Annotated in this window: 47 protein-coding genes and 1 riboswitch (1 of these 48 running past the window's edge); of the genes, 36 read left to right on the top strand and 11 right to left on the bottom strand. The window is 71.0% G+C overall.

Going from position 1 to position 57,671, the window contains the following annotated elements; genetic code table 11:
• Positions 1-613, top strand: the 3' portion of a protein-coding gene (locus tag ACFVTC_RS38900; protein ID WP_390133934.1) for a polyprenyl synthetase family protein. 377 nt of this gene lie to the left of the window's left edge; 613 of the gene's 990 nt are visible here — the last part of the coding sequence; its start codon lies off the left edge, out of view; the stop codon is at positions 611-613.
• A 122-nt stretch (positions 614-735) separates the two neighbouring features.
• Here ACFVTC_RS38900 and ACFVTC_RS38895 read toward each other — a convergent pair whose 3' ends face one another.
• The 4 genes from ACFVTC_RS38895 to gcvT form a co-directional block, all read right to left on the bottom strand.
• The gene (locus ACFVTC_RS38895) at positions 736-2,103 is read right to left on the bottom strand and encodes an L-serine ammonia-lyase (RefSeq protein WP_390133932.1); all 1,368 of its coding nucleotides are present in this window, start codon (positions 2,101-2,103) and stop codon (positions 736-738) included.
• Between the two features lie 100 nt (positions 2,104-2,203).
• The gene (glyA, locus tag ACFVTC_RS38890) at positions 2,204-3,466 is read right to left on the bottom strand and encodes a serine hydroxymethyltransferase (RefSeq protein ID WP_390133930.1); all 1,263 of its coding nucleotides are present in this window, start codon (positions 3,464-3,466) and stop codon (positions 2,204-2,206) included.
• Between the two features lie 11 nt (positions 3,467-3,477).
• Complete coding sequence (gene gcvH, locus ACFVTC_RS38885; RefSeq protein WP_266701478.1) at positions 3,478-3,855, bottom strand: glycine cleavage system protein GcvH; 378 nt, start codon at positions 3,853-3,855, stop codon at positions 3,478-3,480.
• A gap of 135 nt (positions 3,856-3,990) precedes the next feature.
• Complete coding sequence (gene gcvT, locus ACFVTC_RS38880) at positions 3,991-5,109, bottom strand: glycine cleavage system aminomethyltransferase GcvT (RefSeq protein WP_390133927.1); 1,119 nt, start codon at positions 5,107-5,109, stop codon at positions 3,991-3,993.
• Positions 5,110-5,255: 146 nt separating this feature from the next.
• Positions 5,256-5,377, bottom strand: a riboswitch (glycine riboswitch).
• Positions 5,378-5,545: 168 nt separating this feature from the next.
• Between gcvT and ACFVTC_RS38875 the strand changes: the two genes are divergently transcribed.
• From ACFVTC_RS38875 to ACFVTC_RS38830, 10 genes are all read left to right on the top strand, one after another.
• The gene (locus tag ACFVTC_RS38875) at positions 5,546-6,220 is read left to right on the top strand and encodes an AAA family ATPase (RefSeq protein ID WP_390133991.1); all 675 of its coding nucleotides are present in this window, start codon (positions 5,546-5,548) and stop codon (positions 6,218-6,220) included.
• Between the two features lie 284 nt (positions 6,221-6,504).
• The gene (locus tag ACFVTC_RS38870) at positions 6,505-7,287 is read left to right on the top strand and encodes an enhanced serine sensitivity protein SseB (RefSeq protein WP_168530338.1); all 783 of its coding nucleotides are present in this window, start codon (positions 6,505-6,507) and stop codon (positions 7,285-7,287) included.
• 170 nt (positions 7,288-7,457) lie between these two features.
• Positions 7,458-8,258: an enhanced serine sensitivity protein SseB C-terminal domain-containing protein gene (locus tag ACFVTC_RS38865; protein WP_390133925.1), complete on the top strand. Its 801-nt coding sequence runs from the start codon at positions 7,458-7,460 to the stop codon at positions 8,256-8,258.
• An 887-nt stretch (positions 8,259-9,145) separates the two neighbouring features.
• The gene (locus ACFVTC_RS38860) at positions 9,146-10,144 is read left to right on the top strand and encodes an ABC transporter permease (RefSeq protein WP_168530340.1); all 999 of its coding nucleotides are present in this window, start codon (positions 9,146-9,148) and stop codon (positions 10,142-10,144) included.
• Positions 10,145-10,216: 72 nt separating this feature from the next.
• Entirely contained in the window at positions 10,217-11,965 is a 1,749-nt protein-coding gene (locus ACFVTC_RS38855) for an ABC transporter substrate-binding protein (RefSeq protein WP_390133923.1), read from the top strand.
• 99 nt (positions 11,966-12,064) lie between these two features.
• Positions 12,065-13,078 (top strand): ABC transporter permease, encoded by a 1,014-nt coding sequence (locus ACFVTC_RS38850; protein WP_168530342.1) that lies wholly within the window; start codon positions 12,065-12,067, stop codon positions 13,076-13,078.
• Positions 13,075-14,163 (top strand): ABC transporter ATP-binding protein, encoded by a 1,089-nt coding sequence (locus ACFVTC_RS38845; RefSeq protein ID WP_390133921.1) that lies wholly within the window; start codon positions 13,075-13,077, stop codon positions 14,161-14,163. The genes ACFVTC_RS38850 and ACFVTC_RS38845 overlap by 4 nt, the downstream gene beginning before the upstream one ends.
• A 23-nt stretch (positions 14,164-14,186) precedes the next feature.
• Positions 14,187-15,575: an ABC transporter ATP-binding protein gene (locus tag ACFVTC_RS38840; RefSeq protein ID WP_390133919.1), complete on the top strand. Its 1,389-nt coding sequence runs from the start codon at positions 14,187-14,189 to the stop codon at positions 15,573-15,575.
• A 106-nt stretch (positions 15,576-15,681) separates the two neighbouring features.
• Positions 15,682-17,073 carry a M1 family metallopeptidase gene (locus ACFVTC_RS38835; protein ID WP_390133917.1) on the top strand — a complete coding sequence of 464 codons (1,392 nt, stop codon included), beginning with the start codon at positions 15,682-15,684 and terminating at the stop codon, positions 17,071-17,073.
• 66 nt (positions 17,074-17,139) lie between these two features.
• On the top strand, positions 17,140-17,805 hold the full coding sequence (locus ACFVTC_RS38830; protein ID WP_390133915.1) for a trimeric intracellular cation channel family protein: 666 nt from the start codon (positions 17,140-17,142) through the stop codon (positions 17,803-17,805).
• Here the strand turns inward: ACFVTC_RS38830 and ACFVTC_RS38825 are convergent.
• On the bottom strand, positions 17,705-18,934 hold the full coding sequence (locus ACFVTC_RS38825; protein WP_390133913.1) for an alpha/beta hydrolase: 1,230 nt from the start codon (positions 18,932-18,934) through the stop codon (positions 17,705-17,707). The genes ACFVTC_RS38830 and ACFVTC_RS38825 overlap by 101 nt on opposite strands.
• Positions 18,935-19,148: 214 nt before the next feature.
• Here ACFVTC_RS38825 and ACFVTC_RS38820 point away from each other — a divergent pair, with 214 nt between their 5' ends.
• On the top strand, positions 19,149-20,009 hold the full coding sequence (locus tag ACFVTC_RS38820; protein ID WP_390133911.1) for a thioesterase family protein: 861 nt from the start codon (positions 19,149-19,151) through the stop codon (positions 20,007-20,009).
• A gap of 124 nt (positions 20,010-20,133) precedes the next feature.
• Here the strand turns inward: ACFVTC_RS38820 and ACFVTC_RS38815 are convergent, their stop codons facing one another.
• The gene (locus tag ACFVTC_RS38815; protein WP_390133909.1) at positions 20,134-20,760 is read right to left on the bottom strand and encodes a TetR family transcriptional regulator; all 627 of its coding nucleotides are present in this window, start codon (positions 20,758-20,760) and stop codon (positions 20,134-20,136) included.
• 183 nt (positions 20,761-20,943) lie between these two features.
• Between ACFVTC_RS38815 and ACFVTC_RS38810 the strand changes: the two genes are divergently transcribed.
• From ACFVTC_RS38810 to ACFVTC_RS38800, 3 genes are all read left to right on the top strand, one after another.
• Positions 20,944-21,111: a hypothetical protein gene (locus tag ACFVTC_RS38810; RefSeq protein ID WP_390133907.1), complete on the top strand. Its 168-nt coding sequence runs from the start codon at positions 20,944-20,946 to the stop codon at positions 21,109-21,111.
• A gap of 22 nt (positions 21,112-21,133) precedes the next feature.
• Complete coding sequence (locus tag ACFVTC_RS38805) at positions 21,134-21,400, top strand: DUF4190 domain-containing protein (RefSeq protein WP_168530349.1); 267 nt, start codon at positions 21,134-21,136, stop codon at positions 21,398-21,400.
• A 121-nt stretch (positions 21,401-21,521) separates the two neighbouring features.
• Complete coding sequence (locus ACFVTC_RS38800) at positions 21,522-22,691, top strand: cysteine desulfurase family protein (protein WP_390133905.1); 1,170 nt, start codon at positions 21,522-21,524, stop codon at positions 22,689-22,691.
• A gap of 121 nt (positions 22,692-22,812) precedes the next feature.
• On the opposite strand, the gene ACFVTC_RS38795 is transcribed toward ACFVTC_RS38800, so the two are convergent.
• Positions 22,813-23,640 (bottom strand): N-acetylmuramoyl-L-alanine amidase, encoded by an 828-nt coding sequence (locus tag ACFVTC_RS38795; protein WP_390133903.1) that lies wholly within the window; start codon positions 23,638-23,640, stop codon positions 22,813-22,815.
• Between the two features lie 87 nt (positions 23,641-23,727).
• Between ACFVTC_RS38795 and mnmA the strand changes: the two genes are divergently transcribed.
• The gene (gene mnmA, locus ACFVTC_RS38790) at positions 23,728-24,855 is read left to right on the top strand and encodes a tRNA 2-thiouridine(34) synthase MnmA (protein ID WP_390133901.1); all 1,128 of its coding nucleotides are present in this window, start codon (positions 23,728-23,730) and stop codon (positions 24,853-24,855) included.
• 37 nt (positions 24,856-24,892) lie between these two features.
• Here mnmA and ACFVTC_RS38785 read toward each other — a convergent pair whose 3' ends face one another.
• The gene (locus ACFVTC_RS38785; RefSeq protein ID WP_153288472.1) at positions 24,893-25,216 is read right to left on the bottom strand and encodes a DUF427 domain-containing protein; all 324 of its coding nucleotides are present in this window, start codon (positions 25,214-25,216) and stop codon (positions 24,893-24,895) included.
• Positions 25,217-25,266: 50 nt separating this feature from the next.
• Here ACFVTC_RS38785 and ACFVTC_RS38780 point away from each other — a divergent pair, with 50 nt between their 5' ends.
• From ACFVTC_RS38780 to ACFVTC_RS38715, 14 genes are all read left to right on the top strand, one after another.
• Positions 25,267-25,806 (top strand): TIGR00730 family Rossman fold protein, encoded by a 540-nt coding sequence (locus ACFVTC_RS38780; RefSeq protein ID WP_390133899.1) that lies wholly within the window; start codon positions 25,267-25,269, stop codon positions 25,804-25,806.
• Between the two features lie 7 nt (positions 25,807-25,813).
• Complete coding sequence (locus ACFVTC_RS38775) at positions 25,814-26,512, top strand: SDR family oxidoreductase (protein WP_390133897.1); 699 nt, start codon at positions 25,814-25,816, stop codon at positions 26,510-26,512.
• Positions 26,513-26,736: 224 nt separating this feature from the next.
• Positions 26,737-27,744: a methionine synthase gene (locus ACFVTC_RS38770; RefSeq protein WP_390133895.1), complete on the top strand. Its 1,008-nt coding sequence runs from the start codon at positions 26,737-26,739 to the stop codon at positions 27,742-27,744.
• A 15-nt stretch (positions 27,745-27,759) separates the two neighbouring features.
• A complete protein-coding gene (ligA, locus tag ACFVTC_RS38765; RefSeq protein ID WP_390133893.1) occupies positions 27,760-29,955 on the top strand; it encodes an NAD-dependent DNA ligase LigA in 2,196 nt (731 codons plus the stop codon).
• Between the two features lie 261 nt (positions 29,956-30,216).
• Positions 30,217-32,451, top strand: a complete 2,235-nt coding sequence (locus ACFVTC_RS38760; protein WP_390133891.1) for a putative bifunctional diguanylate cyclase/phosphodiesterase — start codon at positions 30,217-30,219, stop codon at positions 32,449-32,451.
• 349 nt (positions 32,452-32,800) lie between these two features.
• The gene (gene gatC / locus ACFVTC_RS38755; protein WP_010984178.1) at positions 32,801-33,097 is read left to right on the top strand and encodes an Asp-tRNA(Asn)/Glu-tRNA(Gln) amidotransferase subunit GatC; all 297 of its coding nucleotides are present in this window, start codon (positions 32,801-32,803) and stop codon (positions 33,095-33,097) included.
• 5 nt (positions 33,098-33,102) lie between these two features.
• Entirely contained in the window at positions 33,103-34,608 is a 1,506-nt protein-coding gene (gene gatA / locus ACFVTC_RS38750; RefSeq protein ID WP_390133889.1) for an Asp-tRNA(Asn)/Glu-tRNA(Gln) amidotransferase subunit GatA, read from the top strand.
• On the top strand, positions 34,605-34,847 hold the full coding sequence (locus ACFVTC_RS38745) for a hypothetical protein (protein ID WP_148010591.1): 243 nt from the start codon (positions 34,605-34,607) through the stop codon (positions 34,845-34,847). The genes gatA and ACFVTC_RS38745 overlap by 4 nt, the downstream gene beginning before the upstream one ends.
• A gap of 16 nt (positions 34,848-34,863) precedes the next feature.
• The gene (gene gatB / locus ACFVTC_RS38740; RefSeq protein ID WP_390133887.1) at positions 34,864-36,381 is read left to right on the top strand and encodes an Asp-tRNA(Asn)/Glu-tRNA(Gln) amidotransferase subunit GatB; all 1,518 of its coding nucleotides are present in this window, start codon (positions 34,864-34,866) and stop codon (positions 36,379-36,381) included.
• A gap of 251 nt (positions 36,382-36,632) precedes the next feature.
• Positions 36,633-37,199 (top strand): GNAT family N-acetyltransferase, encoded by a 567-nt coding sequence (locus ACFVTC_RS38735; RefSeq protein WP_390133885.1) that lies wholly within the window; start codon positions 36,633-36,635, stop codon positions 37,197-37,199.
• Between the two features lie 97 nt (positions 37,200-37,296).
• Positions 37,297-37,902, top strand: a complete 606-nt coding sequence (locus tag ACFVTC_RS38730) for a hypothetical protein (RefSeq protein ID WP_390133883.1) — start codon at positions 37,297-37,299, stop codon at positions 37,900-37,902.
• Between the two features lie 174 nt (positions 37,903-38,076).
• On the top strand, positions 38,077-38,277 hold the full coding sequence (locus tag ACFVTC_RS38725) for a hypothetical protein (RefSeq protein WP_390133881.1): 201 nt from the start codon (positions 38,077-38,079) through the stop codon (positions 38,275-38,277).
• 179 nt (positions 38,278-38,456) lie between these two features.
• Positions 38,457-41,567 (top strand): AAA family ATPase, encoded by a 3,111-nt coding sequence (locus ACFVTC_RS38720; RefSeq protein WP_390133879.1) that lies wholly within the window; start codon positions 38,457-38,459, stop codon positions 41,565-41,567.
• Positions 41,568-41,614: 47 nt separating this feature from the next.
• Positions 41,615-41,887, top strand: a complete 273-nt coding sequence (locus ACFVTC_RS38715) for a DUF6191 domain-containing protein (protein ID WP_390133989.1) — start codon at positions 41,615-41,617, stop codon at positions 41,885-41,887.
• A gap of 10 nt (positions 41,888-41,897) precedes the next feature.
• On the opposite strand, the gene ACFVTC_RS38710 is transcribed toward ACFVTC_RS38715, so the two are convergent.
• Complete coding sequence (locus ACFVTC_RS38710) at positions 41,898-43,106, bottom strand: PQQ-dependent sugar dehydrogenase (RefSeq protein WP_390133877.1); 1,209 nt, start codon at positions 43,104-43,106, stop codon at positions 41,898-41,900.
• 68 nt (positions 43,107-43,174) lie between these two features.
• Positions 43,175-44,200: an aldo/keto reductase gene (locus ACFVTC_RS38705; protein WP_390133875.1), complete on the bottom strand. Its 1,026-nt coding sequence runs from the start codon at positions 44,198-44,200 to the stop codon at positions 43,175-43,177.
• A 76-nt stretch (positions 44,201-44,276) separates the two neighbouring features.
• Here ACFVTC_RS38705 and ACFVTC_RS38700 point away from each other — a divergent pair, with 76 nt between their 5' ends.
• From ACFVTC_RS38700 to serA, 6 genes are all read left to right on the top strand, one after another.
• The gene (locus ACFVTC_RS38700) at positions 44,277-45,218 is read left to right on the top strand and encodes a 2-hydroxyacid dehydrogenase (RefSeq protein WP_390133873.1); all 942 of its coding nucleotides are present in this window, start codon (positions 44,277-44,279) and stop codon (positions 45,216-45,218) included.
• Between the two features lie 397 nt (positions 45,219-45,615).
• The gene (locus ACFVTC_RS38695) at positions 45,616-48,642 is read left to right on the top strand and encodes a putative bifunctional diguanylate cyclase/phosphodiesterase (RefSeq protein ID WP_390133871.1); all 3,027 of its coding nucleotides are present in this window, start codon (positions 45,616-45,618) and stop codon (positions 48,640-48,642) included.
• A gap of 237 nt (positions 48,643-48,879) precedes the next feature.
• Positions 48,880-50,736, top strand: coding sequence for an acetolactate synthase large subunit (locus ACFVTC_RS38690; RefSeq protein ID WP_390133869.1), 1,857 nt, complete (start codon positions 48,880-48,882; stop codon positions 50,734-50,736).
• A gap of 21 nt (positions 50,737-50,757) precedes the next feature.
• Entirely contained in the window at positions 50,758-51,288 is a 531-nt protein-coding gene (ilvN, locus tag ACFVTC_RS38685; protein WP_148010603.1) for an acetolactate synthase small subunit, read from the top strand.
• Positions 51,289-51,403: 115 nt separating this feature from the next.
• Positions 51,404-52,402 carry a ketol-acid reductoisomerase gene (gene ilvC / locus ACFVTC_RS38680; protein WP_390133868.1) on the top strand — a complete coding sequence of 333 codons (999 nt, stop codon included), beginning with the start codon at positions 51,404-51,406 and terminating at the stop codon, positions 52,400-52,402.
• A 432-nt stretch (positions 52,403-52,834) separates the two neighbouring features.
• Positions 52,835-54,424, top strand: coding sequence for a phosphoglycerate dehydrogenase (gene serA, locus ACFVTC_RS38675; protein WP_168530367.1), 1,590 nt, complete (start codon positions 52,835-52,837; stop codon positions 54,422-54,424).
• 168 nt (positions 54,425-54,592) lie between these two features.
• Here the strand turns inward: serA and ACFVTC_RS38670 are convergent, their stop codons facing one another.
• On the bottom strand, positions 54,593-57,592 hold the full coding sequence (locus tag ACFVTC_RS38670; RefSeq protein WP_390133988.1) for an ATP-binding protein: 3,000 nt from the start codon (positions 57,590-57,592) through the stop codon (positions 54,593-54,595).
• Positions 57,593-57,671 lie beyond the last annotated feature (79 nt).

Raw genomic sequence — 57,671 nt, 5'->3', positions numbered from 1 at the left:
ACGGATCCCGGAGCCGGTCCGAGGCGCTCTGACGGCCGAGGTCCTCGACTGCGGGATCACCGCCGCCCAGGGGCAGCTCGGCGACATGCGCGCGGACGTGGGCCACGCGTCCCGGAACTCGGTCGTCACGGCCTACCGGGAGAAATCCGGCGCCCCCTTCGGCATGATCACCGCGATGGCCGCGATACTGGCGGGCGCGGAGGCCGAGCGGATCGATCTGTGGCGGGAGTTCGGCTCCGTGTTCGGAATTCTGTGGCAGATGTTCAACGACCAGGAGGACATCGCCTCCGGACGGAACGAGGATCTGCTGAACGGTACCGTGACCTATCTTTTCGCCTGCGCTCTGGAAGACGCGGCGCCCGATCTCAGGCCCCGCATCCTGGACCTGCACTCCGGTGCGAGAACATCCGCCGCGTCACGGGCGGCCCTGACCGGCCTGCTCCTCACCCCGGCCGTACTCGACCGCTACGAGGACGACATCCGCAAATTCCGGGACGAGGCGCACCGCATCCTCGGCGACCTCGGCGGCGACGAGAGCTACCTGCCCGTTCTCCGGCAACTCGTGGACCGGACCTCCCGGCTGCTGCTGCGCCCGGGGGACACCGCAGGATGAGCCCGACCGGCCGAGTCGACCAGCGGGGAGCCGGACGTCGCGACCGGCCCGGCATCGCACCGCGTCACCTCAGGCTCCGGGGAGCCGGGCTGACAGGAACCCTGTGTTTCGGGCGCGGTGGTTCAGCACTCGATGATGTTGACCGCCAGCCCGCCCCGCGCCGTCTCCTTGTACTTGACGCTCATGTCCGCGCCGGTCTCCTTCATGGTCTTGATGACCTTGTCGAGGGAGACCTTGTGGGAGCCGTCGCCGCGCATCGCCATCTTCGCGGCGGTGACCGCCTTGACCGCGGCCATGCCGTTGCGCTCGATGCAGGGGATCTGGACCAGGCCGCCGACCGGGTCGCAGGTGAGGCCGAGGTTGTGTTCCATGCCGATCTCCGCGGCGTTCTCGACCTGCTCGGGGGAGCCGCCCAGTACCTCGGCGAGGGCGCCCGCCGCCATCGAACAGGCGGAGCCGACCTCGCCCTGGCAGCCGACCTCGGCGCCCGAGATGGAGGCGTTCTCCTTGAAGAGCATGCCGATCGCGCCCGCGGCCAGCAGGAAGCGGACCACGCCGTCCTCGTCCGCGCCCGGGACGAAGTTGATGTAGTAGTGCAGCACCGCGGGGATGATGCCCGCGGCCCCGTTGGTGGGGGCGGTGACGACCCGGCCGCCCGCCGCGTTCTCCTCGTTGACCGCCATCGCGTAGAGGGTGATCCACTCCATCGCGTGGGCCAGCGGGTCGCCCTCGGCGCGCAGCTGGCGGGCCGAGACGGCGGCGCGGCGGCGCACCCGCAGGCCGCCGGGCAGGATGCCCTCACGGGACATGCCGCGCGACACGCACGCCTGCATCACACCCCAGATGGCGAGAAGGCCCTCACGGATCTCCTCCTCGGTGCGCCAGGCCCGCTCGTTCTCCAGCATCAGCGCGGAGATCGACAGTCCGGTCTCCTTGGTCAGCCGCAGCAGCTCGTCGCCCGTACGGAAGGGGTACTTCAGGACGGTGTCGTCCAGCTTGATGCGATCCTCGCCCACCGCGTCCTCGTCGACCACGAAACCGCCGCCGACGGAGTAGTACGTCTTCTCCAGCACGAGTTCGCCGGAGGCGCCGTACGCGAAGATCGTCATGCCGTTCGCGTGGTAGGGCAGTGCCTTGCGCCGGTGCAGGACCAGGTCGTCGTCGAAGGAGAAGGGGATCTCCCGCTCGCCGAGCAGGCTGATGCGGCCCGAGGCCTTGATCTCCTCGACGCGGCCGTCGGCCCCCTCCACGTCCACCGTCCGCGGCGAGGCGCCCTCCAGGCCGAGCAGCACCGCCTTCGGGGTGCCGTGCCCGTGGCCGGTCGCGCCCAGTGAGCCGTACAGCTCGGCCCGGACGGAGGCCACGGCGGGCAGCAGGTCCTCGTTGCGCAGCCGGTGGGCGAACATCCGGGCCGCGCGCATCGGGCCCACCGTGTGGGAGCTGGACGGGCCTATGCCGATCGAGAACAGGTCGAAGACCGAGATGGCCACGGGAACTCCTAGCAAGCGGGGTGGTGCATGAGGTGGGCGCCGCACACAGTCGTGCTTCCAGTGTGCGCGGCGCCCCGAAGAATCGTACGTTCCGCGCGAACTACTTCAGGCCGGGGTACAGCGGGTGCTTGTCGGCCAGAGCGGACACCCGGGCCTTGAGGGCGTCCGCGTCGTAGGACGGCTTCAGCGTCTCGGCGATGATGTCCGCGACCTCGGTGAAGTCCTCGGCCTGGAAGCCGCGGGTGGCGAGGGCGGGCGTGCCGATGCGCAGTCCCGAGGTCACCATCGGGGGTCGCGGGTCATTCGGGATCGCGTTCCGGTTGACCGTGATGCCGACCTCGTGGAGCCGGTCCTCGGCCTGCTGTCCGTCCAGCTCGGAGTTGCGCAGGTCGACCAGGACCAGGTGCACCTCCGTGCCGCCCGACAGGACCGAGACGCCGTGCTCGGTGACGTCGGGCATCACCAGGCGCTCGGCCAGGATCCGCGCGCCGTCGAGCGTGCGCTGCTGGCGCTCCTTGAAGTCGTCGGAGGCGGCGACCTTGAAGGAGACGGCCTTCGCGGCGATCACGTGCTCGAGCGGACCGCCCTGCTGGCCCGGGAACACCGCGGAGTTGATCTTCTTGGCCAGTTCGGCGGTGGACAGGATCACGCCACCGCGCGGGCCGCCCAGCGTCTTGTGGGTGGTGGTGGTGACGACGTGGGCGTGCGGCACCGGGTTCGGGTGCAGCCCCGCCGCCACCAGGCCGGCGAAGTGCGCCATGTCGACCATCAGGTACGCGCCGACCTCGTCCGCGATCCGGCGGAAGGCCGCGAAATCGAGCTGCCGGGGGTAGGCGGACCAGCCGGCCACGATCAGCTTCGGCCTGGACTCCTTGGCGAGGCGCTCGACCTCGGCCATGTCGACCCGGCCCGACTCCTCGTCCACGTGGTACGCGACCACGTCGTAGAGCTTGCCGGAGAAGTTGATCTTCATGCCGTGGGTCAGGTGCCCGCCGTGCGCGAGGTTCAGGCCCATGATCGTGTCGCCGGGCTTGAGCAGCGCGAACATCGCGGCCGCGTTGGCCTGGGCACCCGAGTGCGGCTGTACGTTCGCGTGCTCGGCGCCGAACAGCGCCTTGACGCGGTCGATGGCGATCTGCTCGACGACGTCGACGTGTTCGCAGCCACCGTAGTAACGGCGGCCCGGGTAGCCCTCGGCGTACTTGTTGGTCAGGACCGAGCCCTGGGCCTCCATGACCGCGACCGGAGCGAAGTTCTCCGAGGCGATCATCTCCAGGGTGGACTGCTGGCGGTGCAGCTCGGCGTCGACCGCGGCCGCGACGTCCGGGTCCAGCTCGTGCAGGGGCGTGTTCAGAAGCGACATGCGGTGACTCCTCAGCCGGCGGTGAAGGCGGTGTACTCGTCGGCGGACATCAGGTCGTCCGGCTCGTCCGTGACCCGTACCTTGAACAGCCAGCCGCCCTCGAAGGGCGCGGAGTTCACGAGGGACGGGTCGTCCACCACGTCCTGGTTGGCCTCCACGATCTCGCCGGTGACCGGCGCGTACAGGTCGCTGACCGACTTGGTCGACTCCAGCTCCCCGCAGGACTCGCCCGCGGTCACCGTGTCACCGACCTCCGGAAGCTGGGCATAGACGACATCGCCGAGCGCGTTGGCCGCGAACTCGGTGATGCCGACCGTCGAGACGCCGTCCTCGGCGACCGACAGCCACTCGTGCTCCTTGCTGTAGCGCAGCTGCTGGGGGTTGCTCATGGCCTGAATTCTCCTGTACGCGGGGGAGTGCTGATGAACGGGTACGGACGGGGTGTCCGGATGCCGGGGTGTCGTGGGACGGGGGACAGGGCGCGACGAGGTACGTCACGTCGACGCGCCCGGCCCCGGGTGGACCTACTTCTGGCGCTTGTAGAACGGCAGCGCCACGACCTCGTACGGTTCGTGACTGCCCCGGATGTCCACGCCGACGCCGGCGGTGCCCGGTGCGGCGTGCGCGGCGTCGACGTAGGCCATGGCGATCGGCCGGCCCAGCGTCGGGGAGGGAGCGCCGGAGGTGACCTCACCGACGACCGCGCCGCCCGCGACGACGGCGAACCCGGCGCGCGGGACGCGGCGGCCCTCGGCGACGAGCCCGACGAGCACCCGCGGGGGGTTCGCGGCGGCGCGTTCGGCGGCTGCCTCCAGGGCCTCGCGGCCCACGAAGTCACCCTCCTTCTCGAACTTCACGACCCGCCCGAGCCCCGCGTCGAACGGGGTGAGCGAGGTGGTCAGCTCGTGCCCGTACAGCGGCATGCCCGCCTCCAGGCGCAGCGTGTCGCGGCAGGACAGACCGCACGGGACCAGCCCGGCCGGCGCACCCGCCTCGGTCAGCGCCTGCCACAGCTTCTCGGCGTCGGACGGGGCCACGAAGAGCTCGAAGCCGTCCTCGCCCGTGTAGCCGGTGCGCGCGATCAGCGCCGGGACGCCCGCGACCGTGCCCGGGAGACCCGCGTAGTACTTCAGGCCGTCGAGGTCGGCGTCGGTGAGCGACTTGAGGATCCCGGGGGACTCGGGGCCCTGGATGGCGAGCAGCGCGTACGCGTCCCGGTCGTCACGGACCTCGGCGTCGAAACCGGCGGCGCGCCCGGTCAGCGCGTCGAGGACGATCTGGGCGTTGGAGGCGTTGGCGACGACCATGTACTCGGTCTCGGCCAGCCGGTACACGATCAGGTCGTCGAGGATGCCGCCGTCGGCCCGGCAGATCATGGTGTAGCGGGCGCGGCCCACGCCGACGGAGGCGATGTTGCCGACCAGCGCGTGGTTCAGCAGCGCGGCGGCCTGCGGGCCGGTGACCGTGATCTCGCCCATGTGCGAGAGGTCGAAGAGACCGGCCCGGGTGCGGACGGCGACGTGCTCGTCGCGCTCGGAGCCGTACCGCAGGGGCATGTCCCAGCCCGCGAAGTCGGTCATCGTCGCGCCCAGCGAGCGATGCAGGGCATCGAGCGCGGTACGGCGGGGTGCGTTACTGCTCATCGGTGGGGCTCCCAAGGCATGACGGCGAGGTCGTTCCTCCCCATCTGTCATCGGAACCTGAGAGGTTCATCACGACCCCGCGAACGGAGGTCACGACTTGCACCTTGGGTGGAGCCACCGGTCAGCGGCCCGCTTTTCAGATGTGCCTCGCCCGCGCGGTAACGGGGCCTGAGAGATTCAAGGGAGGGACTTGCTCCTTCGGCGTCCCAGCACGACGTACGTCACACGGATGTGTGCACGTCACTGGGAACTCTCCCGCGCGGATTCAAGCGGCCGGTATGCAGTTGGCGGGCACATCATTGCACGCGCCGTCGGATGACGGCAGTCCGCATCTGTAACCGGCCTGTGGCAGTCCGAACACGGAAACAGCAAGCATCGCGCATTACCTTCTCTTTACACTCGACGGGGATGGGACTCCAGACCCAAGGGGAGGACGATCACGGTGAACAGGACCAGGGCGTACGCCACGACCTCGGCCCTCGCGCTGCCGCAGCAGCCGGGTACCGCGGCCCGGGAGGTGCGCGGCGCGCTTCCGGCGGCCGTCGTGCGCGACCTCAGGGAGCGCGCCGGACACAGCCCGCACGGCCTGTACTTCGGCACGGCGGACCTGGTGGTGGTCACCGGGCTGCCGGGCAGTGGCAAGTCGACCCTGATGCGCCGCGCGGTCGCGGGCCGGTGCGTGGACTCCCAGGACACCCGCGACCGCTGGGACGGCCGGCTGGCCCGCCGGCTCCCGTACGCGCTCTACCGCCCCCTGGTCCGCCTCGCGCACTACGCGGGCCTGCGCCGCACACTGCGTTCCGGCACCGGTGTCGTGGTGCACGACTGCGGTACCCAGGCATGGGTGCGCCGCTGGCTCGCCCGCGAGGCCCGCCGCCGGGGCGGCACACTCCACCTCCTGCTCCTCGACGTCACACCGGGCACGGCGCTGGAAGGCCAGCGCGAACGCGGCCGGGGCGTCTCGCGGTACGCCTTCGCGCGTCACCGGGGCGCGCTCGGCCGGCTGGTGCGTTCCGTCGAGCGGGGCGAACTGCCGGAGGGATGCGGCTCGGCGGTACTCCTCGACCGCGAAGCGGCGGATGTGCTGCGCCGGATCGGCTTCGACGGTTGACGGACGCGGGGAGCCGGCGGCGCGCGAGCGTGTCGTACGGAAGCACGTCGTGCGGAGGTACGTCGTACGGAGGTACGTCGTACGGCGGTGCGGAGCCGGTCGGGCAGAGGGCCGGTCGGGCAGAGGGCCGGACGGAAGCCGGCAGGGGAGGACGGGACATCGTCGTACGAGAGGGTCGTAGGCGCCCACTAACCTTTCCAGCCGGAACACCACAGCAGAGCAGCAGCGCAGCACACCAGGACACCGGAACACCGGATCAGCGGTTCACAGCAGGCGGTATACAGATGGACTTCCCCGACTTCCCGGCACCAGCGCACCCACACCCCCACCCGCACGGCGGGTGGCCGGGCAACGAACTGGAGGAGGTGCTCTCCGCGTCCCTCGGAGTGCCCTCGGCGGGCGGCCGCATCGTCGAGGTCCTCGGCCGCAGCTTCGTCTGGGTGCCGCTGCCCAACGGCGGCGGTCCGCACGCGGGCCCCCTCGACCTGCCCACGCTGGAGATCGAGGGCCAGGCGTACGTGCCGGTCTTCAGCTCCGAGGAGCAGTTCCGCCAGGTCGTCGGCGGCCATCTGTCGTTCACGATCGCGCCCGCCGTCGAGTTCGCCCGCGGGCTGCCCCCGCAGGTGGGCGTCGCGATCAACCCGGGAGGTGTGGTGGGCGTACCGCTGCCGCCCCTCGCGGTCGCCGAACTGTGCCGTGCCGGGCGCACTCCGCTGGACGGTCCCGCGAGCGGCGGCCGGGTGAAACTCTCCGAACCCGACTGGCAGGACGACCCGGTGGACTTCCTGGCCGCGGCCTCGGCCGAGTTCGCGGCGACCGGTGTGGTGCTGACCGCGCGTCGCTGCCTGGCCAGCATCGAGGGCGACCACCCCCTGATGTTCATCGGGGTCGAACTGGCCGGATGGGAGGGCGACGCCCGGACGCTCCCGCTGGACGCGCTCGGTCGGGCCCTCGGCCGGGTGCCGGTGGACCGGCCGGTGAACATGGTGTTCCTCGACGTCGCGCAGGACCCGGTGGGGGAGTGGATGCGCGCGAACGTGCGCCCGTTCTACCAGCAGGGCTACTGACGCGGCGGGGAGCTCCCGGGCTGTGCGTCAAGTCGCTGTCAGGATCGCCGCTTAAGCTGGTTTCATGGCTCGGTCGGGGTGTGGTCGAGGTGTCGACGCACCTCGGCCACCGGTGTCGCTGGCGTAATGGGTGAGTTCATCGTGATTTCTTCGCGAAGGGGCGATTGAGGGTGAGTGCGTCGGGCACGGCCGCGGCCGGGCAGGTCGAGCACATGCTGCGCCAGGTGACGCCCGGGCGTTACGACGCCTACGAGGCGCTCCTTCGCGCGCTCGCGACCCCGTCGTCCGGCCAGGTGTGGATGCTGCTCTGGCACGGCCAGGGCGGGTCCCCGGACGCCCAGTACGGGAACATGGAGGTGGGCGGCTTCGGATACGCGCCGTGCGTCACCTCCGCCCAGGAGCTCTCGGCCAGTGGCTGGAACCGTTCGTACGAGGTCGTCGACGGCCTCGACGTGGCCCGAACCCTCTACCCCGACCACTTCGGCCTCTGGCTCAATCCGCACGCTCCGGGCGGCGGGCTCGGCATCCCGTGGCTGGATCTGCGCAGGATCGCCGCGGGCCTGGAGCGCCAGCCCGCCGGTCCCCTACGGCTGTCCGAACCCGGCATCGAGATCCCGCAGTTCTACGCCCTGCTCACGCAGAACGCGCATCGCACCCCGGCCGTCCGCTCGTTGCGGCGGACCTGGGTGCAGCCCGCGCTGGGGGCGCCGTATCTGGCCATCGGGCTCGACGTCTACGACACCTCGCCGCCCGCCGTCGACTCGGTGCGGGCGATGATGCAGCAGTCGATCGGCGCGGTTCCGGACGGGCTGCCCGTGTCGACCGTCGCGATGTCCGACGAGTACGACCCGGTGGCGATGTGGCTGCGCGCCAACGCGCGCCCGTTCTACGACCGTGAGGCCCACGCGGCCCCGGCGCAGGCACCGATGGCGGGTGGGTACGGCTACCCGCCGGCGCGCGGACTGTACTGATCCGCGCCGCACGGCGCCGGCCGTTCCGGCACCACGGCGCGGGCCTGTCCGTGCCGGATCCCCCCGCACCCGCGGCGCGGGCCTGTCCGTGCCGGATCCCCCCCGCACCCGCGGCGCGGTCGTGGTGGCCGTCTGCCCTTCACGACGGTGGCCGAGGAGACCACCGCGTACCGCTCCCGCGTCCGCGGGACGACCTTTGCTTTGCGGTGAATGTCCGGCCTGCGGGGGTTGAGGGGCGGGTGAAGGCCGCCGGAAGGACGGGGCCGGGCATCTCCTCCGACTGCTGTGATCCATGTCACTCGCCACCGAAGTGGAGTGCGCCGACCGGCAGTTGGGGGTGCCCTGTCGCCGGGGTCGCCGGGGAGGTAGGGGCTGGTCCCTGGGGGAATGAGGGGTTCCATCGGTGCGCCGGCGAGGCTGCCGGTTGCCAGGTTTGAACCGGCGGCGAGTGGTCACGGCTTGCCTCGGCCTCGCGCATACTGGTTGCCCCTTCACCTTCCTCACCGCGCTGACCTGCGCGCGAGAAGGCGAAAGGGCCGGTTGTCCGCTTTGGGGGTGACAAGCGGTGAAAGGGTCCCTCGTGGGCCCTTCCATAGCAACTGACCACTGTCCGACCCCCGTTACCCACTGTTCGGATAACGGAATCCCCCTAAGAGCATCACGGTTGCGCATACTTTCCCCGTCAGCTCTGGCACGTGATCGTGGAGTCGCTGAAGACTCCCGTGTCAGACATGGGGTCATCGATCCTGTGAGCGAGACAAGTCGTAGTTCAAGAGCGCAGCGGTGCCGCATCATCTGCGGCAACTGCGCACGTCGTATAGGCGAGGCAAGCCGTGGACCGCGGCATGCAGAGGCCGGTGACCACCGGCGAGAAGGGTCAGGGCACTGTGACCGCACCGATCGAGACCACCGGGGCGGCTGCCGAGGCGCAGCCGGAGGCAGTCCTCGCCGGGGCCAAACAGAGCCAGATCCAAGGTCGTTCCCTCGGGCGGATCGCCTGGAACCGTTTCAAGCGGGACAAGGTCGCGGTGGCCGGCGGAATCGTCGTCATCCTCCTGATCCTGATGGCGGTCCTGGCGAAGCCCATCGAATCGATCTTCGGTCTGGACCCCAACGAGTTCCACCAGGACCTCATCGACCCGGCCCTGCTGTCGCCCAGGGGCAGCTGGGGCGGCATCAGCCTGCACCACCCGCTGGGTGTCGACCCGCAGTTCGGGCGTGACGTGCTGACCCGCATCATCGAGGGCTCCTGGGTCTCCCTGCTGGTCGCGGGCGGTGCCACCATGCTGTCCGTCGTGATCGGCGTCGTGTTCGGCGTCGTGGCCGGCTTCTACGGCGGCTGGGTCGACACCATCATCAGCCGGGCGATGGACACCTTCCTCGCCTTCCCGCTGCTGCTCTTCGCGATCTCGATCTCGGCCTCGCTGCAGGACGGGGCGTTCGGACTGACCGGACTTCCGCTGCGGATCGCCGTACTCATCTTCGTGATCGGATTCTTCAACTGGCCGTACATGGCACGCATCGTGCGTGCGCAGACGCTGAGTCTGCGTGAGCGCGAGTTCGTCGAGGCCGCACGCAGCCTCGGTGCCCGCGGGCCGTTCATCCTCTTCCGAGAGCTGCTGCCCAACCTCGTCGCGCCGATCCTGGTCTACGCGACGCTGCTGATCCCGACGAACATCCTGTTCGAGGCGGGCCTCAGCTTCCTCGGCGTGGGCATCGCGCCTCCCCAGGCATCCTGGGGCGGCATGCTCACCAGCGCGGCCGGCCTCTACGAGACCGATCCGATGTACATGATCGTGCCGGGCCTGGCCATCTTCATCACGGTCCTGGCATTCAACCTGCTGGGCGACGGGCTGCGTGACGCACTCGATCCCCGCAGCAAGTAACGCGCGGCAACACCCAGTTCGTCCGCCGCAACCATCAATTGAGGGGGCTTTCCTCAGGTGAAGACCAAGAAAGTGACAGCTGCAGTCGCCACTGCAGTGGCGCTGACGCTGGGGGCGTCTGCGTGCAGCAGCTCCGACAGCGGAGACGGTGGCAGCAGCAAGGGGGGCTCCTCCGCGAAGGCTGACGCCGCGCTCACGTCCGTCGTCAACGCGAGCACCAAGAAGGGCGGCACGGAGAACTTCGAGATCTCCGACGTCCCGGACTCGCTCGACCCGGGCAACACGTACTACGGCTGGGTGCAGAACTTCTCCCGCCTCTACGCGCGTTCTCTCACCACCTTCAAGCCCGCGGCGGGCAAGGCCGGCCTCGAGGTCGTCCCGGACCTCGCCGAGGGTCTCGGTGTGCCCACCGACGGCGCCAAGACCTGGACGTACAAGCTCCGCAAGGGTCTGAAGTACGACGACGGCACCCCGATCACCTCGAAGGACGTCAAGTACGCCGTCGAGCGCTCCAACTTCGCTCCCGAGGCGCTGTCCAACGGTCCGACGTACTTCAAGGCGCACCTCCTCGGTGGCGACAAGTACCAGGGTCCCTACAAGGACAAGTCGAAGGACGGCATCGCGTCCATCGAGACGCCGGACGACACGACGATCGTCTTCAAGCTGAAGGACGCCTTCGCGGACTTCGACTACCTGGCGACGTTCAACCAGACGGCGCCGGTGCCGCAGGCGAAGGACACGGGCGCCTCGTACGTCCAGCACATCGTCTCCTCGGGCCCGTACAAGTTCCAGTCGTACGAGGAGGGCAAGAGCGCCACCCTCGTCCGCAACACCAACTGGGACCCGGCGACGGACCCGATCCGCAAGGCCCTGCCGGACAAGGTCAACATCCGGTTCAAGGTCAACCAGACCACCATCGACAACAACCTGATGTCGGACAACATCACGGTTGACGGCGCTGGTACCGGTGTGGCTCCGGAGACCCAGCCCAAGGTTCTGACGAACGCCAAGTACAAGGCGCAGCTCGACAGCTCCTACGCCGGTGCGACCGGGTACGCGGGTCTCAACCTGCACGTGAAGCCCTTCGACAACATCGACTGCCGCAAGGCCGTCCAGTGGGGTCTCGACAAGGCATCGGTCCAGGCCGCGGCCGGCGGTGACCCCAAGGGTGACGTCGCCACCACGCTGCTTCCCCCGACCGTCAACGGTTACACCAAGTTCGACCTGTACCCGTCCGCGGGCAACAAGGGCGACGTGGCGAAGGCCAAGGACTCGCTGAAGGCGTGTGGCAAGCCGAACGGCTTCACCACCAACCTGTCGGCCCGTTCGGACCGTCCGGCTGAGATGGCCATGGCGACCGCCATCCAGGCGTCGCTGAAGAAGATCGGCATCACGGTCAACATCAAGTCGTACCCGAGCGGTAAGTACTTCTCGAACTTCGCGGGTGTCCCGAGCTACGTGCACGAGCACGACCTCGGCATCATCATGACCGCGTGGGGCGCGGACTGGCCGACCGGTTTCGGCTTCCTGGACCAGATCATCAACGGCTCGGCCATCAAGCCGTCCGGTGGTAACAACGTCTCGGAGCTGAACGACCCGGCGATCAACAAGGCGCTGAACGAGGGCATTGCCAACACCGACGCCACGGCCCGTACGAAGGCGTGGGGCGAGGTCGACAAGCTGGTCATGGAGAACGCCTCCGTGGTCCCGCTGGTCTACCGCAAGAACCTGCTGATGCGGCCCACCTCCGCGACGAACGTCACGGTCACCCAGGCCTACCTCGGCATGTACGACTACCTGCTGATGGGTTCCGCGAAGTAATTGCGGGCCCGTTGGGCTAAGAGACTGAAAGGCAGGTGAAGGCGCCGGTGTCCGCCGGCCGGGTGACCCCCGGCCGGCGGGCATCGATGCCGGACAGCTGTGGCTGCGTACATCATCCGACGCGTGTTTGGCGCTGTGGTGCTGCTGCTGATCGTCAGCGCCGTCACCTTCGCGATTTTCTTCCTCGTCCCCCGGCTCGCCGGGCAGTCGATGGACCAACTGGCCGCCCAGTACGTGGGCAAGGACGCCAACAAGGCGTCCATCGCCGCGGTGAAGCAGAACCTCGGGTTCGACAAGCCGCTCTACGAGCAGTACTGGCACTTCATCAAGCAGATCTTCGTGGGAGCGGACTACAAGTTCGGTCCCGACGCCTCGCACTGCTCCGCGCCGTGCTTCGGCTACTCGTTCAAGTCCCACATCGAGGTCTGGCCGCAGATCACCGACCGCATTCCGGTGACCTTCTCGCTGGCCATCGGCGCGGCGGTCATCTGGGTGACCACCGGTGTCGCGACCGGCGTCGTGTCGGCCCTCAAGCGGGGTTCGTTCCTCGACCGCTTCTTCATGGGTATCGCCCTCGCCGGCGTCTCCCTCCCGATCTTCTTCACCGGCATGCTGGCGCTGGGCCTCTTCACCGTCCAGTGGCCGATCTGGGACACGGGCGTCAACTACGTCAACTTCACCGACAACCCCGGTGAATGGGCGTGGAACCTGCTCATCCCGTGGTGCAGCCTCGCGTTCCTCTACTCGGCGCTCTATGCCCGGCTCACCCGAGCCGGAATGCTGGAGACCATGAACGAGGACTACATCCGCACCGCTCGGGCGAAGGGCCTGCGGGAGTCCAAGGTGATCGCCAAGCACGGTCTTCGGGCCGCGCTGACCCCCATCGTCACGATCTTCGGTATGGACTTCGGCCTGCTCGTCGGCGGCGCCGTCATCACCGAGAACGTCTTCTCCTTCCAGGGCCTCGGCTTCTACGCCGTCAAGGGCGTGTCGGACAACGACCTGCCGATCGTCATGGGCGTCACCCTGGTCGCCGCCTTCTTCATCGTCGTCTGCAATCTGCTGGTGGACCTGGTGTACGCCGCCATTGATCCCCGGGTGAGGCTCGCATGACTGAACTCAGCAAGACCGGAGCGGCAGTCGGTGAGCCCGTGGAGAGCGCGCCGACGGACGCCGAGGGGGCCTTCCTCTCGGTCCGCGACCTGCGTATCCACTTCGACACGGACGACGGCCTGGTCAAGTCCGTGGACGGCGTCAGCTTCGACGTGAGGCCCGGCCAGACCCTCGGCATCGTGGGCGAGTCCGGCTCCGGCAAGTCGGTCACCTCGCTCGGCATCATGGGGCTGCACCGCACCGCCAAGGCGAAGATCTCCGGCGAGGTGTGGCTGGACGGCGAGGAGCTCATCGGCGCCGACCCCGACCACGTACGCCGGCTGCGCGGCCAGAAGATGGCGATGATCTTCCAGGATCCGCTGTCCGCCATGCACCCGTACTACACGGTCGGCGCGCAGATCATCGAGGCGTACCGCACCCACCACAAGGTCAGCAAGAAGGTGGCGCGGGCCCGTGCCATCGAGATGCTCGACCGGGTCGGCATCCCGGAGCCGGGCAAGCGGGTCGACAGCTACTCCCACGAGTTCTCCGGCGGTATGCGCCAGCGCGCGATGATCGCGATGGCACTGGTCAACAACCCCGAACTGCTCATCGCGGACGAGCCGACCACGGCTCTGGACGTGACCGTCCAGGCCCAGATCCTCGACCTGATCCGGGATCTGCAGAAGGAGTTCGGCTCCGCGGTCATCATGATCACCCATGACCTGGGCGTCGTCGCCGAGATGGCGGACGAAATCCTGGTCATGTACGGCGGCCGGTGCATCGAGCGCGGTTCGGCCGAGAAGGTGTTCTACGAGCCCCGGCACCCCTACACCTGGGGTCTGCTCGGCTCGATGCCGCGGCTGGACCGTGCCCAGACCGAGCGCCTCATCCCGGTCAAGGGCTCCCCGCCCTCGCTGATCAACATCCCGTCCGGCTGTGCCTTCAACCCGCGCTGCCCGTACGCGGACGTGCCCAAGGACAACCTCACCCGCACGGTCCGCCCCGAGCTGGCCGAGGTGGGCAGCGATCACTGGGCCGCCTGCCACATGTCGCAGGAGCAGCGCGAGAAGATCTGGATCGAAGAGATTGCGCCCAAGCTGTGAGTGAGAACGCAGAGGACAAAGCAGTGACCATCCCTGCACAGAGCGACGGCGCGGAAACGGCGAAGTCCCCGGCGGCGACCCTCACCAAGGGCGCGGCCAAGGGCGAGACGCTGCTCAAGGTGACCGGGCTGCAGAAGCACTTCCCCATCCGCAAGGGCCTGCTGTCGCGGCAGGTCGGCGCGGTGCGGGCGGTCGACGGCATCGACTTCGAGGTGCGCGCGGGGGAGACCCTGGGCGTCGTGGGCGAGTCCGGCTGCGGCAAGTCGACGATGGGCCGGCTGATCACCCGGCTGCTCGAACCGACCGGTGGCAAGGTCGAGTTCCAGGGCAAGGACATCACGCACCTCAGCACCGGGGGCATGCGCCCGATGCGCCGCGACGTGCAGATGATCTTCCAGGACCCGTACTCGTCGCTGAACCCGCGTCACACGATCGGCACGATCGTCAGCGCTCCCTTCAGGCTGCAGGGCGTCGAGCCCGAGGGCGGCGTCAAGAAGGAAGTGCAGCGGATGCTCGAGGTCGTCGGCCTCAACCCCGAGCACTACAACCGCTACCCGCACGAGTTCTCCGGCGGTCAGCGTCAGCGCATCGGCATCGCCCGCGCGCTCGCGCTGAACCCGAAGCTGGTCGTCGCGGACGAGCCGGTGTCGGCGCTGGACGTGTCCATCCAGGCCCAGGTCGTCAACCTCCTCGACGACCTGCAGCAGGAGCTCGGCCTCACGTACGTGATCATCGCGCACGACCTGTCGGTCGTCCGGCACGTCTCGGACCGGATCGCGGTGATGTACCTCGGCAAGATCGTCGAGCTCGCCGACCGTGACTCGCTCTACACGGCGCCGATGCACCCGTACACCAAGGCCCTGATGTCCGCGGTGCCGATCCCGGACCCGAAGCGCCGGAACGTGAAGAGCGAGCGGATCCTGCTCACGGGCGACGTGCCCTCGCCGATCGCGCCGCCGAGCGGCTGCCGCTTCCACACGCGGTGCTGGAAGGCCACGGAGATCTGCCGGACGACCGAGCCGCCGCTCCTCGAGCTGAAGCCCGGCCAGCAGGTCGCCTGCCACCACCCGGAGAACGCGGAGGACCAGGCGCCGCAGGACGTGGTGCTGCTGTCGGCCGCCAAGGTCGCGATCGAGCTGGTCCCGGACGCGGTGCTGGCCGAGGAGGCCGCCGCGAAGAAGTCCGTGGCGCCGGCGGAGAAGGCCCCCGAGGCCGCGGCCGAGGCTGCGGAGACCGCTGAGGTTGCCGAGACCGCTGAGGTCGCGGAGGCGTCCGAGGCTGTGGAGGTCGCCGAAGCTCCGGAGGCTGCCGATGCTCCCGGGACTGCCGCGTCGGTCGAGGCACCTGAGGTCACCGAGGCGGAAGCCCCCGCCGAACCGGAAGCCGGTCGTCAGGAGTCAACCGACAAGTAGGCCATGACGATTGGGCAAAGTCATGAACATGCCCGAACGGGAGAGTGCAGAGTCTCGCGTGTCCATCTGATCGGGAACGATCGGAACACGTACGAAAGGGACGCTCATGGCACTCTCCCGTTCGGCACGTTTAGGGGCCCTCGCGACCGCGGCGGCCTCCTTCCTCGTCATCGCCGCCTCCTCCGCCCCGAAACCGGGCGCCGACGGCATCGGCGATCCCTACTTCCCCCAGCTCGGCAACGGTGGCTTCGACGCCCGCCACTACGACCTCGACGTGGCGTACAACCCGGACACCGACCGGCTCGACGGGCGTACGACGCTCACGGCCCGCGCCACCCAGAACCTCTCGTCGTTCGACCTGGACCTGCAGAAGCTCGAGGTCACGAAGGTCGAGGTGAACGGCAGACGGGCGGGCTTCACGCGTACGGGCGACGAGATCCGCATCACCCCGCGCGGCACGCTGTCGAAGGGCAGGACCTTCACGGTGACCGTCACCTACGGGGGTGTCCCCGAAGCCCTCAACGGCCCCATAGTCTTCGGTTCCGACTACGGATGGATGAAGACCGCGGACGGGGTCTTCGTCGCCTGCGAGCCGAACGCCGCCTCCACCTGGTTCCCGTCCAGCGACCACCCGTCCGACAAGGCCACGTACGACATCCGTATCAAGGCTCCGAAGGGCCTCACCGGTGTCTCCAACGGCCGCCTGGTCTCGACGCGCGACCAGGGCGCCAGCACCGTCACGCACTGGCGCGAGAACCGGCCCATGGCCACCTACCTCGCGACCGCGACCATCGGGAAGTTCGACGTGAAGTCGGGGCGGACCCCGGCCGGCACGCCGATCTACGTCGCCATCGACCCGGTGCTCGCCAACAGCAACAGCGTCGACGTGTACGCCGTGACGGCCGCGGCCACCGACTACTGGTCGCAGATCTTCGGTCCGTATCCCTTCGAGGAGACCGGCGCGATCGTCGACGACATGCCGGAGGCCGGGTTCTCGCTGGAGGTGCAGTCCAAGCCCGCGTACTCCGCCGTGCGCTCCGAGTCGACCATCGTGCACGAGCTGGCGCACCAGTGGTTCGGCGACTCGGTCTCGGTGGAGCGCTGGAAGGACATCTGGCTCAACGAGGGCTTCGCGACCTACGCCCAGTGGCTGTGGTCCGAACACCAGGGCGTCCGCTCGGCGCACGACTCGTTCCTCGCCGGGTACGGCACACGGCCCGCGGACTCGTCCTTCTGGCAGACGGTGGTGGCCGATCCGCAGCGGGACACCATGTTCGCCTCGGCGGTCTACCAGCGCGGCGCGATGACGCTCCAGATGCTGCGCGAGCGGATCGGCGACACGGCGTTCTTCAAGCTGCTGCCCGCCTGGACCAAGCTGCACCGCTACGGCAACGCGAACACGGCCGACTTCATCCGGCTCGCGGAGAAGGTCTCGGGGCAACAGCTCGACGATCTCTTCCAGACCTGGCTCTACAGCCCGGGAAAACCTTCCCTCTAGGTATCAGTTTGCCTTCTGGGCCTTCTTTTGTAAGGTGCAGTCCCTGCGTCGGGTGAGAATGTAGGGGTGCTTCAGCAACTTTTCAGTCCCTCCGTCCAGCACACGCTCGACCTGATAGGCATCTTCGTTTTCGCGATCTCGGGTGCCCTGCTGGCCGTACGCAAGAACTTCGACGTCTTCGGCATCGCCGTCCTCGCCGAGGTCACCGCGCTGGGCGGAGGGCTGTTGCGTGACGTGGTCATCGGGGCCGTGCCGCCGGCCGCGTTCACCGACCTCGGCTACTTCCTCACGCCGCTGCTCGCCGCGCTCCTGGTCTTCTTCCTGCACCCCGAGGTGGAGCGCATCCAGGGCGCGGTGAACGTCTTCGACGCGGCCGGACTCGGTCTGTTCTGCGTCGCTGGCACCACGAAGGCGTACGAGTACGGTCTCGGCCTGACCGCGTCGGCGGCCCTCGGGCTCGCCACCGCCGTCGGCGGCGGTGTGCTGCGTGACGTGCTCGCCAACGAGGTGCCCTCGCTGCTGCGCTGGGACCGCGATCTCTACGCGGTCCCGGCCATCGTCGGCGCCACCATGGTCGCCCTGTGCATCCGCTACGACGCGCTGACCCCTTTCACCAGCGGTCTGGCGGTCGTCACGGCTTTCGTGCTGCGGCTTCTCGCGATGCGCTTCCACTGGCGAGCGCCGCGTGCCTGGAACCGGCGCTCGACAGCGACCGAGGCGGAGACCCCTTAGCCCGTGCGCCGGGGCCGATCTGCAGGGTCAGCCAGCGGAACACCTCGGTCACCTGCGGTCGCCACAGGGCCATGTTGTGACCGCCGGCGCTCCGCGGCAGCAGCACCACCTGCACGGTCGTCGGCGGTTTCGCGATCTGCTGGAGCGCGGCGCCCGCCTCGTAGCCGTCGTGCACCTCGCCGGAGTAGTAGAGGGCGACGCGGGGCGGGACGCGGTCGGCGCGCAGCAGCAGGAGGGGGTTGTTGCGACGACGCAGTTCGAGGTTGCGCGCGGGCAGCGAGTTGCGTTCGCCGATCGGGTCGTTGTAGCCGGACATGCTGACCGCGGCGCGGTAGCGGTCGGGGTGGGCGACGGCGAGCTTGGTCGCGCAGTGCGCCCCCGCCGAGTAGCCGGCGACGCCCCAGCCGTCCGGCGCTGCCTTGGCGCGGAAGTTGTCCGTCACCATCTTCGGCACGTCGATGCTGAGCCAGGTGTCGGCGTTGACCTTGCCGGGGACGTTCGCGCAGCCGGTGTCCATCTTGGCCAGCAGCGTCGTACGGGGTGCCACCAGGATGAACGGCGCGACCTGCCCGTCACGCATCAGCGGCAGCAGTTGTTCGTGCACCTTCAGGGAACCGAACCATGCCTTGGCCGAGCCCGGATAGCCGGGCAGGAGTTCGACCACGGGGAACTTCCGGTTGCGGTAGGCGGGCTCGTTGTACTGCGGCGGCAGCCAGACGTAGACCTCCGCGTTCACGCCCGAGACCTGGCCGTGCAGCTGGGTGACGCGCACCCCGCCCGCCCGGTGCATGGCGGGGCCGTCCGACTCCGTGAACGTCTGGTGGATCCTGGGCAGGTCCCGTACCTGGACGCCACCGGTGCCGTCGGCGCCCAGGTCGGCGGCCGCCTGCACGTGGTTGCCCGTGCCGAGGAGGTCGGACCAGTTGTCGTAGAGGCTGTTGGCGTTGTTCACGAGGACGAAGACGAGAGTGATCGCCGTGCCCTGGACGAACAGCAGCATCAGCATCCGGGCCGTGCTGCGCAGGAACGCGGGGCCGGGGATGCGCGACCACAGGACGAGAGGGAGGACGAGGGCGACCGCGACCAGGGCGATCGCGGTGAGGAGGAACGGCGTTCCGGTGAGGCTCACGGTCTGTGCGTCTCTTCCTGTGACGGGCTGGATCGGGCTCGGTGGCTGCATCGGGTTGTATGTCCCTGAAGAGGGGGTTCCGAAGCCGTTGGTCACGGACGAGTGGCGGACACTTACCAAGAAATTGCCGAAATCTCACCTTGGGCGCGGGCGTGTGATGTGCGCGAAACAGAAAAAGCTACCGCTTAGTAATGGCCTGTTGTACCGTTCAGGCATGTCAGAAGCAGCCTCGGCACAGGCCGTGCGAGCCACGATCGGCGACAGCGAGTTCGACCGCGACACCGCGGTCACCCTGCGTGCACCCGGCGTCTACGACGTCGACCTGTCCCCCGGATGGACGATCATCAGCGCCGTCAACGGCGGGTACCTGCTGGCCGTCCTGGGCCGCGCCCTCGCGGACGCCCTGCCGCACGACGACCCGTTCACCATCTCGGCGCACTACCTCACCGCCTCCCAGCCGGGACCCGCGGTCGTCCGCACTGACGTCGTCCGCACCGGCCGTACCCTGTCGACCGGCCAGGCCTCGCTCTTCCAGTACGACGACGAGGGCCGCGAGGTCGAACGGATCCGCGTGCTCGCCTCGTACGGCGACCTGGGCGCCCTGCCCGACGACGTCCGCACCACGGCGACGCCGCCCGCGATCCCGCCGATGGAGCACTGCTTCGGGCCCGAGGACGGACCGGCCCCCATCGACGGCAGCTCCGCCATCACCGAGCGACTGATGCTCAAGCTCGACCCCTCGACGCTGGGCTGGGCCCTCGGGGCGCCGTCCGGCAAGGGTGAGATGCGGGCCTGGTTCGGGCTCGCGGACGGCCGCGACGCCGACCCGCTCTCGCTGCTCCTCGCGGTCGACGCGCTGCCTCCGACCGCCTTCGAGATCGGGCTGTCGGGCTGGGTGCCGACGGTCGAGCTCACGGTGCACGTGCGCTGCCGCCCCGCGCCCGGCCCGCTGCGGGTCTCCATCACCACCCGCAACCTGGCCGGCGGCTTCCTGGAGGAGGACGCCGAGGTGTGGGACGGCGCGGACCGGCTGGTCGCGCAGTCCCGGCAGCTCGCCCGGGTCAGGCTCGGCTAGCCGGCCGCCGGCCCGGACAGGGGTCACCGTCCGCCCGTAGGGGACCCCGCCACGGGCCGGGGTCCCGGGGCGACGCGTTCGGTGAACGGGTGCGTCACCCGGGCCCGTCGCCGGGGCGCCTCGGTCAACCCAGCCAGTTGCGGCGGCCGATGGCGATCAGCCGCATCTGGCGACCTGCCACCCGGGCCACCCGCTCCCGTTCCTCCTCGGACGCCTCCAGTGCCTCCAGGTAGAGCGAGGCCGTCATCAGCATCTGGTCGACGTACAGGCCGGCGAGCATCAGCAGATCGTCGTCGCTCCACCCCTCCGATTCGGGGTGTTTGGCCAGCTCGACCCGTACCTCCTGGGCGAACCGGGCCAGTTGGTCACTGATCGCCCGCCGGACCGCCTGGACGCCGCCGTGTCGCTCGCGGGCGATGAAGCGGACGTGGGCGGGGTGGGTCTCGACATGGTGGGCGATCAGATCCACCGCGCGCTCGATGCGCTCGCCGCTGTCGCCGGCCGCGGACACCGTGTCCCCGATCATCGGGTGCAGGCTGCCCAGGGCCTCCTCGACCAGCGCCACGCCGAGATCCGCCGTCGAGCGGAAGTGCCGGTAGAAGGCGGTCGGGGCCACTCCCACGGCGCGGGTGACCTCGCGCAGGCCCAGGCTGCTCAGACTCTGCTCCTCCAGCAGCTCCAACGCCGAGTCCAGGAGCGCCTGTCGCGTCTTCTGCTTCTGCGCCTGCCGGATGCCGAGAGTGTGACTCATACCATGCAGTTAACAACTGTTCTCTGTAATTGAAAAGCCGGGCGACGCGCTAGACTTCAGAGTCAGTGAACAAGTGTTACTACAACCGTTCACTGAATCGTCAGGTCCCCGAAACGATCGGAGCCTCACCGTCGAGGCGGCGACCACGGGGGCCGGACCCAGAGACTCACGAGAGGCACTCACATGCTGTTCCTCGTCGCCGCCCTCCTGCTGATGGGTGTCGTCATGGGCTCGGTGGCCCATGCCCCGCTGCCCGTCTCCCTCGTCGCCGCCGTCGTCATCGGTGTCTGGCTGACCGTCTTCGCGGTCCGCGAGCGCGCCGGCCGCAGGCGTCACACCTCCGCCCACTGAGCCGCAGGGAGCTGACTCACCCATGGAACTCACCGCCACGCCCACCCGCCGCACCGGCACCCGGGACGCCGACGGCATGGCCGTCGCCTCCTTCATCCTCGGGCTGCTCGGTCTGCTGGTGCTGAACGTCTTCCTGGGCCCGATCGCCATCGTCCTCGCCTCCGTCGCCCTCCGACGCGGCACCGCCCGTCGCGGACGCGCCTTCCTCGGCCTCGGCCTGGGCATCGCCGACCTCGTGGTGCTGGTGGCGTTCATGCACTTCGACAGCACGATGTCCTGGAACTTCTGACCCGCGACGACCTGGAACACCTGAGAACCTCCGATCGCGCGCCGGACGAGGAGCGCGGGGACGCCGCCCGCCGACGGGGGGCCGAAAGCGGGGGAGCGGGGCCCGTAGAATCAGGGCCACCATGGCTTACCTCGACCACGCCGCGACCACCCCGATGCTCCCGGAGGCGGTAGAGGCACTGACCGCCCAGCTGAGCGTCACGGGCAACGCCTCCTCCCTCCACGCCGCCGGCCGCAGGGCCCGCCGTACCGTCGAGGAGGCCCGCGAGAGCCTCGCGGAGGCCCTCGGCGCCCGCCCCAGCGAGGTGGTCCTCACCTCCGGCGGAACCGAGGCCGACAACCTCGCCGTGAAGGGTCTGTACTGGGCCCGCCGCGACGCCGACCCGGCCCGCACCCGGGTGCTCGCGAGCCCCGTGGAGCACCACGCCGTCCTCGACGCCGTCGACTGGCTCGGTGAACACGAGGGCGCGACGGTCGAGTACCTGCCCGTCGACCCCTATGGCCGCGTCCACCCGGACGCCCTGCGCGAGGCCATCGCCCGCAACCCCGACGACGTCGCCCTCGCCACCGTGATGTGGGCCAACAACGAGATCGGCACCGTGCTGCCGGTCCGTGAGCTGGCCGACGTCGCCGCCGAGTTCGGTGTCCCGCTGCACTCCGACGCCGTCCAGGCGTTCGGGCAGCTCCCCGTCGACTTCGCGGCCTCCGGCCTCGCCGCGATGACCGTCTCGGCCCACAAGATCGGCGGCCCGTACGGCATCGGCGCACTGCTGCTCGGCCGCGAGTACACCCCCGTACCGGTCCTGCACGGAGGCGGTCAGGAACGCCACGTGCGCTCCGGCACCCTGGACGTGCCCGCCGTCGCGTCCTTCGCCGTCGCCGGCCGGCTCGCCACCGAGCGGCGCGAGTGGTTCGCCCGGGAGATCGGCGCGCTCCGCGACGACCTGGTCGACGCCGTACGGGCCGCCGTACCCGACGCCCTCCTCGGCGGAGACCCCGACCCCGCGGGCAGGCTGCCCGCCAACGCGCACTTCACGTTCCCGGGCTGCGAGGGCGACTCCCTGCTGCTGCTCCTGGACGCGCAGGGCATCGAGTGCTCCACGGGCTCCGCGTGCACGGCGGGCGTCGCCCAGCCCAGCCACGTCCTGCTGGCCACCGGCACCGATCCAAACCTGGCCCGCGGCACCCTGCGCTTCTCCCTCGGCCACACCTCCACGGCGGCCGACGTCGACGCGGTCGCGAAGGCCATCGGTGCGGCCGTGGAGCGGGCGCGGACGGCGGGCCTGACCTGACCCCCGCCAGGCGCTGACGGCGATGCGCGCCGGCGCGGACGGCGGGTTTGACCTGACCCCCGCCAGGCGCTGACGGCGATGCGCGCCGGGCGCGCACGTCCTGGGGGTGGTCGTCGGGCGGTTACGTCCTGGCGGTGCGCGTCGGCGCGGCGGAGGCTCCGGCCGGCCGCGCCGAGGTACGCGCCTGGCGCACCAGCCGCAGGTACCGGTCCCAGTCCCAGTAGCGCCCGGGGTCGGTGTGGTCGGTGCCCGGCACCTCCACGTGTCCGATGATGTGCTCGCGGTCGACGGGGATCGCGTAGCGGGCGCAGATCCCGGCCGTCAGCCGCGCCGACGCGCCGTACATGGCGTCGGTGAACGACGAGGCGTGCTCGACGAAGCCCTCGTGCTCGATGCCGACGCTGCGCTCGTTGTACCCGCGGTTTCCCGCGTGGAACGCCACGTCCAGCTCGCGGATCATCTGGGTGATGTGGCCGTCCTTGCGGACGATGTAGTGCGCGGCCGCGCCGTGGCCCGGGTCCTGGAAGACCTTGACCGCGCTGCGGTAGCTGCCCTGGGTGACATGGATGACCACCCGGTCTATGGGGTAGTCGTCGGGCCGGTCCGCCCGCCGCCAGTTCGCGCTCGACGCCGCCACCCACTGGGCACCCCGGAAGTCGACCACGCCCGCCTCGCGGGGCTTCTCCACGCCCGGCAGCCGCCACCACACGTGCCCCAGCTCGCCCCGCGCGAGCACCGCCGTGCCCGCGGCGGCCGCCAGGCCGCCGATGAGCAGCGTCCGCCGCCCGACCCGCCGGTCGCCGTCCCTGCCCGGCCGCCCCTTCGCCTCCGGTGTCCCACCGTCCGGTGCGCCCTGCTCCGGTGACGCGCGACCGGGCGACTGCGGGTCCGGTGCCTCCCGGTCCGCGGTCCCCCGGGTTCCCGGCGCCTCCTGTGCGGCTCCGCTCATCGTGTTCGTCCCCTATCGCTCCCCGTCGCGATCCTCAACGCATACTCGCGGGAATCGGTTCCCGGCGCCCCGTACCCTGGAGGAGCTATGACTGAGACCTCGCCGCGCCCCCGCCCCCTCCGCGTCCTCGCCGCCATGTCCGGCGGAGTGGACTCCGCCGTCGCCGCCGCCCGCGCGGCGGAAGCGGGCCACGACGTGACGGGCGTGCACCTCGCGCTCTCCGCCAACCCCCAGTCGTTCCGCACCGGCGCGCGCGGCTGTTGCACCATCGAGGACTCCCGGGACGCCCGCCGCGCCGCCGACGTCATCGGTATCCCGTTCTACGTGTGGGACCTCGCGGAGCGCTTCCGTGAGGACGTGGTCGAGGACTTCGTCGCCGAGTACGAGGCGGGGCGCACCCCGAACCCGTGTCTGCGCTGCAACGAGAAGATCAAGTTCGCCGCCCTGCTCGACAAGGCGCTCGCACTCGGCTTCGACGCGGTCTGCACGGGCCACTACGCGAAGGTGCTCGTGAACGAGGACGGCAGCCGCGAGCTGCACCGCGCCTCCGACATGGCCAAGGACCAGTCGTACGTCCTCGGTGTCCTCGACGACCGCCAGCTCGCGCACGCGCTGTTCCCGCTCGGCGACACACTCACCACGAAGGACGAGATCCGCGCCGAGGCGGAGCGGCGCGGCCTCGCGGTCGCCAAGAAGCCCGACTCGCACGACATCTGCTTCATCGCGGACGGCGACACCCAGGGCTTCCTCGCGAACCGTCTGGGCAAGGCGGAGGGCGACATCGTGGACGAGTCCGGCGCGGTCGTCGGCTCTCACGAGGGCGCGTTCGGCTTCACCATCGGCCAGCGCAAGGGCCTGCGCATCGGTACCCCGGCCGCCGACGGCAAGCCGCGCTACGTCCTGGACATCTCGCCGGTGGACAACAGGGTGACGGTCGGCCCGGCGGCGTCCCTGGACGTCTCCGCGCTGACGGCGATCAAGCCCCGCTGGTGCGGCGCCGCACCGGCCGGCACCGGCACGTACACCGCCCAGCTCCGCGCCCACGGCGGCGAGACGACGGTCACCGCCGAACTCGTCGACGGCGGCCTGGAGGTCGCGTTCACCGAGCCGGTCCGCGGGGTCGCGCCCGGCCAGGCGATCGTCCTGTACGACGGCACGCGCGTGGTGGGCTCGGCGACGATCGCGACGACCACGCGCGCGACGGCGTCCGTCTAGCCGGCGGCGCCCGCCGGCACGGGCCGGCGGGCGGGGACTACAGGACCTCCACCTCGTAGAAGCACAGGTGGTCCTTGATCTGTGCGACGTCCGGCTTCGGCTCGGGGTAGAACCAGACCAGGTCCGGGGCGTCGGGCAGGGACCAGTAGGACGCGTCGCCCTTGAAGGGGCAGTGCGTGTGGGTGTCGGAGGCCGTCAGCAGGTCGAGGCGGACGTCCTGCGGCGGGATGTAATAGCGCACCGGACAGCCCGTCTCGCGCAGCAGCAGCGGCCGGTCGCTCTCCGCCAGGACCTGGTCGCCGTGCACGACGCGTACGCGCTGGGTGCCCTGCTCGATGGTGATCGTGTGTCCTTGGGTCATGACGGGAAAGCACTCGCGGGGCCCGGGTTCTTCCCGCGTACCGTGATCGCATGAACATCTGTGTCTTTCTCTCCGCCGCCGACCTCGACGACCGCTACACGGGCCCCGCCCGCGAGTTCGCGGAACTCCTCGGCAAGGGCGGTCACACCCTGGTGTGGGGCGGTTCCGACGTCGGCCTGATGAAGGTGGTCGCCGAGGGCGTCCAGGAGGCGGGCGGACGGCTGGTGGGCGTCTCCGTGGACTTCCTTGCGGCCACCGCGCGGGCGGGTGCCGACGAGATGGTGATCGCCCGGGACCTCGCCGAGCGCAAGGCGCTGCTCCTGGAGAAGGCCGACGCGGTGGTGGTGATGGTCGGCGGTACGGGGACGCTCGACGAGGCGACCGAGATCCTGGAGCTGAAGAAGCACGGGAAGACGGACAAGCCGGTGGTCCTGCTGAACACGGCGGGCTTCTACGACGGCCTGAAGGAACAGTTCCGGCGCATGGAGGCCGAGGGTTTCCTGCCGCGGCCGCTCATCGACCTGGTGTTCTTCGCCGAGGAGCCGGTGGGCGCGCTGGCCTACCTGGAGGAGAGCGCCGGCACCCGGTGATGCGAGCATGGCGTCCATGGCTACACATCTGATCACCGGGGCAGGTTCCGGCATCGGCGCGGCCGTCGCCCGCCGCCTGCACGCGCGCGGGGACGAACTCGTGCTGCACGCGCGCGACGCGGGTCGCGCGAAGGAACTCGGCGCGGCGTACCCGGGGGCGAAGACCCTGGTCGGCGACCTCGCGGACCCGGACAAGCTCTCCTGGGCGTTCTCGCACCAGTCCCTGCCCGACAGCGTCGACTCGCTCCTGCACATCGCGGGCGTGGTGGACCTCGGCCGGGTCGGCGAGCTGACCCCCAAGTCCTGGCGCCACCAGCTCAACGTCAACCTGATCGCCCCCGCCGAACTCACCCGCCACTTCCTGCCCCAACTCCGCCTCTCCCAGGGCCACGTGATCTTCGTGAACTCCGGCGCCGGCCTCAGTGCCAACGCCGACTGGTCCGCGTACGCCGCCTCCAAGCACGGTCTGAAGGCCCTCGCGGACTCGCTGCGCCACGAGGAGCACGGCAACGGGGTCCGGGTCACCTCGGTCTACCCCGGCCGCACGGCGAGCCCCATGCAGGCCAAGGTCCACCAGCAGGAGGGCAAGCCGTACGACGCCTCGAAGTGGATCGACCCGGAGTCCGTCGCGACGACGATCCTGACGGCCCTGGACCTGCCGCGCGACGCGGAGGTCAACGACCTGACGGTGCGACCGGGGCGCTGACGCGGGCCCACGGCGCGGTGCCGCGGGCTTTTGAGCGAGGCGTGGGCACCGGTGAGCGGCGCGTGGGGCACCTGGGAGCGACGCGTGGGGCAGGTGGGAGCGACGCGTGACGCACCTGGGAAACGCCACGTGGGGCGACCGGGAGCGGCGCGTGGCGCACCTGGGACGCACGTGCGCACCGGCTCGCTCGCGTCGCACCCCGCGGGGTTACGTACGCTTCGCGGGTGAGCGAAAAAAGCGAGTTCGGGTTCGGTGCCGCCACCGGTGTCGGGTCCATGCCGGGCGGTGACGCGCGGGAGACCGCCAGGACCGTCACCGGGTCCTTCGACGACTTCCCCCATCTGCCGGAGCTGCCCGCGCGCGGCCCCGGCGCCGACATGATCGGGCGGACGGCCGGGATGCTGGTCGACCTGTACGCGCGCGTGGAGCCCAGCGGCTGGCGGATCGGGGACCGGCCGGGGCGGGACACCCGGCGGGCCCGGTCGTGGCTGGGCGAGGACCTCGACGCGCTGGAGGAGAACACCCAGGGGTACGAGGGGCCGCTGAAGGTGCAGGCCGTGGGGCCCTGGACCCTGGCGGCCGCGCTGGAACTGAGGAACGGCGAGGCGGTCCTGTCCGACCCCGGGGCCTGCCGCGATCTCACCGGCTCGCTCGCCGAGGGCCTGCGCACCCATCTCGACGAGGTACGGCGCCGGGTACCGGGAGCCCAGGTCGTGCTGCAGCTCGACGAACCCTCGCTCATCGCCGTCCTGCGCGGTCATGTGAAGTCCGCGAGCGGGTACCGCACCCACCGCGCCGTCGACCGGCAACTGGTCGAGTCGACGCTGCGGGACGTCGTGGGGGTTCACGCCGGCGGCCCGGTCGTGGTGCACTCGTGCGCGCCCGACGTGCCGTTCGAACTGCTGCGCAGGTCGGGTGTCGCGGGCATCTCCTTCGACCTCAGCCTGCTCACCGAACGTGACGACGACGCGATCGGCGAGGCGGTGGAGGGCGGCACCCGGCTCCTGGCCGGTGTCGTGCCCGGCACGGACGGCCCGTTGTCGGACCCTGCCGGTAGCGTCATGGGTGTCAGGACGTTGTGGCGCAGGCTGGGGCTGCATCCGGGGCTTCTCGCGGAGGCCGTCACGGTCACTCCGTCGTGCGGACTCGCGGGCGCTTCCCCCGAGTACGCGCGCCGGGCGCTCGCCCACTGCGTCCGGGCGGCGAGATCCCTCGCGGACAACCCAGAGTAACGGGAGGACGACACGGTGGCCGGCGACAAGGACGCACAGCCCAACCCCCTGCCCGCCGAGGCGCGCGAGCAGCACGCGCGGCTGGCCGAGCAGATCGAGGAGCACCGCTTCCGGTACTACGTGAAGGACCAGCCGGTCGTCAGCGACACGGAGTTCGACAAGCTGCTGCGTTCCCTGGAGGCGCTGGAGGAGCGGTATCCGGAGCTGCGCACCCCCGACTCCCCGACCCAGAAGGTCGCGGGCGCGTACGAGACCGAGTTCACGTCCGTGCGGCACCGCGAGCGCATGCTGTCGCTGGACAACGCCTTCAGCGACCTGGAGCTCGCCGCCTGGGCGGAGCGGGTCGCGAAGGACGTCGGCTCCTCCGCGTACCACTTCCTGTGCGAGCTGAAGGTCGACGGCCTCGCGGTCAACCTCACCTACGAGCACGGCCGCCTGACCCGCGCGGCCACCCGGGGCGACGGCCGTACGGGCGAGGACATCACGCCCAACGTGCGGACGATCGCGGAGATCCCGGACCGCCTTCGGGGCGACCACTTCCCGGACCTGGTGGAGATCCGCGGCGAGGTGTACTTCCCGATGGAGAAGTTCGCGGAGCTCAACGCCCGTCTGGTCGAGGCCGGTGACAAGCCCTTCGCCAACCCCCGCAACGCGGCGGCGGGTTCGCTGCGCCAGAAGGACCCGCGCGTCACCGCGAGCCGCCCGCTGCACATGGTGGTCCACGGCATCGGAGCCCTGGAGGGTTTCGAGGGCCTGACCCGCCTCTCCGGGGCGTACGAACTGCTGCACTCCTGGGGCCTGCCGACCACGCGGTACGCGAAGGTGGTCGACGACCTCGACGGCGTGGGTGAGTTCATCACGTACTACGGGGAGAACCGGCACTCCGTGGAGCACGAGATCGACGGGGTGGTCGTCAAGCTCGACGAGATCCGTCTCCAGGGCCGCCTCGGCTCCACGGCCCGCGCCCCACGCTGGGCCATCGCCTGGAAGTACGCGCCGGAAGAGGTCAACACCAAGCTGGTCGACATCAAGGTCGGCGTCGGCCGTACGGGGCGCGTCACCCCGTACGCGCAGGTCGAGCCGGTCACCGTGGCGGGTTCGGAGGTCGAGTTCGCGACCCTGCACAACCAGGAGGTCGTGAAGGCCAAGGGCGTTCTCATCGGGGACACGGTCGTGCTGCGCAAGGCCGGCGACGTCATCCCGGAGATCCTCGGACCGGTGGTGGATCTCCGCGACGGCACCGAGCGGGAGTTCGTGATGCCGGCCGAGTGCCCCGAGTGCGGGACGCCGCTGCGCGCCATGAAGGAAGGCGACATCGACCTGCGCTGCCCCAACAGCCGTGCCTGCCCGGCCCAGTTGAGAGAGCGGGTCTCCTACCTCGCCGGCCGGGAGTGCCTCGACATCGAGCACTTCGGCAACGTCGCCGCGGCGGCGCTGACCCGGCCGCTGGAGCCCGCCGCCCCGCCGCTGGTCGACGAGGGCGACCTCTTCGACCTCACGGCCGAGCAACTGCTCCCCATCAAGGCGTACGTCCTCGACCAGGACAGCGGCCTGCCCAAGCGGGACCCGAGGACCGGTGAGGAGAAGGTCGTCACGGTCTTCGCCAACCAGAAGGGGGAGCCCAAGAAGAACACGCTCGCCCTGCTGGACAACATCGCCGAGGCGAGGAACCGTCCGCTCGCCCGCTTCATCAACGGCCTCTCCATCAGGCACGTCGGCCCGGTGGCCGCCGAGGCGCTGGCCCGCGAGTTCCGTTCCATCGACCGCGTCGAGCAGGCCACCGAGGCGGAACTCGCCGCGGTCGACGGGGTCGGCGGGATCATCGCGACCTCGGTCAAGGAGTGGTTCGCGGAGGACTGGCACCGCGAGATCATCCGCAAGTGGCGGGCGGCGGGCGTCCGTATGGAGGACGAGGGTTCCGGCGAGGACGAGGGCCCCCGGCCGCTCGAGGGACTCACCGTCGTCGTGACCGGCACGCTCGAACACCACACGCGCGACGGCGCGAAGGACGCCCTGCAGAGCCGGGGAGCGAAAGTGACCGGTTCTGTTTCGAAGAAGACATCTTTTGTCGTAGTGGGCGAGAATCCTGGATCGAAGTACGACAAGGCCATGCAGCTCAAAGTTCCCGTTCTGAACGAGGACGGCTTCGCCGTACTGCTGGAACAGGGGCCGGAGGCCGCCGCGGAAGTCGCGCTTCCGACCGAGGAGTAGGGGTTGAAGGCCACCCGTTCGGCGCATATCAGATGCATACGGGTGGCCGGGTCGCATTCGGGCAACCGTCGTCGACCGCTGCCCGTGGAAGCCTTCTGCGGCCTACTGTTGAGGTGTGCGCCTGCCGTGCCCGGCTGCGGTTGGGGCATTCCCTGCTCCTGACGGGTCGGGGGACGAGTTCTTGAGACGCGGTGCCGTTGGCGGTTGTCGCCGGCAACGGGTCGCGTGGCGTGGGCACCGCCGGCTGTGAGAGGGACGGGAATGGAACCGACCGAGAGCGCCGCCCCGGACGTACGGCTGCGCCTGCGCCGGACGACCGGCGCGTGGATGGCGGGCCTCCGGACGGGACGGTCGTCGACGCGCCCCGCCGCGGGCGAGCGGGACCACATACCCTTCACCGCCACCACCACCGGGGGCCGCTACACCGCCGGGCGCGGCTCGGGCCTGCCCGGCCACGATCCCGAACGGCCCACCTCCTGGCCCACACTGCCCGGCGCGGTCGTCACCCTGGCCGCGCTCGTCCTCGGCGGCGGTTTCTACCGGGCGTTCAGCGACCACCACCCGCTCTTCCCGTCCGGATCGGTCGGCTGGTCGCTGGCCGTACTGACCGGCGTCATAGTCGGCCATCTGGTCGCCCTGGGCCGCGCGCGCTGGTGGGGCGGCACCGGCTCCGGCGCCGCCCTGACCCTCGCGGTCCTGCTGCTGTACGGCTGGGTGGCCGCCGGGATGGTCAGCCTGACCGTCGTCGTCCTGGTCGGTGCCGCGCGCCGGGGCCGCTGGCGCCAGGGGGTGCTGCACGGCGCGGCCGACATCCTCGGCATCGGCGCCGGAGCGGTGGTCCTCGCCGTGTTCGGGCGGGTGCCGTCGGTCGAGGCCCCCTGGAACCCGCAGAGCTGGGACTTCTACGCCGCGCCCCAGGTGGTGCTGGTCGCCGCCGCGTATCTCGCCGTCACCCGCGTCCTGCTCTGGTACCTGCACACGCAGGGCACCGGCGGCGTGCCGACCGCCGCCCGTACGGCCCTGGTCCGGCAGGGCCTCGTCGCGGTCGCCCTGCTCGGCATCGCGCCGCTGATCTGTGTGGTCGCCGTCGCGCAGCCCATGCTGCTGCCGCTGTTCTCCATCCCCTTGATCGCGCTCGACTCCACGCTGTGGATCGCGCGCGTGCGGGCCGAGGAGCAACTGCGCGATCCGCTGACCGGGCTGCCCAACCGGCAGTGGCTGCTCGAACGTACCTGGGCGGCCCTGGACGACGCCGAACGCATAGGCGCGCGTTCGGCGTTGATGCTGATCGACCTCGACCGCTTCCGCTCCGTGAACGACACGTTGGGGCACCTCGCCGGGGACCGGCTGCTGCTCCAGATAGCCGAACGGCTGCGGCTGGCACTGCCGCGCGGGGCGGAGGCCGCGCGGCTCGGCGGTGACGAGTTCGCGGTGTTACTGCCCGTCGCCGACTCCACGACGTCGGCCACCCGGGTGGCCCGCAATCTCGTCGCCGCGCTCGGTTCGCCGCTCGACCTCGACGGGCTCACCCTCGTCCTGGAGGCCAGCGCCGGACTCGCCGTCTTCCCCGACCACGCGCTCGACGCGGAGGGACTGCTGCGGCGGGCGGACGTCGCGATGTACCAGGCGAAGCGGGACCGTACGGGGGTGGAGGTCTACGAGTCCAAGCGGGACTCGAACACACCGGACCGGCTCGGTCTGCTGGGGGACCTGCGGCGGGCCCTGGACGCCGGTGACGTCGAAGTGCACTACCAGCCCAAGGTCCGCTTCGACGGACAGGTCGTCGGCCTCGAGGCGCTCGTCCGCTGGGTGCATCCGGAGCGGGGCAAGGTCCCGCCCGACGAGTTCATCGCGATCGCCGAGTCGTCCGGGCTGATGCCGCACCTCACCGAGTACGTGCTGGAGACGGCCCTCGCGCAGGTCGCGCGGTGGCGGGCACAGGGGCTGCGGGTGCCGGTCGCGGTGAACGTGTCGCCGCGTGACGTGCACACCCCCGGTTTCGCGGGCGCGGTCGCCGCCCGGCTCGCCCGGCACGGGGTTCCCGCGGGCGCCCTCCAGCTGGAGATAACGGAACACGTACTGCTGGAGGACCCGCAGCGCGCCGCGGACACCCTGGCCGGGCTGACCGGGCACGGGGTCAAGATGTCGCTCGACGACTTCGGCACGGGGTACTCCTCACTGGTCCATCTGCGCCGGCTGCCCGTCAGCGAACTGAAGATCGACCGGTCCTTCGTCGCGCGGCTCGCCATCGACAACGAGGACGCGGAGATCGTGCGCTGCACGGTGGACCTCGCGCACTCGCTGGGGCTGCTGGTCGTCGCGGAGGGCGTCGAGGACGACGAGACCTGGGAGCGGCTGCGGGATCTGGGGTGCGACGCGGTGCAGGGGTGGCTGGTCGCCGCCGCGATGCCGCCGGACGAGGCCACGGCGTGGTTGCTGGCGCGGGGGTCTCGGGGCTGGCAGCGGCCGCGGGCCGCGTTGCCGGCCGCGGAGTAGTCCCGGCGGCGGAGTAGTCCCGGTGGTCCGTCGTCAGTCGTTCGGCGTCAGTCGTTCGTCGGGTGCGGGTGCGGGTGCGGGTGCGGGTGCGGGGTGCGGGTCCGTGGGGCTCCCGCCGTGTTTCTCCCCCTGATGGGGGCGCGGGGAACTGCGCGATCAGCCACGGCGGCCCGCAGGTTCGGACGGCTGTGACGGCCCCCGGGACGGACCGGCACCGGCCGCGTGGAGCTCCCGTCGGCGACTCCCGCCTCGTACACGGGAAGGCCCCCGGGCAAACCCGGGCGCGGGCATCGGCCCCGGCCCCATAGGATTGGGCCAAACCACACACTCTCACCCAGAGGATCGCTGCATGCCTGGCATCACGCGCGAGGAGGTCGCCCACCTCGCACGGCTGGCGCGTCTGGAGCTGAAGGCGGAAGAGCTCGACCACTTCGCCGGCCAGCTCGACGACATCATCGGCGCGGTCGCCCGCGTCAGCGAGGTCGCCGACCAAGACGTACCGCCGACCTCCCACCCGCTGCCGCTGACGAACGTCATGCGCGCGGACGAGGTCCGCCCGTCGCTCACCCCCGAGCAGGCGCTCTCCGGCGCCCCGGCCCAGGAGCAGCAGCGTTTCAAGGTGCCGCAGATCCTGGGGGAGGACTAATCACCATGACGGACACCAACGTCAACATCATCAAGCTCACCGCGGCCGAGATCGCCGGGAAGATCGCGGCGGGCGAGCTCACCGCCGTCGAGGTCACCGAGGCCCACCTCGCCCGTATCGAGGCCGTCGACGAGAAGGTGCACGCCTTCCTGCACGTCGACCGCGAGGGCGCCCTCGCGCAGGCCCGCGCCGTCGACGCGAAGCGGGAGCGCGGCGAGAAGCTCGGACCGCTCGCCGGCGTGCCCCTCGCGCTCAAGGACATCTTCACCACCGAGGGCATCCCGACCACCGTCGGTTCCAAGATCCTCGAAGGCTGGATCCCGCCCTACGACGCGACGGTCACCAAGCGGCTCAAGGCCGCCGACGTCGTCATCCTCGGCAAGACCAACATGGACGAGTTCGCCATGGGGTCCTCCACCGAGAACAGCGCGTACGGCCCCACGGGCAACCCCTGGGACCTCAGCCGCATCCCCGGCGGCTCGGGCGGCGGCTCGTCCGCCGCGCTCGCCTCCTTCGAGGCGCCGCTCGCCATCGGCACCGACACGGGCGGCTCCATCCGCCAGCCCGCGGCCGTCACCGGCACGGTCGGCGTCAAGCCCACGTACGGCGGCGTCTCCCGCTACGGCATGGTGGCGTTCTCCTCCTCCCTCGACCAGGGTGGCCCCTGCGCCCGTACGGTCCTGGACGCGGCGCTGCTGCACGAGGTCATCGCCGGGCACGACCCGCTCGACTCGACCTCCATCGACGCGCCGGTCCCCCCGGTCGTCGAGGCCGCCCGCAACGGCTCCGTCGCCGGCATGCGCGTCGGCGTCGTCAAGCAGTTCCGCGGCGAGGGCTACCAGGCCGGTGTCCTGCAGCGCTTCGACGAGGCCGTCGCCCTGCTCAAGGACCTCGGCGCCGAGATCGTCGAGCTGGACTGCCCGTCCTTCGACCTGGCGCTCTCCGCGTACTACCTGATCGCGCCGTCCGAGTGCTCGTCCAACCTCGCCCGCTTCGACGCCATGCGCTACGGCCTGCGGGTCGGGGACGACGGCACGCGCTCCGCCGAGGAGGTCACCTCCCTCACCCGCGAGGCCGGCTTCGGGGACGAGGTCAAGCGCCGCATCATGCTCGGCACGTACGCCCTCAGCTCCGGCTACTACGACGCGTACTACGGCTCGGCGCAGAAGGTCCGCACGCTCATCACCCGCGACTTCGACAAGTCGTTCGAGCAGGTGGATGTGATCGTCTCGCCGACCACGCCCACCACCGCCTTCGCGATCGGCGAGCGCGCCGACGACCCGATGGCGATGTACCTCGCGGACCTGTGCACCATCCCGACCAACATGGCGGGCAACGCGGCCATGTCGCTGCCCTGCGGTCTCGCGCCGGAGGACAACCTCCCGGTCGGTCTGCAGATCATCGCCCCCGCGATGAAGGACGACCGGCTCTACAAGGTCGGCGCCGCCGTCGAGGCCGCCTTCGTGGAAAAGTGGGGGCACCCGCTGATCGAGGAGGCTCCGTCGTTGTGAGTAAGGCTCTGACCAAGGCCAAGGGCTTCAAGAAGTCCAAGTCCGGCACGTACCTGTCCATCGCGACCACCGCGTTCGGTGCTCTCGGCGTCGCCAAGCAGGCCAAGAAGGCCCGCACGGAGCACGACACGCTGCGCCTGATCGACGCGGCCGTGTCCGCCGCCGCCATCGTCACCGGCCTCGCCATCCTCTACCGGGAGCTCAGGCGCCTGGGCGACGACGACGTCCTGCTGGGCTGAGAGGGAAGTTTTCACCGTGACCACCACGACCGACGAGCTGGTGTCGTACGAGGACGCCCTGGCGACGTACGACCCCGTCATGGGCCTCGAGGTCCATGTCGAGCTCGGCACCAAGACCAAGATGTTCTGCGGGTGCTCCACCGAGCTGGGCGCCGAGCCCAACTCGCAGACCTGCCCCACCTGCCTCGGCATGCCCGGCTCGCTGCCCGTCGTCAACGCGACCGGCGTCGAGTCCGCCATCAAGATCGGTCTCGCGCTGCACTGCGAGATCGCCGAGTGGTGCCGCTTCGCCCGGAAGAACTACTTCTATCCGGACATGCCGAAGAACTTCCAGACCTCCCAGTACGACGAGCCGATCGCCTTCAACGGCTACCTCGACGTACAGATGGAGGACGGCGAGGTCTTCCGCGTGGAGATCGAGCGCGCCCACATGGAGGAGGACACCGGCAAGTCCACGCACGTCGGCGGCGCGACCGGCCGTATCCACGGCGCCTCGCACTCCCTGCTCGACTACAACCGCGCGGGCATCCCCCTCATCGAGATCGTCACCAAGCCGATCGAGGGCGCGGGCGAGCGCGCGCCCGAGGTCGCCAAGGCCTACGTCGCCGAGCTGCGCGAGCTCATCAAGGCGCTCGGCGTCTCGGAAGCCCGCATGGAGATGGGGCAGATGCGCTGCGACGTGAACCTGTCGCTGCGCCCGCACGGCCGCGAGAAGTTCGGCACGCGCTCCGAGACGAAGAACGTCAACTCGCTGCGCTCGGTGGAACGCGCCGCCCGCTTCGAGATCCAGCGGCACGCCGCGGTGCTGAACTCCGGCGGCACGATCATCCAGGAGACGCGCCACTTCCACGAGGACACCGGGTCCACGACCTCGGGCCGCGTGAAGGAGGAGGCCGAGGACTACCGGTACTTCCCGGAACCCGACCTCGTCCCCGTAGCCCCCTCCCGCGACTGGGTCGAGGAGCTGCGCGGGGGTCTGCCCGAGCAGCCGCTGGCCCGGCGCAACCGGCTGCGCGAGGACTGGGGCGTCAGCGCCCACGACATGCAGTCGATCCTCAACGCCGGTGCCATCGACGCGATCGTCGCCACGATCGAGGCCGGCGCGGACGCCGCGTCCGCCCGTAAGTGGTGGATGGGTGAACTGGCCCGCAGCGCCAACGAGTCGGGCAAGGCCCTGGAGGACCTGCCCATCACCCCGGCGCAGGTCGCCCGGGTGACGCAGCTCGTGGCCTCCGGAGACCTGAACGACAAGCTCGCCCGTCAGGTCATCGAGGGCGTGCTCGCGGGCGAGGGCACCCCGGACGAGGTCGTCGACAAGCGCGGACTCAAGGTCGTCTCGGACGAGGGCGCGCTGACCGCCGCCGTCGACGAGGCCATCGCCGGCAACCCGGGCGTCGCGGACAAGATCCGCGGCGGCAAGGTGGCCGCGGCCGGCGCCCTGGTCGGCGCCGTCATGAAGGCCACCCGGGGCCAGGCCGACGCGGCCCGCGTCAAGGAGCTCATCCTCGAGAAGCTGGGCGTCAGCGAAGGCTGACCGTCCGCGCACCGCCCGCCTGGGGGGACGCACCGGGACCGGTGCGTCCCCCCATGCCTGTCGTGGGCACCCCGGCCCGGCGGAGCCCACCGGCTCGACCGGTGCCGTGGACCGGTGCCGTGGACCGGTGCGGCCGACCGGTGCGGCACCGCGGCACCGGGCCGCCGGAGTGCCGCACCACCCATGAGAGCCCGGCCGCCGCGACGGACACGGAACCGGCGGACATACAACGGAGAAGGAGCAGCAGCAGGATGTACGCGATATCCCTGGGTGACGACGGCGCGGAACTGCGCCCCCTGGAGCCCTGGCACGCCGAGGAGTTCCTCGCTCATCTGGACCGGGGACGGGAGTTCATCGGGCAGTACATCCCGTTCGGTTCGGCGGCCACGGACGTGGCGTCCGCGCGGGAACTGCTCCAGCGGTACGCCGACAACCGTGCCGCCGACACCGGATCCCTGCACGGCCTGTGGCTGGAGGGAACGCTCGTGGGCGGCGTGCTCTTCCTCAACTTCGACGCGGCCCAGGGCAACTGCGAGGTCGGCTGCTGGCTGGAACCCGCGGGTACCGGACGGGGCCTGGTCACACGCGCGATGCGACTGCTCATCGACTGGGCCGTCGAGGAACGCGGGATCCACCGGGTGGAGTGGGTCGCCGCCTCGGCGAACGAGCCGAGTGTGAACGGCGCCCGGCGGCTGGGGATGACCCGGGACGCGGTGCTGCGGGAGAGCTTCCCCTACCGGGGCGTACGCCACGACATGGAGGTCTGGTCGGTGCTCGCGCCCGACTGGCGGGCGACGCGCGCGGGGACGAGCGGCTGAGCGTTGCACGACGGTCACGCACGCTTACGCCGATCGTTACCGACGAGCACAGGGATCATTAAGAGACTTCTCAGACTCCGTCCGTACGGTGCGGGACATGGGAACCAAGACAGTTGACGAAGCCGTGGACGCGAACGGCACCGAGGCGAAGAGCGACAAGGAGACCGTGGACGGCACCGGCACCGAGGAGACGCCCGACAGCGCGGCCGTGACCGGAGCCGAGACCGACGCCGACGCCGAGGAGCAGGACGACGCCGAGGCCGACGCCCCGGCGGACGAGGACTTCCCCGCGGCCGGGGAGAAGGACGCCCCCGGCGTCGGCCAGGGCGCCGCCGCCGTCGTCTCCGCCGGACTCGGCATCGTGTCGCTCACCGGCAGCTGGGTCGCCACCGTGGCCGCCGCCCGCGAGACCTTGGTCGGACAACTGCAGACCTCGTCGTCCGCGAGCGTGGCCACGCAGGTCAAGGAGGTCTACGGCGACGCCTGGGCGACCACCGCGCTCGTCGGCGGCCTCTTCGCGCTGGCCGCGCTGATCGTCGGCGCCGTGGTCCTGGCCCGGCCCGCCTTCGGGGCGCCCGGCAAGCCGCAGGCCGCCTGGATCAAGTCCGTCGCCTGGGCGGGCGTCTCGCTCGGCGTCGTCGGCCTCGTGCTCGCGGTCGCCAAGTACTCCGACATCCTGCTCGGACTGCCCTCCACCAAGTGAACCTCCGTACCTCTGAGGGGCCTTAGGGCCGGCGTGGGTGACCCGCCGCCGCTCTAAGGCCCTTCGCGTGCGCAAGATGCGGCACTCTCCCGATGTGACGCACCCCCCTGGGAGACGAAGGTTGAGGCATCGCACAGAGCGAGGCCGCAACCGGCTCTTCACAAGGGGTACGAGATGTTCGAGTACGAGCTCCACCAGATCCGATCCGCCGAGCTGATCCGCGAGGCGCAGAACCACCGACTGGCGCGGGAGGCCCTCCGAGGCCGCCGTGCCGACCGCCGCCGCACCGCCGCGCGCGAGTCCGGCGGGAACGACACGGAGGAGCGGTCGTACAGCCCGCGCCCCCGCCGGCACCGGTTCACCCGAGCCGCGTGAACGCCGGGCCGAAGGAGGCCGCCCGCACCGGCGGCGGCCCCCCTCGGACGCCGGGGGAGGCCGGCCGTACGGGGGTCGGCCGGCCTCCCGGGAGAGCGCTCGCCGCTCTTCCCGCGCGCGGCCCGGCACCGATGGCCGGCCGCCCGATAACCAGTGCCGCTCCCGCGGACCGCTGTGCCATGCTCGGGCCCGTGGAGACCAGATCCGTCAGCCCCGTGTTCGTCGGCCGCGCGGACGAACTGGGCATCCTGCGCGAGGCACTCGCCCGCGCCGGCGGCACCGGCTCCCGGGCGTCGCGCACCGGGGGCGAACCGCAGGCGCTGCTCCTCGGCGGCGAGGCCGGGGTCGGAAAGACCCGCCTGATCGAGGAGTTCGCCACCGTCGCCGACCGCGAGGGCGCCGTCGTCGCGTGCGGCGGCTGCGTCGAGATCGGTGCCGACGGACTGCCCTTCGCCCCGTTCTCCACCGCCCTGCGCGCCCTGCGCCGGCTGCTCCCTGACGAGCTCGCCGCGGCCGCCGCCGGCCAGGAGGACGAGCTGGCCCGGCTGCTCCCCGAACTGGGCGAGACCGACCGTGCCCGGCGCCCCGAAGAGGAGGGCATGGCCCGCCTCTTCGAACTCACCGCCCGCCTCCTGGAGCGTCTCGCCGCCGACCGCACGGTCGTCGTGGCCCTGGAGGACCTGCACTGGGCCGACGCCTCCACCCGCCACCTGCTGGCCTACCTCTTCCGCACGCTGCGCAGCGGACGCCTCGTCGTCGTCGCCACGTACCGCGCCGACGACATCCACCGCCGCCACCCGCTGCGCCCCCTCCTCGCCGAGCTGGACCGTCTGCGCACCGTCCGCCGTATCGAACTCGGCCGCTTCACCCGCGCCGAGGTCGGCCGCCAGATCGCCGGAATCCTCGCCCACGAACCCGACCCGGCCCAGGTCGACGACATCTTCGAACGCTCCGACGGCAACGCGTTCTTCGTCGAGGAACTCGCCGTCGCCGCCCACCAGGGATGTTCCACCGGCCTCACGGACTCGCTGCGCGACCTGCTCCTCGTACGCGTCGAAGCACTGCCCGAGAGCGCCCAGCGCATCGCCCGGATCGTCGCCGAGGGCGGCTCCACCGTCGAGTACCGGCTGCTCGCGGCCGTGGCCCGGCTCGCCGAGGACGACCTCATCGAGGCGCTGCGCGCCGCCGTCGGCGCCAACATCCTGCTCGCCTCACCCGGTGGCGACGGCTACCGCTTCCGTCACTCCCTGGTCCGCGAGGCAGTCAGCGACGACCTGCTGCCCGGCGAGCGCTCCCGCTACAGCCGGCGCTACGCCGAAGCCCTGGAGGCCGACCCCGCGCTCGTACCGGCCGACGAGCGCGCCACCCGGCTGGCCAGCTACTGGTACCACGCGCACGACGCGGCCAAGGCCCTGCCCGCCGTCCTGGACGCCTCCGTCGACGCCCGTTGCCGGCATGCCCACTCCGAACAACTCCGGCTCCTGGAGCGGGCCATGGAGTTGTGGGAGGTCGCCCCGGAAACCGTACGGGCCGCCCTGCGCCCCATCGACTACGTGGAAGTGTTCCCGCCCTGCGGCCAGGACCCGGTGGCCCAGGGACACCCGGCGCCCCCGGACGTCCCGGCACCCCTGCGTTATCTCGACCTGATGGCCGAGGCCGCCGTCGCCGGCCGGCTGGCGGGGGAGCGCGAACGCGCCCTGAAGATCACCAAACGGGCGCTGCACGTCCTGGAGGACGGGAGCGATCCCCTGCGCGCCGCCTGGTTCTGGGTCCAGCGCTCCCGGCTGATCACGGCGCAGGCCCGCGGCGACGGGTGGCACGAACTCGCCACCGCCCGGGACCTGGTACGCGGCCTGCCCCCGTCGGAGGTGCACGCCGAGGTACTGTCCCTGGTCGCCGCCTGGTGCATGCTGCACGAACCGGGCCCCGGCGCCCTCTTCGCCGCCGAGCGCGCCGTGCAGTACGCGCGCATGGTCGGCGCCCGGGACATCGAACTGAACGCCCGGCTCACCCTCGGCGGTCTCATGGTCGACGCGGGGGACATCGAGGCGGGCATCACGGAGATGTACGAGGTCAAGGAGCAGATCCCGCCGCACGGCGCGTCCCTCGTCGCGGGACGTCTCCACATCGACCTGCCCTCCCACCTGGAGTCGGTCGGCCGCTCCGGCGAGGCCGTCCCGATCCTGCGGCAGGGCACCGAACTCGCCCGGAGGAACGGCCTGCTGGACACCGAGGCATGGGTGTGGGGCAACCTCGCCGAGTCGCTCTGCTCACTCGGCCGGTGGGACGAAGCCGTCGAGGCGGCACGGAACGCCCTGGGCGTGGGAGCCAGCGGCAAACCGTCCGGCAGCGGCGCGATGCGCCTGGCGGACCTCGCCCTCGACCGCGGCGACCTGGCCGAGGCGGCCCGTCGACTGGACGCCGCCCGCGCCCACTTCGGCACCCACGACCCCATGCCGCAGCACGCCCTGCCCCTGGTGCGCAGCACGATCCGCATCGCCGCGGGCGAGGGCCGCCTCCTCGACGCCCGCACCGCGCTGGAACAGGCACTGGACACGGGCTTCCCGCCCGGCACCCAACGCTACGGATGGCCCCTGCTGCTCGCCGCCGCCACCGCGGAGGCCGACGCCCGCGGACTGCCCGCCGCGGAGGCGGGGCGCGGCAAGGCCGTGCGGTCCCTCCGGGAGGCCGCCAGGACGCTGGCCACCGGAGTGCCTCTCTGGCAGGCGTACGAGCGGTGGGTGCGCGCCGAACTCCGGGGGGCCGAGGGCGTGTCCGACCCGCACGAGTGGGCCGAGGTGGTCGCGGCCTTCGAATGCCTGGAACGCCCCTACGACCTCGCCCGCGTCCGTCACCGCCTGGCCGACTCGCTGCTGGCCGCGGGCGCCGACGAGGACGAGCGGGCACGCGCGACCGAGCTCCTGCGGCTGGCCGGGGCGGCGGCCGACCACCTGGGCGCCCGCCCCCTCGCCGACGCCGTGGCGCTGCTCGCCCAGCGGGCCCGCCTCGCCCTGGGCAGGGCCCCCGGGCCCTACGCCCCGACCCCCGGCGACCCGGCCCAGGCCCTCGGCCTCACCAGCCGTGAGCGCGACGTGCTGCGTCTGGTCGCGGTCGGCCGCACCAACCGCCAGATCGCCGGGGAACTCTTCATCTCCCCGAAGACCGCCAGCGTCCACGTGTCGAACATCCTCGCCAAGCTCGACGTCTCGGGACGGGGGGAGGCGGCGGCACTGGCCCATCGGCTCCGGCTGTTCCCCCAGGAGACCCCCACTGCCCCGACGGCGGGCTGAGGCATAGGCTGGCGGGGATCCGGGCCGAGGGAGGCGCCGTGTTCAACATGTTCGAGGAGATCTTCGCACCAGGCCGCAAGCACACCGACGACGAACGCAAACGGCTCGAACTGACCCGCGTGGACCTGAACGACGGTGATCCGGGCCGGGGCCCCATAGACCTGTCCTCGGGCAAGGTGGTCGTACGGCCGCGGGAGCGGGAACGCGATGGGGCGGACCCGGCGCGGGAACCCGATGTCGAGCCGCGGGAACCCGTGTCCGAGCCGCAGGAAACCGTGGCCGAGCCGCGGGAACCGGTGTCCGAGCCGGACGAACCCTGAGGCCGCGGACCTACTTCACCTCCAGCTCGAGAATCCGGTCGTCCCCCTTTCCGGGGCTGCCCCGTCCGTCCGTCTCACTGGTGACCAGCCAGAGCTTGTCACCGCCCGCCGAGACCACCGTGCGCAGCCGCCCGTACCTGCCGTTCAGGAAGGACTGCGGAGCGGCGGCGGCCCGTGTGCCCGCCAGGGGGACCCGCCACAGCCGCTCGCCCTTCAGCCCCGCCATCCAGACGGAGCCGTCGGCATAGGCGATGCCGCTGGGCGAGGCGTCGTCCGTGTGCCACTGGGCGACCGGGTTGTGGTAACGCGGGTCGTCGCTCCTGCCCTCGACCACCGGCCAGCCGTAGTTGTCGCCCGGCTTGATCTGGTTCAGCTCGTCCCAGGTGTCCTGCCCGAACTCGGAGGCCCACAGGCGCTGTCTGTCGTCCCAGGCGAGGCCCTGTACGTTGCGGTGCCCGTACGAGTACACGACCGAGTCGCCGAAGGGATTGCCCGGCGCCGGGTCCCCGTCCGGCGTCATGCGCAGGATCTTCCCGCCCAGCGCCTTCTTGTCCTGGGCCAGACCCCGGGAGCCCGTCTCGCCCGCTCCCGCGTACAGCATCCCGTCCGGGCCGAAGGCGATCCGGCCGCCGTTGTGGATCACTCCCTTGGGGATGCCCTTGAAGACCGTGTCCGGCGCGCCCAGTTGCCGGCCGGGCGGCTTCTTCGCGTCGTACAACATTCGGACGATCCGGTTGTCCGACGCCGTCGTGAAGTACGCGTAGACCATGTGGTCCGAGGCGTAGGCGGGGGAGAGCGCGATACCGAGAAGGCCGCCCTCCCCGGCGGGGGCCACCCCCGGCACCTGGCCCAGCTCCGTCGTCCGCCCGGTCTTCTCGTCCACCCGGGTGATGGTGCCCTCGTCCCGCGAGGACACCAGCAGACCGCCCTCCGGCAGCGGCGCCAGGCCCCAGGGCGACTTGAGGCCCTCGGCGACGGTGCGCACCACCTTCACCGAACCCTTGGCGGGCGCGGCCGTCTCGGTCGACCGCCCCGAGGGCGCCGACCCCGTCACCCGACCGCCCGACGACGGGTTCAGGCCGCCGACCGGCGATCCGCCCCCCGAGCCGCCGGAGGAGCAGCCGGCCGTCACCACCAGCGCTGCCGCGGCCAACGCGGCCTTCACCACTCGACGTTGCACGATCAGAGGTCCCTTCGACGCGGCGGTCCTACTGTTCATACACCGCTCGCGTCCCGCGGGTTCCCGATCAGGGACACCCGATGCGCGAGCGCCGGCCGCGGGAGCCGTCAGTCCCACGACCCCTGCGCCCCGGGCAGCCCCGCCACCTCCGCCAGATCCTCCGCCGTCAGCGGCAGCCCGGCCGCCCCCGCGTTCTCCACCGCCCACCGCGCCCGCTTGGCCCCCGGCACCGGAACCACGTGCCGGCCCTGGGACAGCACCCAGGCCAGCGCCACCTGCGCGGGAGTGACACCGTCCCCGTGCCGTCGGGCGACGCGCCGCAACCCGGCGACGATCGGCTGGTTGGCGGCCATCATCTCGGCCGTGAAGCGGGGATGGCGGGCGCGTAAGTCGTCGGGCTCGAAGCCCCCGCCGGGCGTCAGCGTGCCGGTCAGGAAACCGTTGCCGAGCGGCATCGCCGCCAGGAAACCCACGCCGCGCGCGGCGCACCACGGCAGCAGCGCGTCCAGCGCCTCCGTCGACCACACCGACAGCTCGGCCTCCACCGCGCTCACCGGGAAGACCTGCTGCACCCGCTCCAGCTGCCGGATCGTTCCGTCGTACAGCCCGTCGTGCAGCCGCCCGTCGTACGGGCGCGCCCCCGGGCGCCGGGCGGAACGGGCGCCGACCGCGCACAGCCCGAGTGAACGCACCTTTCCGGCCGCCACCAGATCGGCCATCGCGCCCCAGGTCTCCTCCACCGGCACCTCGGGGTCCGCGCGGTGCAACTGGTAGAGGTCGATCACGTCGGTCTGCAGCCGGCGCAGCGACGCGTCGCAGGCGCGCCGCACATAACGTGGACGCCCGTTGGCGACGATGTGCTGCTCGCCCACCAGCAGCCCCACCTTCGTCGACACGAAGGCATCCGGACGCCGTTCCCGCAGCGCCCGGCCCACCAGCAGCTCATTGGTGAAGGGCCCGTACATGTCCGCCGTGTCGAGCAGCGTCGACCCCAGGTCGAGGGCCGCGTGCACCGTGCGCAGCGACTCGTCACCACGCTGCCGCGAACCGGTGTACGCCCAGGTCATCGGCATGCACCCGAGCCCGATCGCCCCCACATCGAGCGTCGCCGCGCCGATCGTCCTGCGCTCCACCTGGCCGTGACCCTCCCTCTCCTGCCACCCCAACCTAACCTCTGCGGGTCCCGCCGCCTGACATAGCCTCCTGAGCATGACTTCCGATGTGTGGCTCCCCTTTCACGCCGACGAGATCAAGGGCCTGCCCAAGGGCCTCAACTACCGCTTCTGGGACGGTGGCCAGGAGTTTCCCGCGGACCCGGCCGACTGCGTGTTCTATGTCGTGCCGTACATGAAGCCGCCCGCCGTCGGCCGGCGGCCCATGGCCGAAATGACCTCCTTGCAAGCGGTGCAGACCCTCTCCGCCGGAGTCGACCACGTCCAACCGGGCCTGAAGTCGCTGCGCCCGGGGGTGCAGTTGTGCAATGCCCGCGGGGTGCACGAGGCGAGCACCAGCGAACTCGCCCTCGCCCTGATCCTCGCCTCGCTGCGGGGCATCCCCGACTTCGTACGCGCCCAGGACAAGGGGGAGTGGCGCTCCGGGTTCCGTCCGGCGCTGGCCGACAAGTCCGTTCTGATCGTGGGGTACGGGTCGATCGGGTCCGCGATCGAGGACCGGCTCGTGGCCTTCGAGGTGGCGCGGGTGGCGCGCGTCGCGCGCTCTGAGCGCACCACGGCGCGCGGTCCGGTGCACCCACTCACGGAACTGCCCGCGCTGCTCCCCGAGGCCGACGTCGTCGTGCTGTCCACGCCCCTCACCGACAGCACGCGCGGCCTGGTGGACGCGGACTTCCTGGCCCGCATGAAGGACGGCGCGCTCCTGGTCAACGTCGCCCGCGGCCCCGTCGTCGACACCAAGGCCCTGCTCGCCGAGCTGGACAGCGGACGCCTCACCGCGGCCCTCGACGTCACCGATCCCGAGCCGCTGCCCCTGGGACACCCTTTGTGGCAGGCGCCCGGCGTGCTCATCAGCCCCCACGTCGGCGGCCCCACGTCGGCGTTCCTGCCGCGCGCCGAGCGGCTGCTGGTCAAGCAGTTGAATCGCTTCGTGAACCGGGAGCCGCTCGGCAACGTGGTCCTCACCACGGGCACGTAACGCGCCGCCGTCCGCGGCCGCGCCCGGGCAAGGACACTCTCCGCATTCCCCCGAATGCGGGTCGTGTCCGCATCTCCGCTGGTCGTCACGGAGAGTAGAGGAACTATGTCCCTGAGTGACGAGACTGGTGTATCGTCCCGACAGGGGCTGCGCCGCGCATCGTTCGGCGCCGGGGATGGACATTCGGACTGCGAGGGGGGCGACGGGCGATGCACGGCCTATGGACGAACGATCCGACGCGGCGGGGCCGCCGACGACCCTGGCGCGCGGCCGCGCGCGGCCGAGCCCACGGCGGCCACGGCGGACATCATCACCGCAGGCACGGCGCCCGCAGGAGGCCTGCGCACCCAGCGTGCCCGGAGCAGCGGGACCCCGCTGTGCGGACCGGGTGGGACCGGTGAGTTCCCCCGGAGCGCTGCTGACCCGCCGTCCGGTACTCGGCGGTGGGACGGGTACGGTCTCGCAGCTCGCGCTGGCCGTGGTCTGCGCGGGGTACGCCGTCGGTTCCGCCCTCGGCTGGGGCTCGGCGAACCTGGCACTGATCATGGGCGACTTCGGGCTGAGCGCCGCCGCGGGCACCGCGGCCGTCTCCTGCTTCCTCTACGCCCACCACCGGCGCAGCCGCTTTCGACCCGCGTGGATGCTCTTCGCGGTCTCCTCCGCCATGGCCTCGCTGGGCAACGGCGTCTGGGGGTGGTACGAGATCGTCCTGGAGCGTCACGTGCCGAGCCCCAGCTTCGCCGACATCTTCTTCCTGTGCTTCGCGCCGCCGGCCATCGTGGGGCTGCTGGTACTCGCCAAGAGGCCGGTGACCAAGGCCGGTTGGATCTGCCTGGCACTCGACTCCTGGCTGATCGGCGGTTCCCTGCTCACGCTGTCGTGGAGTCTCGCGCTCGCCCAGGCGGCGAAGTTCGACGGCCCGAGCGTCGCGCACACCGCGCTCTCCCTGGCGTACCCCCTGCTGGACATCGCCCTGGTCAGCATGGTGCTGGCGCTGCACTTCCGGCGTTCCTCCCTGAACCGCTCGGCGGTGAACACCGCGATCGGCGCACTCGCCCTGACCGTGATGTGCGACGCCCTGTTCACCTCGCCCCTCCTTCACAACAACTACCACTCCGGGCAGCTTCTCGACGCGGGCTGGTTCGCCGGATCGCTGCTCCTCGCGTACGCCCCCTGGGCCGGCACCCGGCACGGACAGCCGGCCGCCGACGAACACGGCGGTAAGGTGCCGCGCGGGAACGGGCGGGACCGGAGCGGGCACGAACGGAGCGATCACGGAAGGGACGGCTACGGCGAGGACGGGTACGCGCGCGTGGTGCACGAACACATCCCGGACCGGCGGCCGGACGGCGGACACCCCGTGGGGCACCCCGTCCCGCAGGGCGCGGGCCACCACCGGTACGCGTCCCCCCGCCCGATCGCCGGATCGCTGGGCGCGCTCACGCCCTACCTGGCCGCCGCGGTCTGCACGCTGGGGATTCTCTACAACGTGCTCAACGGCCGCAGCGTCGACCGCGTGGTGCTCCTCACCGCGGGCCTGGTCGTGCTCGCCCTCGTGGTGCGCCAGGGCATCATGCTGCTCGACAACATCACCCTCACCCAGGAGCTGGCCCAGAAGGAGAACCACTTCCGCTCCCTGGTGCAGGGCTCCAGCGACGTCATCATGATCGCGGCGCCGAACGGCATCCTGAAGTACGTCAGCCCGGCAGCCGCGGGGGTCTACGGCCGCAGTGCGGAGGACCTCGTCGGCTCCGAGCTGGCCTCCCTCATCCACCCCGAGGACCTCGGCTGCGTGGTGCACGAGGTACGCCGCTTCCTGGCCGCCAGCCACCTGCAGGAGCCCACCACGCGCATCGAGTGCCGCTTCAGGTCCGGCGGGGGCGGCTGGCTCAACGTGGAGTCCACCGTCAACCGGCACCACGGCGGCCTCATCTTCAACAGCCGTGACGTGACGGAGCGGGTGCGCCTGCAGGCACAACTGCAGCACAACGCCGAGCACGACCCGCTCACCGACCTGCCCAACCGCGCCCTGTTCACGCGGCGCGTCCAGCAGGCCCTGTCCGGCCGCCGCTCCAGCGACCGCGGTACGGCCGTTCTCTTCATCGACCTCGACGGCTTCAAGGCGGTCAACGACACGATCGGGCACCAGGCCGGTGACGAGCTCCTCGTCCAGGCCGCCCGCAGACTCCAGGACTCGGTGCGGTACGGCGACACCGCCGCCCGGCTCGGCGGGGACGAGTTCGCGGCACTGATCGTCGGGGACGGCAACCGCGACCGTGCCGCGCGTGAGCAACAGATCATGGAACTCGCCGACCGGCTGCGGATCAAGCTCTCGCAGCCCTACGCCATCGACGGCAACGATGTCCGGGTTGCCGCGTCCATCGGCGTCGGCTTCGCCGAACCGGGCCTTGGGGCAGGCGAGTTGCTGCGCAACGCCGACCTGGCCATGTACCGCGCCAAGGCGGCGGGCAAGGGGCGCGTCGAGCTGTACGCACCCCAGATGCAGCAGGATGTCGTACGCAAGGCGGAGCTGGCGACGCGGTTGCGCTCGGCCCTCCAGGACGGCGAGTTCGCGCTGCTGCACCAGCCCGTGGTCTGCCTGGAGAACGGCCGGATCGCGACGGTCACCGCCCAGGCCCGCTGGCGTTCCTCCCAAGGGGTGCTCTTCACCCCCGCCGAGTTCCTGCGCGTCGCCGAGGACAGCGACCGCACCGCCGAGCTGGGCCGCTGGATCCTCGAGGAGGCGGTCGAACAGGCGGCCGAGCGGGCCGCCGCGGGGGTCACGGTGCCCGTCGCCGTCCGGATGAGCGCCCGTCGCCTGCTGGACCGCTCGGCGCCCCTCGGCTCCGTGGAGGCGCTGCTGACCCGGCACGGGCTCTCCTCGGGTGCCCTGATCGTCGAGCTGTCCGACGCCGATCCACGGGTCTCCCTGGACGAGCTGGAGCGCCGGCTGAACGCGCTGCGGAGGGTCGGGGTCCGAATCGCCCTGGACGGCTTCGGGGGCGGCTGCGCCGCGATCACGGCACTCAGAAGGCTCCCCGTGGACGTCCTCAGGCTCGACCGGGGCCTGGTCGAGGGCGTCGTCGAGTCCGCTCGGCTGCACAAGATCACCAGCGGGCTGCTGAGGATCGCCACCGACCTCGGGCTGCAGTCCGTCGCCGACGGCGTGGACCTTCCGGAGCAGGTCGTGGCCCTGCGCGCGATGGGCTGTACGCACGGTCAGGGGATGGCTTTCTCCGGGCCCCTCGACGAGTACCGGCTGCGCAGAGCGCTGTCCTCCGGCCACTACCCGGTCCCGCACGGGCCGGCCGAGCCCGCGTTCGCGGGAGGCGGCGCAGGGGTGTATACGAGTGGTGTGCCCGCTGTTCTCGGAGGCGGAACCGCCCTCCGCTCACATAATGAGACTCCCGTCCCACCTACTTGACAGTCGATGCGTGCCGGGGGGAGGGTCAATGCCATGCGCACCCGAATTCTCGTACTTGGAAAGCGCGTCGGCTGAAGCTGGTGATCACCGGACGGACCCGGAAGATCCAGCGACCCGCACCGGCGCGCTCCCCTCGCTTGCCTCACGGCACGAGGGGTTTTTTGTTGCACAGGTGACTGTCGACCGACAACCGCACATCGTACAAACCTCGCAAAAACCCTCAGCATCGAGAAGAGAATGACGATGACCGAGCAGGCCACCGGGGCCCATCATCCGCAGCCGCGGCCCCGTTCCGGAGGACAGCAGTCCGCGCCCGAACAGGTGACGGGTGCCAAGTCCCTCATCCGCTCTCTCGAGGAGGTCGGGGCCGACACGGTATTCGGCATTCCCGGCGGCGCGATCCTTCCGGCCTACGACCCGCTGATGGACTCCCGGCGCGTGCGGCACGTGCTCGTCCGGCACGAGCAGGGCGCGGGTCACGCGGCCACCGGTTACGCGCAGGCCACCGGCCGGGTCGGCGTCTGCATGGCGACCAGCGGCCCGGGTGCCACCAACCTGGTGACGCCGATCGCCGACGCGCACATGGACTCGGTGCCGCTCGTGGCGATCACCGGGCAGGTCGCGTCCAAGGCGATCGGCACGGACGCCTTCCAGGAGGCGGACATCGTCGGCATCACCATGCCGATCACCAAGCACAACTTCCTGGTCACCAGGGCCGAGGACATCCCGAAGACGATCGCGGAGGCCTTCCACATCGCCTCCACCGGCCGGCCCGGCCCGGTCCTCGTCGACATCGCCAAGGACGCCCTGCAGGCGCAGACCACCTTCCAGTGGCCGCCCGTCATGGACCTCCCCGGCTACCGGCCGGTGACCAAGCCGCACGCCAAGCAGATCCGCGAGGCCGCCAAGCTGATCACCCAGGCGAAGCGGCCCATCCTCTACGTCGGCGGCGGCGTCATCAAGGCGCACGCCACCGCCGAACTGAAGGTCCTCGCCGAACTCACCGGAGCGCCCGTCACCACCACCCTGATGGCGCTCGGCGCGTTCCCCGACAGTCACGAGCTGCACGTGGGAATGCCGGGCATGCACGGTGCGGTCACCGCCGTCACCGCGCTGCAGAAGGCCGACCTGATCGTCGCCCTCGGAGCCCGCTTCGACGACCGCGTCACCGGCAAGCTGGACAGCTTCGCCCCGTACGCCAAGATCGTCCACGCCGACATCGACCCGGCCGAGATCGGGAAGAACCGCGCGGCCGACGTGCCGATCGTCGGGGACGCCCGCGAGGTCATCGCCGATCTGGTCCAGGCCGTGCAGAAGGAGCACAGCGAGGGACATCGCGGCGACTACAGCGCCTGGTGGAGGGACCTCGACCGCTGGCGCGAGACGTACCCGCTGGGGTACGAGCAGCCCGACAACGGCTCGCTGTCGCCGCAGCAGGTCATCGAGCGCATCGGACAGCTCGCGCCGGAGGGCACGATCTTCGCCGCGGGCGTCGGCCAGCACCAGATGTGGGCCGCGCACTACATCCAGTACGAGAACCCCGCGACCTGGCTGAACTCCGGCGGCGCCGGGACGATGGGCTACGCGGTGCCGGCCGCGATGGGCGCCAAGGCGGGGCAGCCGGACCGCACGGTCTGGGCGGTCGACGGCGACGGCTGCTTCCAGATGACCAACCAGGAACTCACCACCTGCGCGCTGAACAACATCCCGATCAAGGTCGCCATCATCAACAACGGCGCCCTCGGGATGGTCCGCCAGTGGCAGACCCTCTTCTACAACCAGCGTTACTCCAACACCGTGCTGCACAGCGGTCCGAGCGCGGACGGCAAGCAGCCGAGCGCGGGCACCCGCGTCCCGGACTTCGTGAAGCTGTCGGAGGCGATGGGCTGCTACGCCATCCGCTGCGAGTCCCCGGACGACCTCGACAAGGTCATCGAAGAGGCGAACTCGATCAACGACCGCCCCGTCGTGGTCGACTTCATCGTCCACGAGGACGCCATGGTGTGGCCGATGGTCGCCGCCGGCACCTCGAACGACGAGATCATGGCAGCCCGGGACGTCCGCCCCGACTTCGGCGACAACGAAGACGACTGAGAAGAGAGCCGAGTCCGAACCATGAGCACCAAGCACACCCTCTCCGTCCTCGTGGAGAACAAGCCCGGTGTCCTCGCCCGGATCACCGCCCTGTTCTCGCGCCGCGGCTTCAACATCGACTCGCTCGCCGTGGGCATCACCGAGCACCCCGACATCTCCCGCATCACCATCGTGGTGAACGTGATCGAGGCGCTGCCGCTCGAACAGGTCACCAAGCAGCTCAACAAGCTCGTCAACGTCCTGAAGATCGTCGAGCTGGAGCCGGGCGCGGCCGTGCAGCGCGAACTCGTTCTGGTGAAGGTGCGCGCCGACAACGAGACGCGCTCCCAGATCGTCGAGATCGTCCAGCTGTTCCGCGCCAAGACCGTGGACGTCTCCCCGGAGGCCGTCACCATCGAGGCCACCGGCGGCAGCGACAAGCTGGAGGCCATGCTCAAGATGCTGGAGCCGTTCGGTATCAAGGAGCTCGTCCAGTCCGGCACGATCGCGATCGGACGCGGCGCGCGTTCGATCACGGACCGGTCGCTGCGCGCGCTCGACCGGTCAGCCTGAGTCCTGGAACGGGCGGCCGGTGACCGTCGGCCGCCCGTATGCCGAGACCGCGAAACTTTCCCTCCCCCGCCCGCCGTACGGTGGGACGCGACACCGCACACCAAGGAGAACCCCAGTGGCCGAGCTGTTCTACGACGACGACGCCGACCTGTCCATCATCCAGGGCCGCAAGGTCGCGGTCATCGGCTACGGCAGCCAGGGCCACGCCCACGCGCTGTCGCTGCGCGACTCGGGTGTGGACGTCCGTGTCGGTCTGCACGAGGGCTCCAAGTCCAAGGCGAAGGCCGAGGAGCAGGGCCTTCGCGTGGTGACGCCGTCGGAGGCCGCCGCCGAGGCCGACGTCATCATGATCCTGGTGCCGGACCCGATCCAGGCGCAGGTCTACGAGGAGTCCATCAAGGACAACCTCAAGGAGGGCGACGCGCTGTTCTTCGGCCACGGCCTGAACATCCGCTTCGACTTCATCAAGCCGCCGGCCGGAGTCGACGTCTGCATGGTCGCCCCGAAGGGTCCCGGCCACCTGGTCCGCCGCCAGTACGAGGAGGGCCGCGGCGTGCCCTGCATCGCGGCCGTCGAGCAGGACGCGACGGGCAACGGCTTCGCGTTGGCGCTGTCGTACGCGAAGGGCATCGGCGGCACCCGCGCCGGCGTCATCAAGACGACCTTCACCGAGGAGACCGAGACCGACCTGTTCGGTGAGCAGGCCGTCCTCTGCGGTGGTACCGCGGCGCTGGTCAAGGCGGGCTTCGAGACCCTGACCGAGGCCGGCTACCAGCCGGAGATCGCGTACTTCGAGTGCCTCCACGAGCTGAAGCTGATCGTCGACCTCATGTACGAGGGCGGCCTGGAGAAGATGCGCTGGTCGATCTCCGAGACCGCCGAGTGGGGCGACTACGTCACCGGCCCCCGCATCATCACCGACGCCACCAAGGCCGAGATGAAGCAGATCCTCGCCGAGATCCAGGACGGCACGTTCGCCCGGAACTGGATGGAGGAGTACCACTCCGGTCTGAAGAAGTACAACGAGTACAAGACCCAGGACGAGAACCACCTCCTGGAGACCACCGGCAAGGAGCTCCGCAAGCTCATGTCGTGGGTCAACGACGAGGCGTGAGCCGAACGGCCCAGGGGCCGGGGCGAACCGCTCCGGCCCTTCGGCCTGACCCTGGGTGATGCCCGTGCGCGCGACGTTGTACACACCGTCCAGCCACGGACGGGTGATCCTTCCACAGGGGCGCAAGAAGACCCCTGTTGCGGCACTACACTGCTGCACAACATACGCGTCAGGCCCACAGCGTCGTGCGTCTTCCACGCGGCTCGAGCGACCCCGAAGATCTGCAGGCACGCCCCCGCGCCGCCCGGCACGCACTCTCGCCGCACCGGTCACAGGCCCGAGTAGCTTCCGCTACGAGAGCCCCGTCCGGCAGACGAAGAGCACGCACCGGACGACGCGAGAACACACCCGCACCTCGCCGAGGCCGCTACATCCCTCCACTCGCCCGCGGCCGTCGGGACGGCCGTCCGCATTGGACTTGTGAGGACTCACGTGAGCTCGAAACCTGTCGTACTCATCGCTGAAGAGCTGTCGCCCGCGACTGTTGACGCCCTGGGCCCGGACTTCGAGATCCGGCACTGCAACGGCGCGGACCGTGCCGAGCTGCTGCCCGCGATCGCCGACGTCGACGCGATCCTGATCCGGTCGGCCACCAAGGTCGACGCCGAGGCGGTCGCCGCCGCGAAGAAACTGAAGGTCGTCGCACGAGCCGGCGTCGGCCTGGACAACGTCGACGTCTCCGCCGCCACCAAGGCCGGCGTGATGGTCGTCAACGCCCCCACCTCGAACATCGTGACCGCCGCCGAGCTTGCCTGCGGTCTGCTGCTGGCCACCGCGCGGCACATCCCGCAGGCCAACTCGGCGCTGAAGAACGGCGAGTGGAAGCGCTCGAAGTACACCGGCGTCGAGCTGGCCGAGAAGACCCTCGGTGTCGTCGGCCTCGGCCGCATCGGCGCGCTGGTCGCCCAGCGGATGTCGGCGTTCGGCATGAAGGTCGTCGCCTACGACCCCTACGTCCAGCCTGCCAGGGCCGCGCAGATGGGCGTCAAGGTCCTGTCGCTCGACGAGCTGCTCGAGGTCGCGGACTTCATCACCGTGCACCTGCCCAAGACCCCCGAGACGGTCGGTCTCATCGGCGACGAGGCGCTGCACAAGGTCAAGCCGTCGGTGCGGATCGTCAACGCCGCCCGCGGCGGGATCGTCGACGAGGAGGCGCTGTACTCGGCGCTCAAGGAGGGCCGCGTCGCGGGCGCGGGCCTGGACGTGTACGCGAAGGAGCCCTGCACGGACTCCCCGCTCTTCGAGCTGGACGAGGTCGTCTGCACCCCGCACCTCGGCGCCTCCACGGACGAGGCGCAGGAGAAGGCCGGTGTCTCCGTCGCCCGTTCGGTGCGTCTGGCGCTCGCCGGTGAGCTGGTCCCGGACGCGGTGAACGTCCAGGGCGGTGTCATCGCCGAGGACGTCAAGCCGGGCCTGCCGCTCGCCGAGAAGCTCGGCCGCATCTTCACCGCGCTGGCGGGCGAGGTCGCGGTCCGCCTCGACGTCGAGGTGTACGGCGAGATCACCCAGCACGATGTGAAGGTGCTCGAACTCTCCGCGCTCAAGGGCGTGTTCGAGGACGTCGTCGCGGAGACGGTGTCGTACGTCAACGCCCCCCTCTTCGCGCAGGAGCGCGGTGTCGAGGTGCGCCTGACGACCAGCTCGGAGTCCCCGGACCACCGCAACGTCGTCACCGTGCGCGGCACGCTCGGCGACGGCCAGGAGGTCGCGGTCTCCGGCACGCTGGCCGGTCCGAAGCACCTGCAGAAGATCGTCGCCGTCGGCGAGTACGACGTGGACCTCGCCCTCGCCGACCACATGGTCGTGCTGCGCTACGAGGACCGGCCCGGTGTCGTCGGCACCGTCGGCCGTGTCTTCGGCGAGGCGGGCATCAACATCGCGGGCATGCAGGTGGCCCGCGCGGCCGCGGGCGGAGAGGCCCTGGCGGTCCTCACCGTCGACGACACGGTCCCGCAGGGTGTCCTCAACGAGGTGGCCGACGAGATCGGCGCCACGTCGGCCCGGTCGGTGAACCTCGTCTGACGTTCGCCTTTCGAGGGCCGGGCCACCTTCGGGGGCCCGGCCCTCGGTCGTGCGCGCACACGGGAACGCGTCCACCGGGACCCAGGGGCGGACGACGCGGACGGCCCGGCGGCGGGGGACCGGCGGGTGCGGATCGACGGTGGCCGACCCGTGGGCGCGAACGGGCGCTCAGGCGGACGCGGTGGGCTCCGGCTCGATCAGGCCCTCGCGGTACGCGATGGTCACCGCCTCCGTGCGGCCGGCGGCGCCCAACTTGGCAAGGATGTTGGAGACATGGACGCTCGCCGTCTTCGCGCTGATGAACAGCTCCTCGCCGATCTGGCGGTTGGTGCGGCCACGGGCGAGCAGCCGCAGGACGTCGCTCTCGCGGGCGGTCAGAGCCGCGATGCGGTCCGCGGCGGACGGTGAGCCGGCGAGCCGGCCGCGCCGGATCAGGGCGTCCACCTCGTCGCGCAACGGCACGGCACCGAGCCGGTCGGCGGTGTCACGGGCGGCGCCGGCCTGCCCGGCGGCCTCCTCACGCCGGTCCGCGGCGAGCAGCGCCTCGGCGAACCGCCTTCGGGAGCGCGCCAGTTCGTACGGATCACCGTAGTCGAACGCGTTGACGGCCGTCTCCCACGCGGCGACGGCCCGCTCGTGCGCGGCGCCGTCCGTCCCCGGGCGCGCGCGCAGCCACTCCGCCTCGGCGCGGGCCAGCCAGGCGAGGCCTTCCGGGCCCTGCCGTGTCCCGTCCTCGCCCTTGGCTGCGGTGTTCCGGGCGACCTCCACCAGTTCGGAGGCGGTGGCCGCCCAGCGGAGAGCCCCGGCCTCGTCGCCGTCCCGACGCTGCCGTACGGCAGCGTCGGCGACCGCGGAGAGCGCGAGTGCGGCGAGCCGCACACCGATGTCGGGCCGCTCGTTGCCGGAACCGTCGCTGAGTGCCGCGAGGCTCTCGCGCATGGCCGCGACGGCGCCCTCCGCGTCCCCGCGCAGCGCCGCGGCGTCGGTCAGCACGATGCCCGCGACGAGTGAGGCCATCCAGTCGAACGGCCCCGTGAGCAGGGCGCGGGCCCGCTCGACGGCCCCCTGTTCGCCGCGCGCCAGGGCGACGTACAGGGCGGGGCCGGTGGCGAACCCGCCCGCCGGCGGCAGCCGTTCGGCGTCGGCGGCGGCCGCGCGGGCGCACTCGTCCCAGCGGCCCAGGGTGTAGAGGATCAGGGACTGGAGGTAGCGCAGCTCCAGCGCGTAGGGCGAGGACAGGAGTCCGGAGCGGCCCGCTCGCTCCAGTCCTTCGGAGAGCCAGGTCAGGCACTCGTCCAGCGCCCCGGACTCGTAGCACCCGATGGCCAGGTTGAAGAGCGCGCGCATCTCGACGGAGACGTTGCCCGCGTGCCGGGCGAGGTCGCGGGCGCGCCGCAGCCGCTCCCGGCCCCGGGGGGTCCGCCGGTTGCCGCCGGCCAGGCCGACGAGGGAGATGATCAGGTCGGCCTGGGCGTCGGGCAGCCGGAGTTCCTCGGCGGTGCGCAGGGCCTGCCGGGCGACACGCTGGGCGTCCTCGTCGTGGCCCATGTACCGCGCGGCCATGACATGGGTGGCCGCGGCCCACACCCAGGTGTGCGAGGGGGGCTCGGCCGGGATCATGGCGAGCGCCTCGCTGCTGTACGTGTAGGCGGCCTTCGTGCTGTCGACGCGTATCAGATTGCCCGCGAGGGTGTAGCGGACGCGGGCGGCGAGTTCCGAGTCGGCGTCCGAACCCGCTCGGGCGAGCGCGGCGCGGGTGAGGGAGACCGCCCGGTGGGCGTCGCCGGCGTGCGCGGCGGCCGCGGAGGCGCGCAGCGTGAGCGTCACGGGCCCGCACGCCGGCGGTCGCGCGGCGGGGTCCACCGCGGACCACAGTTCGAGCACGGCCTCCAGGTGGCGCAGCTCCTCGGCGGGCGCGCCGAGGACCTGGGCGTGGTCGGCGGCTTCCAGGGAGGCGGTGAGCGCGTCCGCCAGGTCGTGGCTCTCGCGCGAGTGGTGGGCGCGCTCGGCCGAACGGGCCTGCCCGGTGAGGAGTCCGGCGAACGTGCCGTGCAGCCGGACCCGCTCGCCCGGCAGCAGATCGGCGTAGACGGCCTCGCGGGTCAGGGCGTGCCGGAAGGAGTACGTGCCGTCCTCGCCCGGGACCAGCAGCTGTCGTCCGACGGCCTCGCGCAGCGCCGACTCCAGTGCTTCCTGAGGCAGTTGTACCGCGTCGTGCAGCAGTCCGTGCTCGACGCGCCGCCCGGCGACCGCGGCCGTGCGCAGCACCTGCTGGGCGGTGTCGGACAGTTGCTCGATGCGGATGAGGAGTACGTCGGCGAGGCCGCTCGGCATGGCGGGGGCGGCCGGGTCGACGTCTCCGGGCAGCGCGGCGAGCAGCTCCTCCGCGTAGAAGGCGTTGCCCTCGGCGCGTTCGACGATACGGCGGACGGTGGTGTCGGAGAGGGCCTCCGCCCGCAGGGCGCGCACCAGGCGGGCCACCTCGGAGTCGGCCATCGGGCGCAGTTCGAGACGGTCCACGGAGGGCAGCCGGACCAGTTCGGCGAGCAGGGGGCGCAGGGGGTGGCGGCGGTGCAGGTCGTCCGCGCGGTAGGAGGCGAAGACGGCCAGCCGGTGGGCCGGGGCACCGGGCGCCGCGTTCTGCAGGAGACCGCGGCTGAGGAGGAAGCGCAGGAGGTCGCGGGAGGACTGGTCGGCCCAGTGGAGGTCTTCGAGGACCAGGAGGAGGGGGGTGATGTCGGCGACGGCGGCCAACAGGGCGGCCACCCCGTCGAAGAGACGCAGACGGCCGCCGGTGTCCGTGGTGCCGTCGGGGGTGCCGGTGCCTGTTCCGGTGCCGAGCAGTCGGCCGACCGCCGGGTGGGCGGCGAACGCGGCCGCGAACCGCTCGTCCGCGGCGAGCATGCCGAGGATCTCGGTGAACGGGAGGTAGGGCAGGCCCACGTCACCGAGGTCGACGCAGTGGCCCGTCAGTACCGTCATGTCCGTGCGGGTGGCGTGGGCGGCGGCCTCCGTCAGGACGCGGGTCTTGCCGACGCCGGCGTCTCCGGAGACGAGTACGGCGCGGGGGGTGCCGTTCCTGGCCCGGTCCAGCACGTCGGTGAGCCGGGCGAGTTCGCTGTCGCGGCCGATGAATGGCGTGCCGAATGTCTGTGCCACGACCACCATCCTGGCACGCCGTACGCAGGTGCCCTCGCCCGAAGGGCTCGTCCTCGAACGCCGGACGCGCTGACTACCCAGCGCGTCC

The organism is Streptomyces sp. NPDC057950 (genome assembly GCF_042887295.1).
Classification (GTDB): Bacteria; Actinomycetota; Actinomycetes; order Streptomycetales; family Streptomycetaceae; genus Streptomyces; species Streptomyces kaempferi.
The sequence above is the reverse complement of the archived record's forward strand: the minus strand, read 5'-3'. Positions and strand labels throughout refer to the sequence as shown.

Coding starts and splice junctions, on each gene's coding strand:
- ACFVTC_RS38710 (WP_390133877.1), bottom strand. CDS start 43,106: ATGAACAGTAGGACCGCCGCGTCGAAGGGACCTCTGATCGTGCAACGT.
- ACFVTC_RS38845 (WP_390133921.1), top strand. CDS start 13,075: ATGACTGAACTCAGCAAGACCGGAGCGGCAGTCGGTGAGCCCGTGGAG.
- ACFVTC_RS38795 (WP_390133903.1), bottom strand. CDS start 23,640: ATGAGCGGAGCCGCACAGGAGGCGCCGGGAACCCGGGGGACCGCGGAC.
- ACFVTC_RS38805 (WP_168530349.1), top strand. CDS start 21,134: ATGGAACTCACCGCCACGCCCACCCGCCGCACCGGCACCCGGGACGCC.
- ACFVTC_RS38730 (WP_390133883.1), top strand. CDS start 37,297: ATGGGAACCAAGACAGTTGACGAAGCCGTGGACGCGAACGGCACCGAG.
- ACFVTC_RS38835 (WP_390133917.1), top strand. CDS start 15,682: ATGGCACTCTCCCGTTCGGCACGTTTAGGGGCCCTCGCGACCGCGGCG.
- ACFVTC_RS38735 (WP_390133885.1), top strand. CDS start 36,633: ATGTACGCGATATCCCTGGGTGACGACGGCGCGGAACTGCGCCCCCTG.
- glyA (WP_390133930.1), bottom strand. CDS start 3,466: ATGTCGCTTCTGAACACGCCCCTGCACGAGCTGGACCCGGACGTCGCG.
- ACFVTC_RS38870 (WP_168530338.1), top strand. CDS start 6,505: ATGGACTTCCCCGACTTCCCGGCACCAGCGCACCCACACCCCCACCCG.
- gatC (WP_010984178.1), top strand. CDS start 32,801: ATGCCTGGCATCACGCGCGAGGAGGTCGCCCACCTCGCACGGCTGGCG.
- ACFVTC_RS38780 (WP_390133899.1), top strand. CDS start 25,267: ATGAACATCTGTGTCTTTCTCTCCGCCGCCGACCTCGACGACCGCTAC.
- ACFVTC_RS38725 (WP_390133881.1), top strand. CDS start 38,077: ATGTTCGAGTACGAGCTCCACCAGATCCGATCCGCCGAGCTGATCCGC.
- gatA (WP_390133889.1), top strand. CDS start 33,103: ATGACGGACACCAACGTCAACATCATCAAGCTCACCGCGGCCGAGATC.
- ACFVTC_RS38690 (WP_390133869.1), top strand. CDS start 48,880: ATGACGATGACCGAGCAGGCCACCGGGGCCCATCATCCGCAGCCGCGG.
- ACFVTC_RS38700 (WP_390133873.1), top strand. CDS start 44,277: ATGACTTCCGATGTGTGGCTCCCCTTTCACGCCGACGAGATCAAGGGC.
- ACFVTC_RS38760 (WP_390133891.1), top strand. CDS start 30,217: ATGGAACCGACCGAGAGCGCCGCCCCGGACGTACGGCTGCGCCTGCGC.
- gcvH (WP_266701478.1), bottom strand. CDS start 3,855: ATGAGCAACCCCCAGCAGCTGCGCTACAGCAAGGAGCACGAGTGGCTG.
- gcvT (WP_390133927.1), bottom strand. CDS start 5,109: ATGAGCAGTAACGCACCCCGCCGTACCGCGCTCGATGCCCTGCATCGC.
- ACFVTC_RS38720 (WP_390133879.1), top strand. CDS start 38,457: ATGCTCGGGCCCGTGGAGACCAGATCCGTCAGCCCCGTGTTCGTCGGC.
- ACFVTC_RS38775 (WP_390133897.1), top strand. CDS start 25,814: ATGGCGTCCATGGCTACACATCTGATCACCGGGGCAGGTTCCGGCATC.
- ACFVTC_RS38785 (WP_153288472.1), bottom strand. CDS start 25,216: ATGACCCAAGGACACACGATCACCATCGAGCAGGGCACCCAGCGCGTA.
- ACFVTC_RS38810 (WP_390133907.1), top strand. CDS start 20,944: ATGCTGTTCCTCGTCGCCGCCCTCCTGCTGATGGGTGTCGTCATGGGC.
- ACFVTC_RS38820 (WP_390133911.1), top strand. CDS start 19,149: ATGTCAGAAGCAGCCTCGGCACAGGCCGTGCGAGCCACGATCGGCGAC.
- ilvN (WP_148010603.1), top strand. CDS start 50,758: ATGAGCACCAAGCACACCCTCTCCGTCCTCGTGGAGAACAAGCCCGGT.
- ACFVTC_RS38815 (WP_390133909.1), bottom strand. CDS start 20,760: ATGAGTCACACTCTCGGCATCCGGCAGGCGCAGAAGCAGAAGACGCGA.
- ACFVTC_RS38715 (WP_390133989.1), top strand. CDS start 41,615: ATGTTCGAGGAGATCTTCGCACCAGGCCGCAAGCACACCGACGACGAA.
- ACFVTC_RS38800 (WP_390133905.1), top strand. CDS start 21,522: ATGGCTTACCTCGACCACGCCGCGACCACCCCGATGCTCCCGGAGGCG.
- mnmA (WP_390133901.1), top strand. CDS start 23,728: ATGACTGAGACCTCGCCGCGCCCCCGCCCCCTCCGCGTCCTCGCCGCC.
- ACFVTC_RS38670 (WP_390133988.1), bottom strand. CDS start 57,592: ATGGTGGTCGTGGCACAGACATTCGGCACGCCATTCATCGGCCGCGAC.